Here is a 44,523-nt window from a genome sequence, read left to right on the forward strand (position 1 = left end):
AGATCACCTGAAGGATTCTTGCGGATCATGGCTTGCTCAACGCCTCATACAAGGTGTTGAGGTTGTATTCGAACAACCCGGCGAACGTACTGGCCGGGCCGGTTGCCGCGAGGGCATCGGAGTACAGCGTGCCGCCGATATGCGCGCCGCTTTCATCGGCGATTTGCTTGAGCAGGCGTGCGTCCTTGATGTTTTCCATGAACACCGCTTTGACCTTGGCCTGACGGATCTGCGTGATCAGCGCAGCGACTTCGGCGGCCGATGGTTCACGTTCGGTGGACAGTCCTTGAGGTGCCATGAAGTCGATGCCGTAAGCCTGGCCGAGATAACCGAAGGCGTCATGGGAGGTCACGATTTTGCGATTACCTGGCGGCAGCGAACCGAGCTTGGCTTTGGCCTCGGCGAGCAAGGCGTAGATCTTTTTCAGGTAGGCTTGGCCGTTGTGTTCGTAGTCGGTTTTGTTGGAAGGGTCGGCGGCGATCAGCGCTTTGGTGATGTTGCTGATGTACAGCTCGGTGTTCGCCAGATTGTGCCAGGCGTGGGGGTCGGGAATGGTTTCGCCGTCTTCATCCAGCGAGCGTGGAATGACACCGTGGCTGGCGCTGATGACCGCAGCTTTGGTCTCGGTGCTGGTCACCAGACGGTCCAGCCATGGCTCGAAACCTAGCCCGTTTTTGATGATCAGTCTGGCCTTGAGCAATGCCTTGGCATCGTCCGGAGTCGGCTCGTAGGTATGGGCATCGGCGTCCGGCCCGACCATGTTGGTGATCTGAATATGGTCGCCGCCGACCTGTTGAGTCATGTCGGCGAGGATGCTGAAGCTGGTGACTACCTGGAGTTTTTCCGCGGCAGACAGCGACATCGACAGCATCAAACTGAACAGCACGAGTAAAGCGCGCATCGTGTAACACCTCATTGGGATATGAGCAAAGGCGGGCGGCGCAGCAAACCGTGCACCGGACCGAACACCACGGACAGCAAATACAAAGCGCCAGCCACCAGCACGATCGCCGGGCCGCTGGGCAGTGAGTAGTAAAACGACAGCAACAAGCCGAACCAGACCGAGAGGCAGCCGAGCAGCGCGGCGATGGCCATCAGCACCGGCAAGCGACGACTCCAGAAGCGAGAAGCCGCAGCTGGCAACATCATCAAACCAACCACCATCAGGGCGCCGATGGCCTGGAAACCGATCACCAGGTTCAGCACCACCAAGGTCAGAAATACCCCATGAGCCAGTGGCCCGAGGCGGCTGACGGTTTGCAGAAAGAGCGGGTCGAGGGTGTCCAGCAACAGGGGTTTGTAGATGAGGGCCATGGCGATCAGGCTGAAGCCCGAGACCCAAATCATGCCGGTCAAAGTAGGCCCGTCGACCGCGAGCGCCGAGCCAAACAACAGGTGCAACAGGTCCAGACGTTTGCCCGCGATACCGAGGATCAGCACGCCGCTGGCCAGCGATATCGGGTAGATCGCGGCCAGGCTCGCGTCTTCCCGCAGGCCGGTGCGGCGGGTGATCCAGGCCGCCAATCCGGCCATGCTCAGGCCGGCACCGAGGCCACCGATGGTCAGCGCGGGCAGACTCAATCCGGCAAACCAGAAGCCCAATGCGGCGCCCGGCAAGATGCCGTGAGCCACTGCATCACCGATCAGGCTCATGCGCCGCAGGATCAGAAACACCCCAAGCGGAGCGGTGCTGCACGCCAGAACGAGACCCCCAAGCAACGCCCGACGCATGAATACGAATTCGTGGAACGGTTGCCAAAGCTGAGCGGCAGCGATCATCAAGCCACCTGCGTCTGGGGTTGTTGGCGAATCAGATCGGTACTGGAGCCGAGGACGCATCCGCTGCTTTTGATCAAGAGGGCTTGTGGGATGTGTTGGCGTACAGCGGCGAGGTCATGACACACCACGACCAGCGTTCGGTCTTCGGCATGCCAGGCGTGGATGTGTTTCCAGAGCAGCGCCTGGCCGAGTTCGTCGAGCGCGGCGTGGGGTTCATCGAGCAACAACAAGGGGGCTTCGGCGAGGCTCAGCCGGGCGAGCAGGGCTCGCTGCAATTCGCCCCCGGAGAGGGCCATCAATGGGCGATGTTCCAGGCCGGTCAGGCACCAGTCTTCCAGCGCAGACTTGAGGCGCTGGCTGCGAATTTCCGGAGTTTGCTTGTTGCCCCAGAAACCTGCGGCCACCAACTCTTGCAGGCTGATGGGGAATTGCCGGTCCAGGTGTTGTTGCTGAGGCAGGAACGAAAGGCCGCCTTTGCGTGGAACATCAATGATGACTTTGCCGGCGAGTGGTTTTTGCAGACCGGCGATGACTTTCAGCAGACTGCTTTTACCCGAACCGTTGGCACCGATGACAGCGGTCAGACTTCCTTTGGGTAATTGGAAATCCATCGACGGAGTGAGCGGTTGACCGGGTGCGCCCCAGCGCAAGGCTTGGCATTGGATCATGCGGCCTCCCAATTCCAACGGCTTTCGGCGACGGCATCGTGGGCGTGAAGACTTTCGGCGTGAACGACTCGCACGTGAAAAGCGTTGATGCCGGGGGAGCGTTTCAGGGCCAGATTCAAGCGTCGAGCGGCGTCTTCGCAGAACATCAGGTTCTGGCCGTTGGCGAGGGCGAAGGCTTGTTCGTCGGCGCGTTTCACGGCAGTTTGCACGGCGGTGCCGAGGGCTGCTTCCGCATCGTTGATCGCGGCGATCAGCGGCAGATCATCCAGGTAGTCGTCCAGACGCAGCTGCAATTGCGCATTGCTGCGTTGGCTATGCGGCGTGGCGACGATGCCTTTCGTAGAGCCGAGCCAAGCCAGAACGTCAGCGTGTTGCAATGAACGATTGGCGAAGTCATCAACGAATTGTTGTTGAATCAACTGCCGCGAAAGCGCTGCTGAGCACGGGCAGGTTGAGGAATAAGGAACGTCGATTTTTAGTTCCACGTGGAACATCGTGTTTTTCAAACTGGCTTCGATGCTCACCGGATAAGTTTTCCAACCGGCCAGTGGACTGATAAGCGCGGGTCTTTTGAGCAATAGTTCGGTGTGAATTTTTAGGAACGCGTTGTGGGAAAGTCCTTCATGGCTTTGGAGAAAATTCTGCAAAACTCGCCGCAACAACGCGGGCGAAAGGTTTTCCTGCTCAAGCATTTCCAGCGCCAGATACAGCCGCGACATATGGATACCACGCGCCTCTCCATCGTCGAGGCTAACGCCAGCGTCGGCCTTTGCGCTCAGTCGCTGGCCATCGAATAAAACAGGAAGAGCAATGCCGCACATGCCCACCCAATCGAGTGGCAGGGCTTGGCGTGAGGCCTGCGCGGCGATATCCGGCAGAGTCAGCGCATTCATGAGCAGGTCCATCGTGGGAGTTGATTTGGCATGTTATATTATAACAATCAAATCGACGATGCCTTTTTCGTGAGCGGGCTTTCACCATGCACAGACGTCACTTGCTCAACCTGATTCTGGCCAGCGCGGCCTTCGCATTTCCCTTTTGCGCGTCGGCCACGCAAATTCGCAATGCACGACTGTGGCGTTCTGACGACAAGCTGCGACTGGTGTTCGATCTGAGCGGACCGGTGCAATACAAGACGTTTTCCCTGAGCGCTCCGGAACGGCTGATCATCGATCTGAGCGGCGCCAATCTCAGTGGCGACTTCAGTCAGTTGGCACTCAGCAACACGGTGATTCGCGCAATCCGCTCCGGACATTTCGGCCAGGGCGATACGCGAATCGTCCTCGACCTCAGCGGCCCGGTGCAGCTCAACAGTTTCCTGCTGGCGCCACAGGACGGGCAGGGGCACCGATTGGTGCTCGATCTGAAGACCGCTGCGCCGCTACAGATCGCGGCAGTGCCGTTGGAAAAAACTGAACCCGTCACCGATAAGGCTCACCCCAAGCGCGACATCATCGTGGTGGTCGACCCTGGTCACGGCGGCAAAGACCCGGGCGCGGTCGGTGCCAAAGGTGAGCGGGAAAAAGACGTGGTGCTGTCGATCGCCCAACTGCTGGCCAAGCGGCTGAAGCGCGAGAAGGGCTTTGACGTGAAGCTGGTGCGCAACGACGACTTCTTCGTCCCGCTGCGCAAGCGCGTGGAGATCGCCCGCAAGCACAAGGCCGACATGTTCATCTCGGTCCATGCGGACGCGGCGCCGCGTCTCACCGCTTCAGGTGCGTCGGTGTACTGCCTGTCCGAAGGCGGCGCGACCTCGGCCACGGCGCGCTTCATGGCGCAACGGGAGAACGGTGCAGACCTGCTGGGCGCCACCAGTCTGCTCAATCTCAAGGACAAGGATCCGATGCTCGCCGGGGTGATTCTCGACATGTCGATGAACGCCACCATCGCCGCCAGTTTGCAGTTGGGCAGTACGGTGCTCGGCAGCCTCGCGGGCATCACCACGCTGCATCAGAAGCGCGTGGAACAAGCGGGATTCGCTGTATTGAAGTCGCCGGATGTGCCGTCGATTCTGGTGGAAACCGGCTTCATCTCGAACGCCCGCGACAGCCAGCGACTGGTGACAGCGCGGCATCAGCAGGCCGTGGCAGATGGTTTGTTCGAAGGGTTGCAGCGGTATTTCCAGAAGAATCCTCCGGTTAATAGTTATTTGGCTTGGCTGAACGAACAGAAGCAGCTATCGGCGTGAGCCCGAATTAAAAACTCGATTATTTAAGCGTCAGTAAATAATAAAAAACAGACCTGATATCGCCAGAAAGTCTTTGTTTTCATGGATTACCTATAAGAACTGACAGTAGACGACATGTCAGTTATCACTTTAACTAGCAAAGGTAAAAATAATTTAAATTTATTGAATATTGAGGTGTGAATATGCGTTCTATTAAATATGTTGAGGATTTTGACGCGCTAGAGGATAAGAAATATGAAACGGGGGAAATGCTGGTCACTCCTCATATGACATTTGTCACTACCTCGCCAAGCAACTCATTGGGGATAAGTATTGGACTAGTTCGGTCTGAAAAAGGGTTTAACAAAAAAGGTCTCTTGTCGGACAATAATAGTCATTTTGGACCTGGGGATTTAATTGTAACGTTCAGGTATCCCCGTATCAAAGGCTTTGAGTTTGCTTTTCATGGATATAACGCTCATGGATATGAATGTAAATATTTTGATCAAGGTGGACAGTTTATCAATGCACTGCCGTTGAAAACCGATGAGGCCCAATTCGTTAGATATGAACGAAGTGAAGAGGGCGTTTATATTTCACGGCTTGAAATTAACTTTTGGTCGGATTATGCATATATGGCAGTTGATCAATTTAGTATATGGAAAGAAGAATAGTTGTGCGACTCTTCCTATAGTCGTTACCTCCGCTTGCCTTGACCCGGGGTGTCTTTTTACCTTTATGCGACAGGGCATTCGCTTGTAACTCAGCAGCCGGTCATTCGGCTGCACGTGAACTTGCCGCTGCTGCCGCCGGAGCTGGAAAACCGATTGATGGTTGTCCAGCCAACCCGGCGGTTGTAGCCGACCCAGGCTTCGCCATCGGACGCGATGCCCGTGAAGAACGTCAGTTGCCCATAGCGGCTGTTGGTTTGCGCCCATTGGCGTTTGCCGGCCACTTCGAAGCCGCGCAGGTAGATCGTGCTACCGACGGTGTTGACGCTGTAGGCATTGCCGTCGGCATCCACGCAGGCCAGCAGATTGGCGCTACGGGTGCAGTTGGCCAGGCTCGGGACTTGTCCCCAGGCATCGACCGCGATCAGCAACGAAAGGCTCAACAGCGAGAATCTCAGGGCGTTTCCCATGGCATTTCTCAAGGGGGCGGACGGCTCAAGCATCGTGCCCTTTGTCGTGGCGAGCAAGAGGGGAGTGGCTTATTTGCATTGTTATACTATAACATAAAAGTACGCCCGCTCTGATGATCCACCGCCATGACTGAACAAGAACTCCTCGCTCAATCTGCCGCCGATTACATGAACGACGCCCAGCAAGGCTTCTTTCGCGACCTGCTACTGGCTCAGCGCAGCGAGTTGCAGGAGCGCATTGCCGGTGAGTTTGACGTGTTGCGCGAGCAGGAACCCCACAGCGATCCCGCTGACATCGGCAGTGCCGAAGAACAGCGCCAGTGGCAACTGCGCCTGCTGGAGCGGGAAAAGAAGCTGCTGGACAAGATCGATGAAGCCCTCGAACACCTGGCTCGCGGCCAGTACGGCTGGTGTCGCGAAACCGGTGAGCCGATCGGCCTCAAGCGCCTGCTACTGCGGCCCACCGCCACTCTGTGTATCGAAGCCAAAGAACGTGAAGAGCTGCGCGAACGCCATCAACGGGCGATTTGACCGGCCACATCCTGATGAGGAATACCTGATGCCCAATCGTCTCCCCGTGACCGTCCTGTCGGGCTTTCTCGGCGCCGGAAAAAGTACACTTCTTAATTACGTACTACGTAATCGCGATAATTTGCGGGTCGCGGTAATCGTCAACGACATGAGTGAGATCAATATTGATGGCAGTGAAGTTCAGCGCGATGTCAGCCTGAACCGTGCCGAAGAAAAACTCGTGGAAATGAGCAACGGCTGTATTTGCTGCACCTTGCGCGAAGACTTGCTCGAAGAAGTCAGCAAACTCGCCAAGGACGGTCGTTTCGATTACCTGTTGATCGAGTCCACGGGCATTTCCGAGCCTCTGCCCGTGGCGGAAACCTTCACGTTTCGCGATGAAGAAGGGCAGAGCCTGGCGGACATTGCGCGGCTCGACACCATGGTCACCGTGGTCGACGGCATGAACTTCCTGCTCGACTATCAGGCCGCCGAAAGCCTCGCTTCCCGTGGCGAAACCCTGGGAGAGGAGGACGAACGCTCAATCACCGACCTGTTGATCGAGCAGATCGAATTCGCCGACGTGATTCTGATCAGCAAAATCGATTTGATCAGCAGTAGCGAGCGCCAGGAGTTGATCGCGATCCTCGAACGGCTCAATTCCCAGGCGGAAATCATTCCGATGGTCATGGGCGAAGTGCCGCTCAAGAAAATCCTCAACACTGGTCGCTTCGACTTCGAAAAGGCTGCTCAGGCGCCAGGATGGTTGCAGGAATTGCGCGGTGAACACGTGCCGGAAACCGAGGAATACGGCATCGCCTCCACGGCTTATCGGGCGCGGCGACCATTTCATCCGCAACGCTTCTTCAGCTTCATCGATCGTCCGTGGGTGAACGGCAAATTGCTGCGCTCCAAAGGCTTCTTCTGGCTGGCCAGCAAACACCGGGACGCTGGTAGCTGGTCCCAGGCCGGCGGCTTGATGCGCCACGGTTTTGCCGGACGCTGGTGGCGTTTCGTGCCGAAAAACCAGTGGCCACAAGACGAAGAAAGCACCGCCGGGATCATGGAAAACTGGACGGCGGCCACCGGTGATTGCCGTCAGGAGCTGGTGTTTATCGGCCAGAACATCGATTTCGCGCAACTCACCGTCGAACTCGATAACTGCCTGCTGACGGATGCTGAAATGGCCTTGGGTGTCGAGGGCTGGCAGTTACTGCCCGATCCGTTCGGTCCTTGGCACGAAGAGGTGGCTGCTTGATGTTAGCGCCCAGTCTGAAGCTGCGACCGGTCATTTATCAGGTTCAAGGTGATACGCCAAAAGCGCTGACCGGAATTCTGGACGACGGCGTGAACCTTGCCCTCTGGCAACGCCAACTCCCGGCGCACATTGCCGATTTCGGTGGTTTGTTGTTGTCCCTGAACGAGCCGCTGGCCGAGGCGCTGTCCCTGGAAATGCCAGGCGATGACGCCGAACCCAATCTCCACGGCTTAGCCTCAGGCTTCAGCGACCTGGAAGGCTACGAAGGCTTTATCGCTGACGTTTCCTGGCTGGTCAGCGCTTTCGCCTGCCTGTTGGGCGCCCAGCGTATCGGCCTGCGCCTGCGGGTTCTGGACAAAGCCATGTGCCCGCGTTTCCACGTCGATCATGTGCCGGTGCGGTTGATCACCACCTACGCAGGTATCGGCAGCCAATGGCTGAAAGAAGGGGCGATGGATCGGCGGCAGTTAGGCAAACCGGAGGCTGAGCCGCAGGACGATTCGCTGATCCAGCAAATCACCAGCGGCGAAGTGGCGCTGCTTAAAGGGGAGAAGTGGCAAGGCAACGAAGGCTTCGGTTTGATCCACCGCTCGCCGCAGCTGGCGCCGGGCGAGCGTCGTTTGATTCTGACCCTGGACTGGCTGAGTTAGTGGCTCAAGGCTTGAGCCAGGTTCCCTGGCTCTGGGCTTCGCAAAACGGCTTTAAATACGCCGCATCGGTGGCCACGCCGTAATAGTGAATATCCTGCCGGTAAGGCATATTGGCGACTTGAGCATTACTGCACACCCCGAACGCGCCGGTGGGGCATTGGTCGACGTACTGCACCTCGACTTTCTGCCCGGGTAGATTCGGCTGGCAGAAACCATCGGCGAACAGTTTTTCCGGGATGCTGCGGTTTTGCTGGCAAACCTTCACGTCGAGCCGCTCAGCCGTGCTGTGCACCACGCAGGCCTGAGCCAGCGCTTCGCCCGATGTGAGCGCCAGAAGCAACGACCATCCCATCAACCGCATTCTTTACCTCCTCAGAAAACCTCGACCATGTTGCAGAACATTCCCACCCACGTCATTGCCGGCCCGCTGGGTGCCGGCAAGACCAGCCTGATCAAGCACCTGCTGGCGCAACGGCCAGCAGGTGAGCGCTGGGCGGTGTTGATCAACGAGTTCGGCCAGATCGGTCTGGATGCCGCGCTGTTGACCCAGGACGCCGATGGTATCGCACTGGGGGACGTGGCCGGGGGCTGTTTGTGTTGCGTCAATGGTGCACCGTTTCAGATCGGCCTCGGGCGGTTGCTGCGCAAGGCTCGACCGGGTCGGCTGTTCATCGAGCCCTCCGGCCTGGGGCATCCGGCGCAGCTGCTCCGGCAATTGAGTGAGGCGCCGTGGCAAGGCGTCCTGGCGGTGCAGCCGTGCGTGTTGGTGCTGGATGCCCAGGCGCTCGCGGCCGGAAAGCCGCTGCCTGAGGCGCAACAGCAAGCGTTGGACAGTGCAGGGTTGCTGTTGCTGAATAAGGCAGAAGGGCTCGACGACAGCGATCGTCAGCGAATTGCCACACAGTTGCCGATGCGTCCTTTGTACTGGACGCAGCAAGCCGTCTTGCCCTTGAGCGAGTTACCGGGGCTCGGGGCTCAGGCTGTCGGAGGTGTGGATAACTTTGTCATGCCCAAGGGATTGGCGCAGATGCCGGCCATTTGGACTGACCCCACGCTGCCGATTTGCTTGAGTCAGGCGCAGGAGGGTGGCTGGAGCGTTGGATGGCGGTGGCATCCGAGTCAGATATTCGATGCGGTACTGATCGGGAAATGGCTTGAGCGCCTTGAATGGCGGCGGGCGAAGTTGGTTATCCACAGTGTCGAGGGGTGGGTATCGGCGAATGCGCTGGATAATTCGTTACTGGATTGGCAGCCCAGCGAATGGCGTCGGGATTCGCGTATTGAGTTGATTTTCAGTGAGGCGCAGGCGGTTGAGTCGCTGCAAAGAGATCTGGCCGACTGCCGGTCGGGTTGAAGATCAAAAGATCGCAGCCTTCGGCAGCTCCTACAGGGTGTACGCAAAACTCAATGTAGGAGCTGCCGCAGGCTGCGATCTTTTGATTTATGGACGCCACTTCGTGTGTTCTTGCCGCCACTGACTCAGTTCAATCACCTCAGCTCTGGGCTTCGCGATATCGACCACCGGCGGAGTATCGTCGAACGGCATCGGGTAGGGCGCGAGCTCGATCTGTGCGCTATGGGCGCCGAACTGGATGATGGTGCCGGTGTGGCGGGTTTCGCCGGTCACGGTGAATTCGAAGTTATACACACGGGCCAGGCGCCGACGGCCATTGGCGTCTTTAATGAAAGCGATCTTCTTCAAGGCTACGTTGCCGTCCAGCAGCTCGATCCGCAGCTTGGTGCAATGCTGCATGACCCGCTCCAGCGCGCGTTCGCGCAAGCCGTGGTTGTGCCACAACCACGCACCACCAGTGGCGAGCAGCATCAGCACGAGGATATTTCCGAGGGTCAGCATCAACAGGGTGCTCCAACAAGATAGTGCCAGCTTAACTGCGTCGCCGGTCTGTCGTACAGGCTGCGTTTAGTCGCATACTGCGCGGCTCGAATTTCAATCGTTTGACGGAAAACTCACCGCATGAAACGTACGCCCCATGTGCTCGCCATCCAGTCCCACGTGGTGTTCGGCCACGCAGGCAACAGCGCCGCGGTTTTCCCGATGCAGCGGATCGGGGTGAACGTCTGGCCGCTCAATACCGTGCAGTTCTCCAACCACACGCAATATGGCCAGTGGGCCGGAGAAGTGCTGGCCCCGCATCAGATTCCGGAATTGGTGGAAGGCATCGCGGCGATCGGTGAGCTGGGCAATTGCGATGCTGTGTTGTCCGGCTATCTCGGCAGCGCGGCCCAGGGCCGGGCGATTCTCGCGGGCGTGGAACGAATCAAATCGATCAATCCCAAAGCGCTATACCTCTGCGACCCGGTGATGGGCCATCCGGAGAAGGGCTGCACCGTTCCAGCCGAGGTCAGCGATTTTCTGCTGGAAGAGGCGGCTGCGGTGGCCGACTTCATGTGCCCGAACCAGTTGGAGCTGAACAGCTTCTCGGGGCGCAAGGCGCAGTCTTTGTTCGATTGCCTGGCCATGGCGCGCGCGCTGCTGGCGCGTGGTCCAAAGGCGGTGCTGGTCAAGCATCTGGACTATCCCGGCAAACTGGCGGAGGGCTTCGAGATGTTGCTGGTGACCGCCGAAGGCAGCTGGCACCTGCGTCGGCCGCTGCTGGCGTTTCCGCGTCAGCCGGTCGGCGTTGGTGACCTGACTGCAGGGCTGTTTCTGACGCGCGTGCTGCTGGGTGACAATCTGGTGAGCGCCTTCGAATTCACCGCGGCGGCGGTGCATGAAGTGCTGCTGGAAACCCAGGCTTGTGCCAGCTATGAGCTGGAACTGGTGCGGGCGCAGGACCGGATCGCCCATCCGCGGGTGCGGTTCGAGGCAACAGCGATTAGCCTTTAAAAGCTTCGCGGGCAAGCCTCGCTCCTACAGGTTCGGGTTGATCACACAATATGTGTGCGACTCGAACCTGTAGGAGCGAGGCTTGCCCGCGAAAGCAATCTAAAGACCGAACACCTCAGGCGTCGCCCTTGATGTCCTGATAACGCTTTTCCAGTTCCTGGCGAATCTGCCGACGCTGCTGCGCCTGCATGTACCGACGCTTGTCTTCACTGTTCTGCGGTTGCAGCGGCGGGACTGCAGCCGGTTTGCGCTGGTCATCCACCGCGACCATGGTGAAGAAGCAGCTGTTGGTGTGGCGCACCGAGCGCTCGCGGATGTTCTCGGTCACGACCTTGATGCCCACCTCCATCGAGGTGTTGCCGGTGTAGTTGACCGAGGCCAGAAAGGTCACCAGTTCACCGACGTGAATCGGTTCGCGGAAGATCACCTGATCCACCGACAGGGTCACCACATAGCGGCCGGCATAGCGGCTGGCGCAGGCGTAGGCCACTTCATCGAGGTATTTGAGCAGGGTGCCGCCGTGGACATTGCCAGAGAAGTTGGCCATGTCGGGGGTCATCAATACCGTCATCGACAGCTGGGCGTTTCCGGGTTCCATAACGTACTCACGGGTTCAAGGCAGAGTTTCGGGGTTGCACCTCTGTGGGTGCTTGGTTTTTCAAACCATCAGTTATCGGGACGCCGGGCGGGGGGGCGCCGTCACGCCCGAATCGACTGTTTCCATATATTGCACCGTCTTCCCGCCGGAAGTCGCGATGTTACCCTTCAAAAGCCCACCCCAAGGAGCCACACGCCATGCACGCCATCAGTTTCATTCAGGATCTGGCAGTGATCATGTTGATCGCGGGTGTGGTGACCGTGCTCTTTCATCGTCTCAAGCAACCGGTGGTACTCGGTTATATCGTCGCCGGCTTCATCATCGGCCCGCACACGCCGCCGTTCAGCCTGATCCATGACGAAGCAACCATCAAGACCCTCGCCGAACTCGGGGTGATTTTCCTGATGTTCTGCCTGGGTCTGGAGTTCAGCCTGCGCAAGCTGTTCAAGGTCGGCGCCACGGCGTTTATAGCTGCCTTCCTGGAAATCGTCCTGATGATCTGGATCGGCTATGAAATCGGCCGCTGGTTCGACTGGAATACCATGGACTCGCTGTTCCTCGGCGCGATCCTGGCGATTTCCTCGACCACCATCATCGTCAAGGCGCTCAACGACCTGAAGATGAAGAACGAGCGTTTTGCGCAGTTGATCTTCGGCGTGTTGATCGTCGAAGACATCCTCGGCATCGGCATCATCGCGTTGCTGTCGAGCATCGCGGTCAGCGGCACCGTCAGTTCCGGTGAAGTGTTTTCCACGGTCGGCAAGCTTTCACTGTTCATGATTGTCGCGCTGGTTATTGGCATTCTGCTGGTGCCCCGACTGCTGGCCTATGTGGCCAAATTCGACAGCAACGAGATGCTGCTGATCACCGTGCTGGGCCTGTGTTTCGGCTTCTGCCTGCTGGTGGTCAAGCTTGAATACAGCATGGTCCTCGGCGCGTTCCTGATCGGCGCGATCATGGCTGAATCGCGGCAACTGCTGAAGATCGAGCAGTTGATCGAGCCGGTTCGCGACCTGTTCAGTGCGATTTTCTTCGTCGCTATCGGCCTGATGCTCGACCCGATGATCCTGCTGCAATATGCCTGGCCGATCGCGGTGATCACCGTGGCCGTGGTGTTGGGCAAGATGCTGTCCTGCGGCCTCGGCGCTTTTATCGCCGGCAATGACGGACGCACCTCACTGCGTGTGGGGATGGGGCTGTCACAGATTGGCGAATTCTCTTTCATCATCGCGGCGCTGGGCATGACGCTGCAGGTCACCAGTAACTTTCTCTACCCGGTGGCGGTGGCCGTCTCGGTGATCACCACGCTGTTGACGCCGTATCTGATTCGCGCGGCTGATCCGCTGTCGATCAAGCTTGCAGCGGTGATGCCGCAGCGTCTGGGCCGTGTGCTGGGGATGTATGGCGAATGGCTGCGCAGCATTCAGCCTCAGGGCGAGGGCGCACTGTTGGCGTCGATGATTCGGCGGATTCTGTTGCAGGTAGGGGTCAATCTGGCGTTGGTGATTGCGATCTTTCTCTCGGGCGCGTTCTTCGCCGAGCGCATGTCCGTTTACCTGCAAGCCTGGGTCAGCGATCCGAGCTGGCAGAAAGCGTTGATCTGGGGCGGGGCGTTGCTGCTGTCGCTGCCGTTCCTGATCGCCGCCTATCGCAAGCTCAAGGCGCTGTCGATGCTGCTGGCAGAGATGGGAGTGAAGCCGGAAATGGCCGGCCGGCACACACAGCGAGTGCGTCGGGTGATCGCCGAAGTGATCCCGATACTCTCGCTGTTAGTGATTTTCCTGCTGCTGGCAGCCTTGTCGGCCAGTATTCTGCCGACCAACAAGTTGCTGGTGCTGATCGTCATAGTCGCGGCCGCGGTGGCGGCGCTGCTCTGGCGCTGGTTCATTCGCGTGCATACGCGGATGCAGGTGGCCTTGCTGGAAACGCTGGACAATCACAAGGAATCGTCCGGGCATTGACCACGCGATGCATCAGGGCGGATCAGCTTTCCAGCCAGACGTCCCGCGCCCAGTGCCATACCGATTCCCAGGTTTCTTCGGCGATCAGCTCTTCTTCGGCCAGCCACAGCACCACGGTGCCGTCTTCTTCGACCAGGTAGTAATTGTCACCATCCTGGCAGATCGGAATCATGCTGCGATCGACGCCAGCGTCCCAGGCGTTGGCGGCAACGTCCGGCAGGTAGGTGTGGGACTGCGGATCGGTGACGGTCACCGGCTCCAGGCTGCCGTAAACCACATCGCTGACGGTCAGCAAAAATTCTCTGAAGACGAACGGGATGTCGATGAACAGTTGCTCTTCGATTTCCACAATCTGATCTTCGTCAGGCAATTCCAAGGGGACCGGTACCGGTTCGTTGGCTTCACGCAGTTGTTCGATGATTTCTTCCACGTCCGGGATCCTCTTGCTTGATGGCGCGGTTTAGTTGGGGCGGTTTATACAGTAGCTCGCTATAGATGCAACCGCGAAATAGAAAACCCCGGCCGAGGCCGGGGTTTTATTACAACAGGTGAAGCGCGGGAAGTGATCAGCCGTTCTGGCGGATACCGGCCACCAGCCAAGGCTGGTTTTCGCCCTGTGGACGTTCCATGTTCCAGCTTTCGCTGAACACTTCGCCCTGGTCGAAACGCGAGGACTTCGACACGCCGCTGAAGGTCAGGGTGGCGATGGTCTTGTCCGCACGGTCATCAACACCGTCCAGTTGTACCTGGAGGTTATCGATGTAGGTCGACTGGAAGCCGTCGCCCAGGTCGGCACGTTCGCGCTTGAGGAACTCCAGCAGTTGTGGAGTCACGAACTCGGCGATCTTGTCCATTTCGTTGGCGTCCCAATGCTGCTGCAGGGACTGGAAGTGGTTGCGGGCCGCTTCAATGAAGTTGTTTTCATTGAACCAGGCTGGCGCGTTGATCACCGGACGAGCGGCAGCAGGTGCGGCCGAGCCGCCAAAGATCGAACCCATGGCTGTTGGTTTCTGTTCGAACACTTCACGCTGCATCGGCGCGCCGGCTGGAGCCATGTGCTCCTGCTGCTTGCGACGACGAGCGGCGATGAAACGGAAGACCAGGAAGGCGATGACCGCCATGATCAGGATGTCGAAGATCTGCATGCCCTGGAAGCCGTCGCCCATGAACATGGAAGCCAGCAGGCCACCGGCAGCGATACCGGCCAGAGGGCCGAGCCAGCGCGAAGCACCGCTGGCCTTGGTAGCGGCGCCAGCAGCACCGGCCGCACCCGCAGTGGCAGCAGCGCCGCCTGCAGCAGAAGAAGGAGCCATTTGGCTGGTCTGGTGAGTCGGCGCAGCGCCGGAGCTCTTGCCGCCACCAAAGCGCTTGGCGGCATTGGCGTCGAGGCTCATCGTCAGGCCAATGCACAACGCCATGGCGATGCTAAGAAAACGTTTCATAAAGGGAATTCCCATTTGTGGAAGGCACGCGCGCCATGTTGCACAGCTGAAGTGTTACTGGCTAGCGGCAGAGTGTTTCGGGCTTTTGCCTGACAGGTTGTGTTCAGCTTCAGTCAGCGCAATAAGGCCTGTTAACTTTGGTCTGTAGGAGGAGTGGATAAGTTCTGTAGGAAAGGATGCCTAGTGTTGCTGCGCAAGCTGGCTATGAGGCGGCCTTGGAAAAAGATCGCAGCCTTCGGCAGCTCCTACAGGGTATGCGAACGCCTTGTAGGAGCTGGCGAAGCCTGCGATCTTTTCAGCCTTTAAACGGCTTCCAGCTTGGCGTAACCCAGCATCAACCACTTGCTGCCTTCGCTGAAGTTCACCTGCACCCGCGCCTGAGCACCGGCGCCTTCGAAATTCAGGATCACACCATCGCCGAACACCGAGTGCCGCACAGTCTGGCCAAGGCTGAACCCGGTGTCCGGGATCTCGCTGCCGCCGAACAGGCTGCTGGAGCTCTGCTGCTGGCCACCGCCGAACGGACGGCTGACGCTGTTGGACAGCCGCACTTCCTGGATCAGGCCTTTCGGCACTTCACGTACGAAACGCGACACCTTGTTGTAGGTCTCGCTGCCGTACAGGCGTCGGGTTTCAGCATAAGTCAGTACCAGATTTTGCATCGCCCGGGTGATTCCGACGTAGGCCAGGCGGCGTTCCTCTTCAAGACGGCCGGGTTCTTCCAGGCTCATCTTGTGCGGAAACAGGCCTTCTTCCATGCCCACCAGGAACACGTAAGGGAATTCCAGGCCCTTGGCACTGTGCAGGGTCATCAACTGAATGCTGTCTTCGTGTTCGTCGGCCTGGGTGTCTCCGGCCTCCAGCGAGGCGTGACCGAGGAACGCTGACAGGGGCGACTGCTCTTCATCCTCTTCCGGGTTTTCGAAGTTGCGCGCGGCGCTGACCAGTTCCTCAAGGTTTTCTACCCGGGCCTGGCCTTTCTCGCCTTTTTCCGCCTGATGGTAGGCAATCAGCCCCGATTGCTCGATCACGGTTTGGGTCATCAAATGCAGCGGCATTTCCAGGCACTTGGCGGCGAGGTTCTCGATCAGCTCCATAAATGCCCCAAGAGCACCGGCCGCGCGACCGGTCAGGCCTTTGTTGGCCACCAGCTGACGCATGGCTTCCCACATTGACACATGGCTGTGGCGCGCATGATCGCGGATCGCTTCGACGGTTTTTTCGCCGATGCCACGGGCCGGAACGTTGATCACCCGCTCCAGGGCCGCATCGTTGCCACGGCCTTCCAGCAAACGCAGGTACGCCATGGCGTTCTTGATTTCTGCCCGTTCGAAGAAGCGCTGACCGCCATAAATGCGATACGGAATACGCTCACGCAGCAAGGCTTCTTCCAAAACGCGCGATTGGGCGTTGGAGCGGTACAAAATCGCGATATCGCTACGAGCCAAGCCGGTTTTCAGCGCGCTTTCAATGGTTTCAACCACGTAGCGTGCTTCGTCGTGCTCGTTGAAGGCAGCGTACAGGTTGATCGCTTCGCCTTCGCCGCCATCGGTCCACAACTCTTTGCCCATGCGCCCGGTATTGTTGGCGATCAAGGCGTTGGCGGCTTTGAGAATTCCGGCTGTGGAGCGGTAGTTTTGCTCCAGACGAATAATCTGGGCATCCGGGAAGTCGTCGGAATACTGATAAATATTCTCGATTTTCGCGCCACGCCAGCCATAGATCGACTGATCGTCGTCGCCGACCACCATCAGGCTGTCGCCACCCTTGGCCAGCAGACGCAACCAGGCGTACTGCACGGCGTTGGTGTCCTGGAACTCGTCCACCAGAATGTGTCGGAAGCGCTTCTGATAATGGGCGAGCAGGCCCGGGTTATCGCGCCACAGATCGAGGGCGCGCAGCAGCAGTTCAGAGAAGTCGATGACGCCGGCGCGCAGGCAAGCAGCTTCATAGGCTTCATAAATGCTGCGCATGGTTGCCAGGAACAGATCGCCGCTGGCTTGAATATGTTGCGGACGCAGACCTTCGTCTTTCTGCCCGTTGATGAACCACTGGGCCTGTCGGACCGGCCAGCGTTGCTCGTCCAGGCCCAACTCGCGGATCACCCGCTTGACCAACCGTTGCTGGTCGTCACTGTCGAGAATCTGGAAGGTCTGGCTCAGGCCGGCTTCCTGCCAGTGCGCCCGCAGCAAGCGGTGCGCCAAGCCGTGGAAGGTGCCGACCCACATGCCGGCCGGGTTGATACCCATCAGCTGCTCGATGCGATGACGCATCTCGGCAGCGGCCTTGTTGGTGAAGGTCACCGACAGAATGGAGTGGGGCGAGGCGTTTTCGACCTGGATCAACCAGGCGATACGGTGCACCAGCACTCGGGTTTTACCGGAACCAGCACCGGCCAGGACCAACTGACGACCCACGGAGGCAGCTACGGCCTGACGTTGGGCATCGTTGAGGGAGTTCAGCAGAAGGGAGAGATCATCGCGCATCGGGGCATTCTAGGGTGCGCCGTCACACCGGGCAAACCGAGCTTTGCATTAGCCGATGAAAGAAGCACCGATGACGACCGGTTGGTCACCGGCTGCAAGCATTGGCGGAGCTCGTCTGGCTGCTTTTTTACCAAGGCGGGCGGCCCAAACTTTCGTCTATTTTATGACCTTGGGCTGTTTGGTCCGGGCATTTGCTTGTGTATGCTCCGTTCACAATTCGGGCTCGCATGCTCACTAATAAGAACAAGAACATTGCCTATGACCCTCAGCTCCGACCTGTCGGGCCCCTCTGTGGAGCCCCGGGTGATCCGCAAGCAGTACGCCATGGAAATGGCGGTCGAGCGCACGCGCCTGCTGTACCAGGGCTCGCTGTTGCCTACGCTGTTCATGCTGATCAACGGTCTGGTGTGCGCCGGGCTGCTCTGGAGCCCACAGCGTTACTTCGTGGTGAGCGTCTGGCTGATCTGGTTATTGTCACTGGTGGCGTTGCGGGTGATTCAGGTCGCGGCCTTCGATTCGGCGATCCCCAACCGTCAGGCCCATCCGATCTGGCGTCGCATGTTCATGCTCGGCTCTGCCATGACCGGCCTGACCCTGGCCGGTGCCGGCATCGCGTTGGTGCCCGCTGACAATTTCATGCAGCAAGCCTGGGTGTTCGGCCTGATCGGCGCCGCGGCGCTCTCGGCCAGCGTCGCTTATGCCGTCAGCCTGCCGGCTTTTCTGTCCTTTACCTTGCCCTGTCTGTTGCCGGCTATCGGCTACCTGTTTTGGGGCGGGGATGAGCAGGAACAGGGCTGGGGCTGGTTTGGCCTGATTTTGCTGGGTTCGTTAAGCGTGGTCGCCTGGCAGGTCAATCGGCTGATTAACCAAGGGCTGCTGCGACGCTTTCAAAATCAGGCCCTGATCGAGCATTTGCAGCAGGCGCAAAGTCGCAGCGATCAGCTCAACCACGAACTGGCCAAGGAAATCGACCAGCGCCGCCGCGCCGAAGACAAATTGCGCGAAACCCAGGTCGACCTCGAAAACCGGGTCGCACAACGCAGTCTGGAACTGGACGCCGCCAACCAGGCCTTGAGCAAGAGCGAAGCGCGACTGGCGCTGGCGTTGAAGGCGAGCGAACTCGGGCTGTGGGACTGGAACCTGCAGACAGACGAAGTCCATCACACCCAACTCCAGGAGCTGTTTGGCCTGGAGCCGGAATTCGTGACAGCGATGCTCCGCCACCTCAAGCCCAGGCTGCACCCCGACGACTTGCCATCGCTGAAGCGGGCGCTGGTCGAGCACTTGAAGGGCCGCAGCGAGGATTATCAGATCGAGTATCGGGTGCGGCACGGCGATGGCCATTGGGTCTGGATCGAGGACCGTGGTCGAGCGGTGGAGCGCGCCGAGAACGGCCGGGTGATTCGCATGGTCGGCACCCGCCGCGATATCAGCGCCAGCAAGGGCCTGGAGCAACAGCGACAACTGGCGGCGACGGTGTTTGAGGCTGCCAGCGAAGGCATTGTAATTCTGGACCCGAATTACGCGCTGATTGCCGTTAATCAGGCCTTCAGTCGGGTTACCGGCTATGACATTGATGACATGCTCGGACGCAACGTGGTCGAGTTGCCCTGCAGCCGCGATGCCCGCCGGCATTACACGGCTATTCGTCAGGCGCTGGAGCAGGACGGTAGCTGGCAGGGCGAGCTGGTCGAAGCCCGCAAGAATGGCGAGTTGTATCCGCAATGGCTGCAACTGAATGCCGTGCGCGATACGCGGGGAAATGTGAGTCATATTGTCGGCTTCTTCGCCGATCTGTCCGCTCGGCGTGAATCCGAAGAACGTATGCGCTACCTCGCTCATTACGATGAACTCACGGGGCTGGCCAACCGTTCGTTGTTCCGCGAACGGCTGCACGAGGCTCATCAACGTGGGCGCCAGGGCGGTCGTCGCAGTCTGGCGTTACTGCACATCAATCTGGACCGTTTCAAGCTGCTCAACGATAGCCTCGGCCACGAAATTGCCGATGAGTTGTTACAAAAAATGGCCCGACGGTTGGTCAATGCACTGCCGGAAGCGGACACTATCGCCCGGCTGTCCGGCGATGAATTTGCAGTGCTGTTCGATACCTACGGCAACCTGTCGAGCCTGGCGCGCGTAGCGACCCGATTGTCGGCCAAGCTGCGTTTGCCAGTCACCGTCGAGGGTCATGAATTGGTGATGAGTGCGTCCATGGGCATCAGCTTGTTGCCGGACACCGCGCGGGAGATTTCCGCGCTGGTCAGCCAGTCGAACATGGCCATGCAGCATGCCAAACACTTGGGCGGCAACAACTTCCAGTTCTATACAGACAGCCTGCAAGCCAGCACGCTCGAGCGTTTGCAGCTCGAGAACCAGCTACGCAAAGCCATCGAAGAAAAACAGCTGAAAGTGTTTTATCAACCCAAACTCTGCCTCGCCACCGGCCGGCTGAATGCCGCCGAGGCGTTGGTACGCTGGAATCACCCGACCCTGGGCCAGGTACCGCCGGGGGATTTCATCGGTCTGGCCGAGGAAACCGGGCTGATCGGCGCTATCGGCGAGTTCGTTTTGCGCCAAGCCTGCTGGCAAGCGTGTGAGTGGCAGCGTCAGGGGCTGGAGCCGATTCGGGTGTCGGTCAACCTGTCGGTGCATCAACTGCGTCAGGGAAAACTGGTTAGCCTGGTGCGCCAGGTGCTGGAGGAAACCGGTCTGGCGCCGCATTACCTGGAACTGGAACTCACCGAAAGCCAGTTGCTGGACAGTGTCGAGCACATCATTGCGACCTTCCAGCAGTTGCGCGACCTTGGGGTGAAACTGGCCATCGACGATTTTGGCACTGGCTATTCGTCGCTGAGCTATCTCAAGCGCATCCCTGTGGACTACGTGAAAATTGATCAGGCGTTTATCCGCGGTCTGGGGGAGAGCAGTGAGGATGCGGCGATCACCCGGGCGATCATCGCCATGGCCCACGGCCTGTCGTTGAAGGTGGTGGCTGAAGGGGTGGAGCGGCCGGAGCAGCTGGAGTTTCTGAAAACCGAGCGCTGCGATGAAGTGCAGGGCTATTGGGTCAGCCGTCCTGTTGAAGCCGCCGACCTGGCCGAGCTTTTACGTCGCGACGCCAACCCTTTGTAGCTGCAGGCTTCGCCAGCTGCTACAGCGACCGAGAGGGCTACATGGAGCGCATGTCGCATGAAATGGGGACATTGAGTTACGCATTGAGCAGGCAAAAAGCCGATTCATGTAGTATAACTACAAGCGTGCTACATCCCCGGCACCTGCCAATAACAAAGAGTCCGCCCCTTTGAATCTGCTGCAACACATCGCCCAGTCACGCCACCTGTTACGCAAGTCGGAGCTCAAGGTCGCCGACCACGTGCTGCTTGACCCTGCGGCGGTGATGCACAGCTCCATGGCCGACCTGGCCCACAACGTGGGCATCAGCGAACCGACCATCGTGCGGTTTTGCCGCGCCATCGGTTGCTCCGGGTTTCAGGATTTGAAGCTGAAACTGGCGCAGAGCCTGGCGGCTGGCGCGAGCTTCGGGCAATTCGCGATCCATGAAGACGATTCGGTCGCCGATTACAGCCTGAAAATCTTCGACACCACCCTGCACACCCTGATGGAAGTTCGCGAGAAACTCGATCCGGTGGAGTTGCAGAGGGCGGTGTCGCTGATGTCTCAGGCCCAGCGTGTCGAGTTCTATGGCTTCGGTGCCTCGGGCGCCGTGGCGGCGGATGCCCAGCACAAGTTTTTCCGTTTGCTGCTGACCGCAGCGGCGTATTCCGACCCGCACATGCAGGCGATGTCGGCGGTCACCCTGAAGCCGAGCGACGTGGCGATCTGCATTTCCCAGTCGGGGCGTTCCAAGGACCTGTTGATCACGGCCAACCTGGTGCGCGAGAGCGGCGCTTCGTTGATCACTTTGTGCCCGAGCCAGACACCGTTGGCCGAGCTGTCGACCGTCAATCTGGCGATCGATGTGCATGAAGACACCGAAATTTATACGCCGCTGACTTCGCGCATTGCGCACCTGGTGGTGATCGATGTGCTGGCGATGGGCGTGGCCATGGCCCGCGGTCCGAGCCTGGTCAATCACCTCAAGAGCGTCAAACGCAGCCTTCGCAGCTTGCGGCTGTCGCCCAAGTCAGTAAAAGCCCTCGACGATTGAGCCCGATCTGACATTGCCGGAAGGTCGTTCCGACCTTTTCGCGGGCAAGCCCGCTCCCACAAGGATCGGCTGTGTTGCATAGAGTGAGTGAACACCATCGATCCCTGTGGGAGCGGGCTTGCCCGCGAAGGCGTCCTCAAAAACACCCCAGTCATCTGCCAATGTTCACACGTCTGTAACCCTCCCGCCGCCAAACCGTCATCCCTCGCACCTATCGTGTAACTCCCGTACTCGCCTTGGGAGACTCGAAATGGCTCAGCCCTACGAAGAACGCAACAGCGCCGTCAAAACCCGCCGTCAGCAAGAAGATCAGCGCCGCATGGAATTTCGCCGCGCCATCGAAGATCGCTGCGAACGCCGCCAGTTACTGGCCGAAATTGGCGATTTTCCTGACGACCTCGAACTCAACTACTGGCAGGCAGCACCGGCAACTTCCCGTCGAAACGTTCAACCAGCGCGCTGATCTGCACCCGTTCGCTGCGGATAAACGCAAGGAATGCGTGGGCCACCGGCGATAGCCGTTTGGCCTTGGCCTGCACCAGGCACCAGCTACGGAACAGCGGCAACTCTTCGACCGGCAGCTCAATAAGGGCGCCGGTCGCCAACTCAAGGTTCAGGGCGTGGCGTGTCAACAGCGCCAGGCCCAGACCCGCCAATACGCATTCACGCTGAGCTTCCGCCGAGGCGACCTCCTGGGTCTGGGTGAAGTGCACGCGCTTCTCTTTGAAATACTCGTCGCATGCCAATCGCGTACCGGAACCGGGTTCGCGCAACAGCAGCGTGTAGGGTTCCAGATCCTGCAAGCGCAATGGTCCCATATGGCACAGCGGATGATCCGGCGGGGCTACAGCGACAATCGGATTGTTGAGGAACGGCAGGAATTCCAGCCCCATGTCTTGTGGGACCATCGACATGATCACCAAGTCATCACGGTTATCCGACAGGCGCCGGATGACCTGGCCACGGTTGACCACCGTCAGGTGCAGGTTCACCTCCGGGTGCTGGCGCTTGAAGGCGGCAAACAGGTGCGGCACGAAATACTTGGCGCTGGATTCCACCGCCAGTTTCAGCTGGCCCTGCAATGAACCTTGCATGTCAGACAGCTGCATATCGAGGTTTTCCAGGCGCCCGAAAATGTCACGGCTGGCGCGCTGCAGTGCTTCGGCCGCCTCGGTCATGTAGAGTTTTTTGCCGACATAATCGAACAAGGGTTGGCCGATCAGCTCTTCGAGTTGACGAATCTGTAGGCTCACGGCAGGTTGTGTGAGAGACATTTCGTCGGCCGCGCGGCTGTAGGACCTTAAGTCGCACACCTCATTGAAGATCTGCAATTGACGCAATGTCATACGCATCAATGACTTACGCATTTTCTAGAGACCCTGAGCGGAGGCTGATGCCTCAACTATAAGTCTTTGCTTATGTGTAACCCAATTATTATTCATTTTTGTTAATCCCTTGCGAAGGCTAGTGTGGAGCTGCGACTGAATTGAAACATTTGGTCACGCGCCGGCCTGGTTTGACAGGTCGTGGGTACCACCGGCTCAAGGGAACCTCCAAGTGATAAAAAAGATCCTGATCGCCAACCGTGGTGAGATTGCCGTACGAATCGTGCGTGCCTGCGCCGAAATGGGCATTCGCTCGGTCGCGATCTATTCCGATGCCGACCGCCATGCCTTGCATGTGAAGCGTGCGGACGAGGCCCACAGCATCGGTGCCGAGCCACTGGCCGGTTACCTGAATGCGCGCAAGCTGGTGAATCTGGCCGTGGAAACCGGTTGTGATGCGTTGCATCCCGGCTACGGTTTCCTCTCGGAAAACGCCGAGCTGGCAGACATCTGCGCTGAACGCGGCATCAAATTCATCGGTCCATCGGCTGAAGTCATTCGCCGCATGGGCGACAAGACCGAAGCACGCCGTAGCATGATCAAGGCGGGTGTGCCGGTCACGCCAGGCACCGAAGGCAACGTCGCGGACATTGCGGAAGCCTTGCTCGAAGGCGATCGCATCGGTTATCCGGTCATGCTCAAGGCAACCTCCGGTGGTGGTGGTCGTGGTATCCGGCGCTGCGACAGCCGTGAAGAACTCGAACAGGCCTTCCCGCGAGTCATTTCCGAAGCCACCAAGGCTTTCGGTTCGGCGGAAGTGTTCCTGGAAAAATGCATCGTCAATCCGAAACACATCGAAGCGCAGATCCTCGGTGACAGCTTTGGCAACGTGGTGCACCTGTTCGAGCGTGATTGCTCGATCCAGCGTCGCAACCAGAAGCTGATCGAGATCGCTCCGAGCCCGCAACTGACCCCGGAACAGCGTGCCTACATCGGCGATCTGTCGGTGCGTGCGGCCAAGGCCGTGGGTTACGAGAACGCCGGCACCGTGGAGTTCCTGCTCGCCGAGGGCGAGGTGTATTTCATGGAGATGAACACCCGGGTGCAGGTGGAGCACACCATCACCGAAGAAATCACCGGCATCGACATCGTTCGCGAGCAGATTCGCATCGCGTCCGGCCTGCCGCTTTCGGTGAAACAGGAAGACATCCAGCACCGCGGTTTTGCGCTGCAGTTCCGGATCAACGCCGAAGACCCGAAAAACAACTTCCTGCCGAGCTTCGGCAAGATCACCCGTTACTACGCGCCCGGCGGTCCCGGCGTGCGCACCGACACAGCGATCTACACCGGTTACACCATTCCGCCTTTCTACGACTCGATGTGCCTGAAACTGGTGGTCTGGGCGCTGACCTGGGAAGAGGCGATGGACCGTGGCTTGCGAGCTCTGGACGACATGCGTCTGCAAGGGGTCAAGACCACCGCCGCGTATTACCAGGAAATCCTGCGTAACCCGGAATTCCGTAGCGGCCAGTTCAATACCAGCTTCGTTGAAAGCCATCCTGAACTGACCAACTACTCGATCAAGCGCAAACCCGAAGAGCTGGCCCTGGCCATCGCCGCCGCCATCGCCGCCCACGCAGGCCTGTGAGGAATATAACAATGAGCAAGAAAATCCACGTTACCGACACAATCCTGCGCGACGCCCACCAATCGCTGCTCGCCACCCGCATGCGCACCGAAGACATGCTGCCGATCTGCGACAAGCTCGACAAAGTCGGCTACTGGTCGCTGGAATGCTGGGGCGGCGCGACCTTCGACGCCTGCGTCCGCTTCCTGAAAGAAGACCCGTGGGAGCGTCTGCGCCAACTGCGCGCGGCCTTGCCTAATACGCGTCTGCAAATGCTCCTGCGTGGCCAAAACCTGCTGGGCTACCGCCACTACAGCGACGACGTGGTCAAAGCCTTCGTTGCCAAGGCTGCGGTCAACGGCATCGACGTGTTCCGCATCTTCGACGCGATGAACGACGTGCGTAACCTGCGAGTCGCCATCGAAGCGGTGAAAGCGGCCGGCAAACACGCTCAGGGCACCATCGCCTACACCACCAGCCCAGTGCACACCATTGACGCATTCGTGGCGCAAGCCAGGCAAATGGAAGCCATGGGATGTGATTCCGTGGCGATCAAAGACATGGCCGGCCTGTTGACCCCGTACGCCACTGGCGAACTGGTCAAGGCATTGAAATCCGAGCAATCGCTGCCTGTGTTCATTCACTCGCACGACACCGCTGGCATGGCCACGATGTGCCAACTCAAGGCCATCGAAAACGGCGCCGATCACATTGACACCGCGATCTCCAGCTTCGCTTCCGGTACCAGCCATCCAGGCACCGAATCGATGGTCGCTGCTCTTAAAGGCAGCGAATACGACACCGGCCTGAACCTGGAACTGCTGCAGGAAATCGGCTTGTACTTCTACGCCGTGCGCAAGAAGTACCACCAGTTCGAAAGCGAGTTCACCGCCGTTGATACCCGCGTTCAAGTCAACCAGGTACCGGGCGGGATGATTTCCAACCTGGCCAACCAGTTGAAAGAGCAGGGCGCGCTGAACCGCATGAGCGAAGTGCTGGCGGAGATCCCGCGCGTTCGCGAAGACCTCGGCTTCCCGCCACTGGTGACCCCGACCTCGCAGATCGTTGGCACCCAGGCGTTCTTCAACGTGCTGGCTGGCGAGCGCTACAAGACCATCACCAACGAAGTGAAGCTCTACCTGCAAGGCGGCTACGGCAAAGCGCCGGGCACCGTGAACGAAAAACTGCGTCGTCAGGCGATCGGCAGCGAAGAAGTGATCGACGTGCGTCCAGCTGACCTGCTCAAGCCGGAAATGACCAAGTTGCGTGCCGAAATCGGTGCCGTGGCCAAGTCTGAAGAAGACGTGCTGACCTACGCCATGTTCCCGGACATCGGTCGCAAGTTCCTCGAAGAACGCGCAGCCGGCACCCTCACTCCAGAGGTGCTGTTGCCGATTCCGGAAGCGGGCGGCGTGGCATCGGCCGGCGGCGAAGGCGTGCCGACCGAGTTCGTCATCGACGTTCACGGTGAAACCTACCGCGTCGACATCACCGGTGTCGGCGTCAAGTCGGAAGGCAAGCGCCACTTCTATCTGTCCATCGACGGCATGCCGGAAGAAGTGGTGTTCGAACCACTCAACGAATTCGTCAGCGGCGGTAGCAGCAAGCGCAAGCAAGCCACTGCACCGGGCCACGTCAGCACCACCATGCCAGGCAACATTGTCGATGTGCTGGTCAAGGAAGGCGACACCGTGAAAGCCGGCCAGGCCGTGCTGATCACCGAAGCGATGAAGATGGAAACCGAAGTCCAATCGGCCATCGCCGGCAAAGTCACCGCCATCCACGTGGCCAAGGGCGACCGGGTGAATCCGGGCGAGATTCTGATCGAGATCGAAGGCTGAGTTAACAGCCTCGATTTACCGCTTTAAACCTCGGGGGGGCATGTGCTCCCCTTTTTTTTCGCCCCGGGTTTGCGGCTGTTAGAAACTCATTCGCCACTGACCCGTTACGCCATGGTTCTGACTGTCGGTGCCGATCTCACCAGTGAGACCGACGCCCAGAGTGTGGTTTGCTGACAATCCAAGGTCCAGCCCTGCATCGACCAGCAGACTGTCACGATCCAGCGGCGCACCGGAAACGGAGAAGTTTTTTCCGCCCGCAACCAATCGTTGGCGGGTATCGCTGTAGACGTCCCCGTAAGTGTGTTTCCAGCCGGCACTGAATCGCGGCGTCAGTTGCATGCCGTTATCCAGAGTGTTGAGCTTCGCCAGCCGCAGGCCGAACGTGCTGTTCAGATTGTTCTGCGTTTGACCGTGTACCTTCAGTGCCGCTGCGCCACCTTTTTCCGTGTAAGTGTCGCGCTGATAGCGTTGATAGCCCAGGCTGCCAAACGGTTCGATGCTGACGTTCGCCCGCCCCAGGTTGTAACCCAATTCCGCAAAGGCCTGCTGGGTGTTGGCATCGTAACGGCCTTCGGGGCGGTCGCTGAAACCTTTGAAGGCAACCCGGCGTTTAGTGCTGCCGTCGTGGTTGCTATAGGTCGCGCCCAGGCGCAGGGACATTGGTCCGTTTTTACGTAGGGCATAAGCTCCTAAATGCCAGCTGTCGAGATCGCCGTCGAGTCCACGGCTATCCAGACGCGTTTCGGATTTGCCGCCCATTACTCCGATGCGCCATTCCTCATCAACTCCCCAATCTGCGCCCAAAACCAGACCTTGGGTGGAGTGTTTCAGGGCGTCATGGTCGCGATCCAGCGTCCCGCCATGACCCAGCGCTTGCAGCCAGACTCGGCCATTGTCTTCACTGCCGGCGGCCAGGCGTGGTGCATTGCGCCTGGTGGAATTGGCGTAGCTACTGGCGCTGTCCAGCTGACGCATGGCCGAGAGCATGGTCGCGCTAATTGGGCTGTCACTGTTCAGGGTCGCTTTCGCAAGGTTAGCGTTGTTGCCGCCGGCCAGCTGTTCGATGGCAACAGATGCCGTCTGTTTGTCAGCGCTGAGCAGGGCTGCGACAGCAGCGTTTGTGGGGCGGGATGCCTTTGGCACTGTGGCGACGGAATTGGTAGCAGGGGGTGGAGTTGAAGCTGTGAGGGGCTTGTCGGTGGTAGGTGGCGTTGCGGCAGTCGAAGGTTTTTCAGCGGTAGTTGTCGGTGTGGAGACCGGAACGGATGTGTCGGCATTTGCAGGTGGATTCGGAGCTTCAGCGACGGTGGGTGCTTGAGGTATGTCCTTCGGCTCTTCAATGCTTTGGGCGGCTTCCCTCCCGTTATCCGTGGTTGCGACACTCTCCATCTTCACATCGTTACGGACGAAGATCAGGTCGACAGTCTTTTCTTCGTATTTGAGCTTGGGCGTTAAGAAGGCAAGGTTGTTGAGGACTTTCCCAAACTCCCCTTCGACTTTATTCGCAATAAGGATGTTGTTTTCGCTGATTAGCGGGTATTCACCCGGTGCTGCAACGATTTTCAGTGTGGAGCCGCCAAGGCTGGCGGTGCCATCGACTATTATCGTTTCACTTTTGCGGTCGGCATTGACCTCGTAGGTTAGCTCGGCAGTTTTTGAGAGATCCAAGTTACCTTTAACTTTCGGTGCGCCGTGCAGACTGTCGACAGAAAGCTTTCCGTTTACCTTCAGGGAACCCGTTAAACCGTTGCCCGCGAAAGCACCTTTTTCATTGATGACGACGTCTCCGTCGATAGTTCCTGGGTTGTTCAGGGTGCCTCCTGATTGCACGGTCGCTCCGCCGCCAATCTTTCCGTTGTTGACAAGCGTTCCTTGGGTCAACGCCCCACCCTGGATATGTCCATTATTTATTAGCGTTGCTTTTGGACGTATCAAGACACCGGTATTGAAATCGCCGGAACCATTGATGGTCCAAGTGCTTCGTTTGAGCTCCAGGCCTTCAAAACGACGACTCTCGCCTAACGTGCCACCGCTGGCGGTATCGAGTTGCAGGAAGTTGACACCGCCACCACCGTCGATAAATCCGGAAAGGACTCCGCGGCCAGACACAATGACCATGTCATCTCCATCGCCGAATGTCCGATCAGTACCATCCGCTGCTTTGTTGATGGGAATCTTGTTGGTGGTGGGGGCATTTATAAATGCGTCCAGCGCGGCTATGAGCTGCTCCGGCGTTGCATCCGAAGGAATGGTGTCATCGACGGATACTTGCTGGGCAAGCGAAAATTCAGCGCAACCCAACGCAAGCGCAATGGCCAGTGCCAGGTGTTTTGGTCGGTATTTATGTTGAACGGACATCGAATTCGGCCTCTGTTGATAGGAGGCCAAACTCTAAGAGGCAGGCTATAGGTGCCGATGTCAGCTGCTTCCCGCAGGCTTGCGGGGGTTGTCAGAAGGTTGTGTAGAAAATTGCCAGCCTCCTGAGGAAGGCTGTTTTTACCTGTTCGAGCTGACGCTTTTTCTTACAACAAATCGAGACATGGTCGGCTATCGCAACTCGGAAACTCATCTGCCACTGACTGGTCAACCCAGACTCCGTCTGTTGCTGCCGATACCAATATTGGTTCGAATCTGCATTATTTTGCGTATTTTCTACATAAGGTTGAATTCATGTGCATTTTATTGCGCATGGATACGATGCTTGGTGACTATAAATGCACTATATTGCAGCTCTAGTGCGCGCTAGCTTCTGACAGATGCATTTAAATGCAGGTGATGACGATATGTACGACCTGACTTTACAGATCTTTACCTCCGGGAATTGGCACGACGCCATGGTCTTCAGCTTCGACAGCCCTGAAAAAGGGTTCGAAAGTCGATGCAACTTTGGCTACGAAACCCCCTATCTCGTCGAAAACATTGAGGGTATTGGAACACCCTTTGCCAAAGCCGTAAGTGCTAGGTTTCCTTTGGACTGGGAGGGTAAGCGATCCAACGCGCCAGCATTTCTGCACGACATCGCACCTGCCGGTGCCGCCAAGAAATTTCTGCTGACACACATAGGTCGTGACAAGCCTGCTGACGTCAGTGCCGACCTTTATTTACTGGCCAGAAGCACTCCGGCACCGATTGGCAATATGCGCATAAAGGAATCCGCCGAGGCAGTAGATCAGCGCGAGCCTATAGGGTTTAAACGCCAGGACGTCATTAGTCGTGATAACCGGTTTCTCGAGTATGCCTATGAGCAGGGCGCTGCAATTGGTGGAGCAACGGGGGCAGGTGGCGAGGCGCCAAAACTTTTGTTAGCTCAGGGTAAGGGCACAGATCTATACCCCGATGCAGTATTGGACGATGCAGACGTTACCCAGCACTGGTTCGTGAAGTTCTCTCGCAACAAAGGAACCCGGAACGATCAGGACATTCTCAGAAGCGAGTACCACTACTACAAGGCACTACAAAAACTAGGCATCGAAACGGTGGCAGAACAGGGCTTGGCCTTGGAGGAGGCGACCAAACCTAGCTTGTGGATGCAGCGTTTTGATCGGCAAGTGACCCCTCAGGGTATCGAGCGTTTTGCCGTGGAGTCGATCTACTCTCTGGCGCAAATCACCACGCCCGGTAGCCCGATGGACCACATGGAAGTTATCCGGCTGCTTGCGGGGCTATGGCGTGATGCAGGGCAGGCGGACCAAATCCCGAATCTCGTTGCTGACTATCTGCGTCGGGATCTGCTCAATAAAATCCTCGGTAACTCAGATAACCACGGGCGCAATACCGCAATTATCCGCGATACGGCCTCGTTTCGCCTGGCACCGATCTATGACTTGGCGCCAATGGTGATGGACGACGAAGGCGTAACAAGAACCACCAAGTGGCCGAAAGAGTTGGAGAGGGCTGGGGATGTAAATTGGCGTGGTGTGTGCCAGGCATTGGCCGACATCGCTGATCCGAATGATCCGCTTGCAGCGCTAATTGATTTGCCGGGTTCTTTTGAACGCCTGCGTGAGGATGCCAAACACTTGTTGGCACTCCCGGACATTCTGACTGACAGCGGATTGCCCGACGCCACAATGAATCACCCGCGAATTGCATTGAAAAATCTGGAGCAGCGTTTGAAAGAGTGGGACCTGAAATGAGCATGACGGTTGCCGAGCGCACAGTGCTCATAGAAAGCATTCAAGAGGCGCTGGCCCAAGGCACTCTTGAGATTGGTGAGGCAGTCCGCCGCTTGCGGGTGGAAGTCACAGGCCTGCACCAGACCCAGTTTGCAAAGATGTGCAAAGTCTCGGTGCGCACGCTGGTGCATATCGAACATGGGGAAGGGAATCAGACGCTGAAATCGTTGAATTCGGTGTTCCGACCGTTTGGATTGAAGATGGGCGTGGTGCGGGTTCGACGTGATCTCAGCTGAATCGACACTGTTTGTAGGCGATGTCGACGGCGCTTGCTCAAGTCGGGCCACCAAGTAACCCGAAACTTGAGCTTGCTCGGTGACATTCAAGACAGTATCTACACTATTCGAAGGCTGCGACTTTTCGCTAACTACGGTTCAAATACGCCTTCCCATAATGCCGCTCCATCCGCGCCTGAATCAGCTCCAACCCGATCGACATCAACCAATAAATAATCGCCGCCGTCGTCAGCATCTCGATGTAGCGATAGCTCGACCGCCCATACGATTGCGCCAGGAACATCACTTCCCAAACCCCCATCACCGAAATCAGTGATGAGTCTTTGAGCATGGAGATGAACTGGTTGGTGGTGGGCGGGATGATGGTGCGCATGGCTTGGGGCAGGGTGACGCGCCAGAAGATCACGGTTTCGCGCATGCCCAGAGCCAGCGACGCTTCGCGTTGGCCGTGGGGAACGCCGAGGATGCCGGCGCGGAAGATTTCGCTCAGGTAGGCGCCGTAGTTCAGCGACAGGGCGATGATGCCGGCGGCAATGGCGCCGGGCACGATGCCGAGTTGTGGCAGGCCGAGGTAGATCAGCAGAATCTGGATCAGCAGCGGTGTACCGCGAAAGAACGAGGCATAGAAGCTCGCGATACCGAACGCCACCGCGCTTTTCGACAGCCGCGCCAAAGCGGTGATGAAGCCCAGCAGCGATGACGTCACAATCGAGCACAGGCACAAAAACAACGTCAGCGCTGCGCCTTGCAGAAAGCCGTTGGGTGCCAGGTGCAGGCCGATCAGGTTCGGCAGTTTGTCGAGGATGATCGAGAACTTCAGGTCGAAGCTCAGGAAGAAACTTGCGAACAAGCTGAACATCGCCGCCCAGGTCAGGTACAGCCGCGTACGGAAGCCGAAGACCCGCTGCAGCAATGACTCAGCCACTGGTTGCGGCGGCTGAGGAGGTTTGGGGAAAGAGGTCATTTGCTGATGTCGGCGCCGATCCATTTTTGCGACAGTTTGCTCAGAGTTCCGTCTTGTTTCAACTGAGCGAAAACTTCACGCACTTTGCTGTTCCACTGGGTGTCGCCTTTTTCGATGGCCACCGAGTTCGGCTCCGAGTACAGCGGCTGGCCGGCGAGTTTGAAGCGCTTGTCTTCGTTCAGGCGTGGTTGGGCGGTGACAAGGTTGGTGAGAATCGCGTCCAGACGCACGCCAGCGCCCAGGCCCAAATCCTGGAACGCGACGTTGTCGGTGTCATACGGGGCGATCTGCACATTCTCGAACGGGTATTGCAGTTGGGTGTCTTCGGCGCCTTCGATCACCAGGTTTTTGTTCAGGTAGCTTTCATAGCTGGAGGCGCTGGTGAGGCCGACTTTCTTGCCGCTCAGGTCCTTGGCGCTGTGAATGCTGTCGTTCTTGGCGTTGACCACAATCACCGCAGGGGAGGCGTAGTACTCGACCGGGAAGTCGAAGACTTCAGCGCGGGCTTTGCTCGGGGTCATGGAGCAGATGCAGATGTCGTAACGCCCGCTCCAGCGGCCGGCGGCGATCACATCCCAGGACGGCGTTTCGAGGCGCAGCTTGACGCCCAGTTTGTCCGCCACGGCCTTGGCCACGTCGACGTCGAAGCCGTCGAGCTGGTTCTGGTCGTTGAGGAATGAGAAGGGCGGATAGCTTTCCATCAACACGCCTACCAGTTCTTTCTTTTGCTCGATGCGATCCAGGGTGGCGCCCGCAAAGGCTTGAGTGGAGGCAGCCAGAATCGTCAGGCCCAGGGCCAGCAGTGGTTGAAATTTCACAGTTGATCCCTGAAAAAAAAGAGGTTGTTATTAACCGGGTGGTGCGTATTAAATAGTTATAAGAACGACTCTGATAGTGAGTTATTTTCATAAGCTTATGAGTGAAAAGCATATGGGCGCAGGGACGGTAATTCTAGATGGTGGCATGGGTCGTGAGCTGCAACGCCGAGGGGCGCCTTTCAGGCAGCCCGAGTGGTCGGCGCTGGCCTTGAGCGAAGCGCCGCAAGCGGTGGAGGCGGTGCACGCGGCTTATATCGAAAGCGGTGCCAGCGTGATCACCAGCAACAGTTATGCGGTGGTACCGTTCCATATTGGCGAAGAGCGTTTTGCCGCTGAGGGCCAGGCGCTTGCAGCATTGGCCGGGGAGTTGGCCCGTCGTGCAGTCGATGCGGCGGGCAAACCGGTGCGCGTGGCCGGTTCATTGCCGCCGTTGTTCGGCTCCTATCGCCCGGACCTGTTCGATGCTGCGCGGGTGACTGAACTGCTGGCGCCTCTGGTCAATGGCCTGGCGCCTCATGTCGACCTGTGGCTGGCCGAAACCCAGAGCTCGATTATCGAGGCACGGGCGATTCATGCCGGTCTGCCGAAGGACGGCAAGCCGTTCTGGCTGTCGTTTACCTTGAAGGATGAAGACACCGACGAAGTGCCGCGTCTGCGTTCCGGTGAGCCCGTGGCTGAGGCTGCCGCGGTGGCGGCTGAGTTGGGCGTCGAGACCTTGCTGTTCAACTGCAGCCAGCCGGAAGTGATCGGCGCTGCGATCGATGCGGCGCGGGAAACCTTCGAACGCCTGGGGGTGAAGATCCACATCGGCGCATACGCCAATGCCTTCCCGCCGCAGCCGAAAGAGGCCACGGCCAATGACGGTCTGGACCCGTTGCGCGACGATCTCGATCCGCCCGGCTACCTGCAATGGGCGGCCGATTGGCAGAAACGCGGGGCCAGCCATTTAGGCGGTTGCTGCGGGATCGGGCCGGAGCATATTGCGGTGTTGGCCCAGAAACTGGTTTGAAAGATCGTTCCCACGCGCAGCAAAGGAATGCATCCCGCGACGCTCTGCGTCGCCTTCCGGATCGAACGCAGAGCGTCCGTGGCTGCATTCCCACGCAGGAGCGTGGGAACGATCATCAGGTGCGGCACTCAACCAGAGTTTTCACCTGCCCCGATTCCGTCTGGTTCTCATCGGACAGCCACCGCTCGAACCCCGCGCCAATCGCCGGCCATTCCGAATCCAGAATCGAATACCACGCCGTGTCTCGGTTTTTACCCTTGACCACCATGTGTTGACGGAAAACCCCTTCAAAACTGAATCCCAACCGCTCTGCCGCATACTTGGAGCGGGCATTGCCGTTGTTGCATTTCCATTCCAGACGCCGGTAACCCAAGGCAAAGGATTCCCTGGCCAGCAGGTAAACCGCCTCGGTGCTTTTTGGCGAACGTTGCATCGCTGCGCCGAAGGTCACATGGCCGATCTCGATGCGACCCTGAGCAGGGACAATCGACATCAGGCTGAGGATGCCCTGCACGTCGCCGCTGGCGCGGTCGATCACGGTGAAGAAATACGGGTCGCTGTTGGCCGCATGGTTGTTCAGCCAATCGTTGAAAGCGCTGCGCTCCGGGAAAGGCCCATAAGGCAAATAGTCCCAGAGTTTCGGATCCGAACCCGGGCCTTCCAGGGTTTTCCACAAGCCGTCGGCATGACGCGCCGGGTCAAGTTTTTCCAGGCGGATGAAACGTCCTTCGATCAGTTGCACCGAGGGCGGCGGAACACCTTTCCAGTCCGCGAGTGAAGTCGACATGCTGCTCTCCTTGAACCTTACAGGACGTTGCGAAACTGAATGAAACCGGGACGCTCGGCAATGCGCTCATAGAGCTGGATCGCGGTGGCGTTGGTTTCGTGGGTCAGCCAATGGACCTTGCAGCAGCCATCGGCCTTGGCCGTGGTGTAGACGAATTCGATCAGTTGCCGACCGACACCGGTGCCGCGGGTTTCGGGCGTCACCAGCAAGTCTTGCAGGTAGCAGGAATTTTCGATGCTCCAGTTCGAGCGATGGTAGATGAAATGCACCATGCCCACTGCTTTGCCATCGGCCCAGGCCAGCGCCCCATGGGTCGGTTCGCTCGGATCGAGCAGGCGCTGCCAGGTGCTCTGGGTGACTGCATCGGGCAATTCGGTGTTGTAGAAGCGCAAGTAGGCTTGCCACAACGGCAGCCAGGCAGTGTGATCGTCGGTGGTGACCTGGCGGATATCGATCTGACTCATTTTGGTTCCTTAACGCATCAAGTGGGCGAGGGCCTGGTCGTGCACATCAGGGCTGGCGGCCAGCCCCTCGCGCACACCGGCGATGTCTGCAGCATTGCGGTTCTGGCTGAGCTTGCGTTTGCCCTCCAGACGCTGGATCGGCAAAGCAAAACCGACGATGGCCTTGAGCATGCCATCAATGTAGTCGGTGGGGGCGTCGGCGACTTTCCATGGATTGATGCGACCCGCTTCATGACGATCAGTCAGAGCGCTGACCAGAGTGCGCAGGCGATCGGCGTCGCTGAACACTTCGGCCATGCCATAGGCGTGCACGGCGACGTAGTTCCAGGTCGGCACGACTTTGCCGTGCTCGGCTTTGCTCGGGTAAAACCCCGGGCTGACGTAGGCATCGGCACCGGCAAAAATCACCAGCGCCTCGGCGCCGTTCTGCAAATCCCGCCATTGTGGATTGGCCCGGGCGAAGTGCCCGTAGAGAGTGCCATTCGGGCCTTGGTCAACATTCAGCAGCAGCGGCAGATGACTGGCTTGCAGACCTTGTTCACCGTGGGTGACCAAGACAGCAAGGCGAGTGCCGCGTATCTGCTGGTGCAGTTCATTCAAATCATCGATCGCGAAATTGCTGGGCGTGTACATGGAAATTTTCCTTGGCGAATGCGTTCATCCTAGGCAGGCTATTGGTCTGTTGTAAGAGCCATTAATGACCAATTTCATAGGTCCATTACCATGCCGAATCTGCCGCTCCCCTCGTCGTTCAATCCGGCGGGTATCGAACTCGACCGCCGTCAGGGCCTGAGTCGTCAGCTCTATCAAGCGCTGCGGGTGCGAGTGCTCGACGGACGATTGGTCAGCGGCACACGACTGCCGGCCAGTCGCGATCTGGCGGCGGCGTTATCGATTTCCCGCAACAGCGTGGTCCGTGCCTACGATCAGCTTTACGCTGAGGGCTTTATCGAGGGGCGTGTTGGCGACGGGACTTATGTCGCGCAATTGCCTCAAGCCGCGGTGCCGGTAAAAAAATTATCCACAAAAGTATCCACAGGGTTTTCAACAGGGTTACCCACAGCCTTATCCACAAATTGGCTGGATTTACCTGTGATTTCATCCAGTAAAGTTATCCACAGCGGTGCTTTGGGCCGGGTTGAAAAGAACCATTTGGCCTTGCCTCCCAGTGGTCCGCCTCGGGCATTTCGTGTTGGCGTTCCGGCCTTTGATCTATTTCCTTTCGAGGTCTGGGCCAAGCTGAACGCGGCTTTCTGGCGCAAGCCGGATTTGCAGCAACTGTGTTACGGCGACCCAGCGGGTGATGCACGATTGAGAGGGCTGATTGCTGCGTACTTGCGCAGCTCAAGGGGCATGCAGTGCTCGGCTGAGCAAATAGTGATCACCAGTGGCGCACAACAGGGGATTAGCCTTTGTGCACAGTTGCTGGTGGAGCCTGGAGATGGGGTGGGCATTGAAAATCCGGGGTATCGAGCGGCGGGTCATGCGTTCGCTGTAGCCGGTGCGCGATTGCACGGGATCGCGGTGGACAGCGAGGGCATTGATTGCACCCAATTGGCGGGGCTCAGCGATTGTCGATTGGCTTACGTCACACCGTCGCATCAGTACCCGACCGGGGTGGTCATGAGTCTGGCGCGACGTCTTGAATTGTTGGCCTGGGCCGAACGCACCCAAGGCTGGATCGTCGAGGACGACTACGATGGCGAATACCGTTACAGCGGCGCGCCGCTGGCACCGTTGGCTGCACTCGATCGGCAGGGACGGGTGCTGTATGTCGGCACCTTCGGCAAGGTCGCATTCCCGGCATTAAGACTGGGTTACCTGGTGTTGCCGCCCGGATTGGTTGAGGCGTTCTCCCAGCGTCGTGCGGTGGACGTCCGGCATTCGGAGGTCAGCACTCAAGCAGTAATGGCTGAGTTCATGGCGGCCGGGCACTTCCAGCGACACATCCGGCGTATGCGCCGTGCTGCGTTGAGTCGGCGTAACGTCTTGCTCAATGGCTGGCCTGTGGATATCCCGGGCGTCGGTAAGCTGCCCAGTGTAGCGGCCGGCCTGCACCTGACGGTATCAGTGAGCAGTGTGGCCCGAGAGCGCGAGTTGATTACCAAAGCGCAAAGCGTGGGCGTCGAGATTAATGGTCTGAGCACTTACTGGTTGCCCGACTCGCAAACACCGCTGGATCAGCGAGCCGGGCTGGTGCTGGGTTTTGCCGCGGTGCCAGAGCTGGCGATCGAAGCGGCTCTGGCCCGTTTGCGCGGAGCCTGGTGCGATTGAAAGGGCAGGTTTTTTGGTTTACGAGAAGAACAACGATTGCGCCAGTGAGCGACTGATCTCACTGCGGTGAATCGCAATGAGTTCCTGATTGCTGTGGGGATCACGCCATTCGTAGGCACCTCCCAGTCGTCGCTGATCCACCGTTTTCAGGTGCGCGGCGGTGAATGACGGCAAGGGATCGGCCGGGTTGGCGTAGTGAAAGTGGGCATACCACAGCACCTCCTGGGTTTGTTTGTCGAGAATCTCATATTCCAGCAGATAGTCTTTGCGAGGACCCTTGAGGCGGCGGCGCTGCGTTGCCTTCGCAATCTCGATCTCGCTTTTGCCTTTGAGCCACTCGACCCGGGCAGCAGTGGGGGCTTGCTGTTTGGTCATGGCGATCCGGGTGCTTCGGCCCGTGGTGTAAAGCGCTTTAGCCGCGCTGTCGAGTTTGTTGCGCAATGTGGTGGCGGCAGCGGAGCGGCTTTCGCTGATATTACCGGCGCTCAAGGCCTGGTCGATTTTTTTCACCGCGTCGTTCAGTTGTTCGGCATGCAGGTAGTAGATCTCTTCGATCTCTGTCGGGATGCGCTGCGCCCGGTTGATGTGGGCTTCGGTGCGCCGCCTGAAAGCGGGCAACTCAGTGAGCAGGTTCTGCCCGGCTTGCGTACTTTTGGACAGGTCGGGAGTTGCCCTGGGCGGTGCCGGTGGTTTGGCCGGCACTCGTTCTACCCACACCCCCGGGGATTTTTCGTGGAAGGTGGCGATCACTTTTCCCGTCAGTGGAGCCACCACGTCGACGAAGTCTGTGTCCTGTCCGCGGGCGTCCTTGCGCGGCTTGCCGACCAGCGTGCCCTTGAAGCGGGTTTTGATGATCTTTTTCGCAGGGGCTGAAGACGATCTGGACGGACCGGGAACAGGATCAATCAGCCGTTGCTCTCGCAGCAGGTTCGACAATCGTTGCACAGTGTCCTGGCTGAACTCGGCGACACGTTTTTGCACTTGATCAAGCCGTTCCTGAATGAGTTGTTCCGGGTACTCGCTGGTAAGGTCGAGAAAACGCTGGTCGATGATTGCGAACTGCTCGGCCAGGTTGTTCAGGGCCTCAATCCGGTCACCGAGGTTGTGCAGGTTTTCATCTTCACTCAGATCCAGCGAGCTTTGAATATTCAGGGCTGCGTCTTCGATCAGGCTTTCCAGCCCCTGCCGTGCTTGTTCCAGAGTCTCTGTCGTACCGGGCTTGAGGCACAGCGCCTGCCCCAGGGTGATTTGCAGCAGCTTCAAATCCTGCAGATCAAAGGTCGGGAGCTTGGCTTTGGCACTGCGTGTGATCTCTGCGCCTTCCTTGCCCAGCAGGCTGAGTTCCTCGAAGCGCGATTGAGCGAATTCGAGTTTGTCGATGATGCCCTGCGTCTGGTCGGTCATTTTTTCGAAAGGCTCGGAACGCTCTTCCTGTGGCGTCGGGTTTTCCTTGTCGAGCAACTCCAGTGTGACCCCCAGACTGCTGCGGAACACTGGGTATTGCTCGTTGATCCAGGATTGCATCAGAAACAGCTGCAGCGTGATCCGGTCGAGCATGGCGGTGCGGTAATTGGGAATGGCTTCCAGGACGTTCAGAGACTTCAGGTTCTCGATATGGGCGCTGTACGCTTTCAACTGTGAGTCCAGTTCGTCGAGGAACTGTTGGCGTGCACTTTCGACGGCGCCAGGTGCGGCCGCCAGCATGGCTTGTCGGACACGGAAGAGCTGTGTTTTCTGGCCTTCAAGTGAGGCATCGAACGCGGCGATTTCTTCCTTCTTCTTGCGCAACCGCTCCTGATTTTCCCGCTGCACTTGCTTGCGTCGGCTTTTCAGGCCTCCACCGCGTAATCGCAAGCGCAGATCGACGAACCACTCGCCCCGGACATTGCTCATCAGCAACGGCCCGCTGCGGGGAGGTTGTGGGCGTGAGTCGATGATTTGTACGTCCTCATGATCGTTGAGGATGACCTCGAACCAGCGCTCACCGACCTTGGCATACCACTGTTGACCGTGGGCGCGCAGGTGCTTGTGTGGCCCTTCGGTCATCGGTTCGGCGAGCCCTTGCGGGGCCGGGATCATCAGAGTGTCCAGAAATGATTCCAGCGCCGGTAGGGAACGTTGCAAGGCGCCGATGCCGTGAAGCGATGTTGCGTGGGTTTGTGGGAGTTCATGTGTGGGCAGGTCTGGCTGCCGGATAGCAGTGATTGGAGTTGATGGGGTTGATGGGGTTTTCTCTTCAACAGTGCGTGCCGTTACCGGACTGGCCGAAGGCGCAAGGCGCGGTTTTTTCCGAACGGCGGCGCGATGCGCCAGCACCATGCCCAGTGTCAGGAAGATATCGGCCAGTGCCGACCCTGCCAGCGATTCTTGCGGGTGTTCCTGGCTGTCGGCGACTTCTTGCAGATCATCCATGATTTGCCAGATCCACGCGGCCGTGCCGATGCCGCGCCCCAGAAACGGTAGCGCGGCATTGAAGATCATCCAGCCTCCGCGTTTGAGGGTGGCCCAGCGCGCCTCGGCATTGGAGACCGACTGGCGATCCGCCTGAGTGATCAACGCCCGGGCATTGGCCTTGAACAGGGTTGCTCGCACATCCTGCTCAATGACGTGTCCGCCCAGAACAACAAGCCCGGCCATTTGCGGCGAGACCGTAGGATCGATAAGCAACTGCGGCACCGTCCAGACCGAGGGCAAGGCGCCCGGAAATACATATTGCGAATAGTTGAAACGGACGCGGTCCGGTAGCCAGGCCAGAACCGATTGGCGCAACGATCTTGAATGGTGAATGGCATACAGCAGGTTGGCGCGGGACGGATATTGAAGCAGTGGCGGGTCGAGCAGCGGGCGATAGAGCAGGCACGGGCCCTTGTCCGGTATGCGCGGCTCGATCACGAACATATTGACGACCTCGTCGGCACTGGCGCCGGTATTTTTACCGGTGACGAAGGCCAGCGGGCGGATGACGATGTCCTGCCCATCGACCTGTCGATCGGCCGGCTCGCTGGCCAGGGCGGCAAGGACATACCGATAGCCTTGTTCATCAACATCCGCTTGTGCACGGATCTTGTTTTGCAGCGTCAGCAACGGCAGTTCAATGGCCAGTTGCCGGGTATAGAGCCGTTGCAGTGGTGAGGCTTGCGCGGCGTCGTCGACCAGTCGGCGTTTGAGCATGGCCGGGTAGGTCGCACCGATGTTGACGGCGCTGATCAGCTTTTCCACGTAGTCGTAGGTCATCCAGGCCGGTACCGCCGTGCCGTTCTTGTAGCGGACGGTCTTGTTGCCCGGCGGCAGGCCGACCAGGTTCTGCAAGGCCAGTTCGACAAGGCTCAGGGTCAGGGTTTCGTTGTCGCCAGGGAAGACGAAGGTGCCCCAGACGGTAACGCTGGTAATGCTGATTTCGATGTCGTCGAGTTTCAGGTCAGTGCCATGCGGGTGCTTTTTGTTCAATTGCTCGGCCAATGCATTCAGGGTGAAGCGCTTAATGTCGGGGATTTCTCTTTGAAAGGTTTTTCCGCTGTTTTGTTGCTCGAATACCGCCAGATCCAGCAGGTGTCGGCTATAGCAGGTCTGATCTGCAGGCGATGCTTTTTCCAGCCATTGCGGCAATGCGTGTTCTATGTGATTGAACTGGGGTTTGAGGCGCTCCGGCGGTTCCTGATTGCCAGCACTGCCGGGTCGGGAAACAAGACCGGTTTCGCTGACGCTCTGGAAGAAATCGATGTAACCGATCGCCTCAGCTTCCAGTGCAATCAATGTGCAGGCCTGCTGATCGAAGTAGTTACCTTGCGGCTCGAACAACCGCCAGTAAAGGCCTGGGTTGGGTCCCGCTAGCACTTGCGTCAACGACTGCCCCAATGCGTCGAATGAGTCGAAGCGTTGAAAGCCTTGGGTGATTGAATGCGTCAGGATCAGCGTTCGATTGCCGAGCGTGCCGATCAGCACGGCGGTATCGAGGACACTCAGGTGCTTGCGGTCAGTCGCCTCGCCGAGGTCGATATCGATCAGGCAGGCGCGGGTCTTGTACTTGTCACCCGAAAGACGCCGGGCCTTGTCCGGTTCATTGAAGACGGCCCGCGCCATGGCCCGTTGATCGGCGTCCCAGCCGTTGTCTTCGGCGATATTCCACTGGTTGCGCAAGGTATCCGACAGCAGGTACCAGCGAGGGTGGTCGGGTGTGACGGGATCGTTCCAGTAGTCCACCTGATTTTCCTGATAGGCGGTAAACAGCACGGGTGCGAGTTCATTGAGCAGGCAACCGATCGCATCGATTTTTACCGGAAGCTGGATCGCCGGCTCGACGCCCGGCTTCAGCGTCAGGAAATGTTCGCCGTCGATGTAAGTCACCGCGTCTCCAGACAAGGCGAGACGTACGAGCACATCGGTGAGGGATTCGAAACGAGGATCGCCATGGGTAATCTGTTGGTCGTTGATGATCCAGCCGGGGGTGACAACCAGGGTCAAGGCCGGGTCGATGCTCAGTTGCGGATAGAGCGGGTCAAACACGGAACGCAATAAGGTCGAAGCAACCTCGTTGATCGAGGGGCCGCTGACTAATAGGGTCAGTACGTCAACTGCACTGGGGGCGGAGGGGTCGGACATGGTCATTTCCTTCTCTGACGGCTGAGGTCGCTGTTCACGAACAGCGACGGGTCAGGGCAAGGTATTGGGGCGACGATGACGGGTGGCGGTAGATAAATATCGCAGACAAAAAAAGACCCGCGCTGGCGCGGGTCTTTGGTTTTCACGGTTTCAAGTGCCGGACTTGATCTTGGTCCAGGCGCGGGTCCGTGCCCGTTCGGCATCACGAGGCAACGGTTGCAGGGTGTAGAGCGTGCTCATCGCCGCTTCGGTCGGGTACAGGTTCGGGTTGTTGCGGATCGCCGGGTCGACCATTTCCGTGGCGTCCTTGTTCGGGTTCGGGTAGCCGACGAAGTCGCTGACTGGCGCGATTACTTGGGGTTGCAGCAAGTAGTTTATGAAGGTGTAGGCGTCTTCCGGGTTTTTCGCGCCTTTGGGGATCGCCAGCATGTCGAACCAGATCGGCGCGCCTTCTTTGGGCAGGCGCATGTCGACGATTACGCCATTCTTGGCTTCCTTGGCGCGGTTGGCGGCCTGGGAGAAGCTGCCGGAATAACCGACTGCGACGCAGATGTCACCGTTGGCAATATCGGCCATGTACTTGGACGAATGGAAGTAGGTGATGTACGGACGAATCTTCATCAGCAGCGCTTCAGCCTTGGCGTAGTCCGCCGGCTTCTTGCTGTTGGGGTCCAGGCCCAGGTGCTGCAGGGCCAGCGGCAGGATCTCTGACGGCGAGTCGAGCAGGGCCACGCCGCACTGCTTGAGCTTGCTGATGTTCTCTTCCTTGAAGATCAGGTCCCAGCTGTCCACCGGCGCGTTATCGCCTAACGCTGCTTTGACCTTGTCCGGGTTGAAGCCGATCAGGATGGTCCCGTACATGTACGGCACGGCGAATTTGTTGCCCGGGTCGTTGGCTTCGATCAGCTTCATCAGCTTCGGATCGAGGTGGTTCGAGTTCGGCAGTTTGCTGCGGTCCAGTGGCTGGAACACCCCGGCTTCGATCTGCTTGGCGAGGAACACGTTGGACGGCACCACCACGTCGTAGCCGGAGTTGCCGGTCAGCAACTTGGCCTCCAGCGCTTCGTTGGTGTCGAAGATGTCGTAGACCAGTTTGGTCTGGGTGTTCTGGGTCTTGAAATCTTCCAGCGCCTTGGGGGTGATGTAGTCGAACCAGTTGTACACCCGCAAGGTACGTTCTTCAGCGTGAACGGCACCACTGAGCAGCGTGGCGCATAGCACTGTGGGCAAGAGCGCTGGCGCGATAAAACGCTTGAGTCGGTTCATTGTTCTAATTCCTCATTGGGCGCTTTCAAAACCTTCGAGAACGTTCACGGCATTGATGCCGATTTCTTCCACCGCGTAACCGCCTTCCATCACGAACAGCGTCGGCTTGCCGAGGCCCGCGATGCGCGCGCCCATCGCCAGGTAATCCGGGCTGTCGAGTTTGAACTGGGAGATCGGGTCGTCCTTGAACGTATCGACACCCAGGGACACGACGACGATGTCGGCGCCGTACTTTTCGATCTCTTTGCAGGCCTGCTCCAGCGCTGCGCTCCAACGGTCCCAGCCTGAACCGGCGGGCAAAGGGTAGTTGAAGTTGAACCCTTCACCTGCGCCTTCACCGTGTTCGTCTTCATAACCGAGGAAGAACGGAAACTCGGCTTGCGGATGGCCATGGATCGAGGTGAACAGCACGTCGCTGCGTTCGTAGAAAATCGATTGGGTGCCGTTGCCGTGGTGGTAATCGACATCGAGGATCGCGACCTTTTTGTGGCCTTGATCGAGGAATGCCTGAGCAGCGATGGCGGCGTTGTTGAGGTAGCAATAACCGCCCATCAAATCGCTGGCGGCATGGTGTCCCGGTGGACGGCACAAGGCGAAAGCACTGCGAGCACCGCGCTGGATTTGCGCCTGCGCGGTCAACGCCACTTGCGCCGCGCTATACGCCGCTTGCCAGGTGCCGGCGGTAATCGGTGCGCCGCCGTCGAAGCTGTAATAGCCGAGCTGGCCGTGCAGGCTAGTGGGCATGATCCGGCGCAAGGTGCGGGCCGGCCAAGTGTAGGGCAGCAAGTCGCCGTCGGTATTGAACTCGGTCCAGCGCGCCCAGGCCCCTTTGAAGAAGTCGAGGTAATCGCGGCTGTGGATGCGCTGAATCGGCTCTAGACCGAAATCCTGCGGCGACTCGACCGGGCCCAGATGGCGGGACTGTACGCGTGCCAGCACATGGTCGGCCCGCGAGGGCATTTCGAAGCAGGGCATCAATTGCCCGTCCATCAATTCACAACGGCCGTGATGCAAGTGGTGATCGTCCGAGTAGATCGTCAGCATTCTTGTTCTCCGCAGGCTGATTCGGTTGCATACAGTCTTGCGGCGGGCGGCGTTTGGGAGAACGGCAGGAAAGGCCAAAAGGGGATTGATATGGCCAAAAGATTTGACCGAAATTCGCCCCTTGATTGCACGCCGATGCTTCAACATTGGGCATGGAATGCCGAACCTGTGGGAGCGGGCTTGCCCTAATGCCAGTCAGTTAAGGAATTGACTTGCCCGCCAAGCAATAATAGAAACGGGCTTATGTTTTTATGAGCTCGCTTCATGCCCCTCCAAAACGACCTTCAAGAAGTTACCAAACTTAATCCGATCTCCTTCGAACGCTTTGCACAGCTGATTGATCCTGTGTGGATTGAACAGGCGCTGGCGTCGACCGGTACGGTCTCTATTCGCCGCAGACGTCTGCCGGCCGAGCGTA

Annotated in this window: 40 protein-coding genes (1 of these 40 running past the window's edge); 18 read left to right on the forward strand and 22 right to left on the reverse strand. The window is 58.5% G+C overall.

Features of this window, described 5'->3' with window-relative positions:
* The 5 genes in view from F6R97_RS14615 to folE2 are tightly spaced (at most 11 nt apart) and all read right to left on the reverse strand, a layout consistent with a single transcriptional unit that may run on beyond the window.
* On the reverse strand, window positions 1-29 hold the start of the coding sequence (locus tag F6R97_RS14615; RefSeq protein ID WP_052966054.1) for a DapH/DapD/GlmU-related protein. The gene continues 532 nt to the left of window position 1, outside the view; the window shows 29 of its 561 coding nt (coding positions 1-29); the start codon lies at window positions 27-29; the stop codon falls past the left edge of the window.
* Complete coding sequence (locus F6R97_RS14620) at window positions 26-901, reverse strand: metal ABC transporter substrate-binding protein (protein WP_048397411.1); 876 nt, start codon at window positions 899-901, stop codon at window positions 26-28. The genes F6R97_RS14615 and F6R97_RS14620 overlap by 4 nt, the downstream gene beginning before the upstream one ends.
* Window positions 902-912: 11 nt before the next feature.
* Window positions 913-1,779: a metal ABC transporter permease gene (locus tag F6R97_RS14625; RefSeq protein ID WP_315866732.1), complete on the reverse strand. Its 867-nt coding sequence runs from the start codon at window positions 1,777-1,779 to the stop codon at window positions 913-915.
* Complete coding sequence (locus tag F6R97_RS14630; protein ID WP_315866733.1) at window positions 1,779-2,447, reverse strand: metal ABC transporter ATP-binding protein; 669 nt, start codon at window positions 2,445-2,447, stop codon at window positions 1,779-1,781. Before F6R97_RS14630 ends, F6R97_RS14625 begins: the two co-directional genes overlap by 1 nt.
* Window positions 2,444-3,340 (reverse strand): GTP cyclohydrolase FolE2, encoded by an 897-nt coding sequence (gene folE2 / locus F6R97_RS14635; RefSeq protein WP_048397416.1) that lies wholly within the window; start codon window positions 3,338-3,340, stop codon window positions 2,444-2,446. Before folE2 ends, F6R97_RS14630 begins: the two co-directional genes overlap by 4 nt.
* A gap of 86 nt (window positions 3,341-3,426) precedes the next feature.
* On the opposite strand from folE2, the gene F6R97_RS14640 reads away from it, so the two are divergent.
* Both F6R97_RS14640 and F6R97_RS14645 read left to right on the forward strand, forming a co-directional pair.
* On the forward strand, window positions 3,427-4,635 hold the full coding sequence (locus tag F6R97_RS14640) for an N-acetylmuramoyl-L-alanine amidase (protein WP_315866734.1): 1,209 nt from the start codon (window positions 3,427-3,429) through the stop codon (window positions 4,633-4,635).
* Window positions 4,636-4,817: 182 nt separating this feature from the next.
* Window positions 4,818-5,288 (forward strand): hypothetical protein, encoded by a 471-nt coding sequence (locus tag F6R97_RS14645; RefSeq protein ID WP_048397419.1) that lies wholly within the window; start codon window positions 4,818-4,820, stop codon window positions 5,286-5,288.
* An 89-nt stretch (window positions 5,289-5,377) separates the two neighbouring features.
* On the opposite strand, the gene F6R97_RS14650 is transcribed toward F6R97_RS14645, so the two are convergent.
* Window positions 5,378-5,755 (reverse strand): hypothetical protein, encoded by a 378-nt coding sequence (locus F6R97_RS14650; RefSeq protein ID WP_048397420.1) that lies wholly within the window; start codon window positions 5,753-5,755, stop codon window positions 5,378-5,380.
* 126 nt (window positions 5,756-5,881) lie between these two features.
* Between F6R97_RS14650 and dksA the strand changes: the two genes are divergently transcribed.
* From dksA to F6R97_RS14665, 3 genes are read left to right on the forward strand one after another with little or no spacing between them, the layout of a single operon-like run.
* Entirely contained in the window at window positions 5,882-6,286 is a 405-nt protein-coding gene (dksA, locus tag F6R97_RS14655; protein WP_315866735.1) for an RNA polymerase-binding protein DksA, read from the forward strand.
* A gap of 28 nt (window positions 6,287-6,314) precedes the next feature.
* The gene (gene zigA / locus F6R97_RS14660) at window positions 6,315-7,523 is read left to right on the forward strand and encodes a zinc metallochaperone GTPase ZigA (RefSeq protein ID WP_315866736.1); all 1,209 of its coding nucleotides are present in this window, start codon (window positions 6,315-6,317) and stop codon (window positions 7,521-7,523) included.
* Window positions 7,523-8,173 carry a DUF1826 domain-containing protein gene (locus F6R97_RS14665; RefSeq protein ID WP_048397426.1) on the forward strand — a complete coding sequence of 217 codons (651 nt, stop codon included), beginning with the start codon at window positions 7,523-7,525 and terminating at the stop codon, window positions 8,171-8,173. The genes zigA and F6R97_RS14665 overlap by 1 nt, the downstream gene beginning before the upstream one ends.
* A 4-nt stretch (window positions 8,174-8,177) precedes the next feature.
* Here the strand turns inward: F6R97_RS14665 and F6R97_RS14670 are convergent, their stop codons facing one another.
* Window positions 8,178-8,534 (reverse strand): hypothetical protein, encoded by a 357-nt coding sequence (locus F6R97_RS14670; protein ID WP_038980522.1) that lies wholly within the window; start codon window positions 8,532-8,534, stop codon window positions 8,178-8,180.
* Between the two features lie 27 nt (window positions 8,535-8,561).
* On the opposite strand from F6R97_RS14670, the gene F6R97_RS14675 reads away from it, so the two are divergent.
* Window positions 8,562-9,527: a CobW family GTP-binding protein gene (locus F6R97_RS14675; protein ID WP_048397431.1), complete on the forward strand. Its 966-nt coding sequence runs from the start codon at window positions 8,562-8,564 to the stop codon at window positions 9,525-9,527.
* Window positions 9,528-9,614: 87 nt separating this feature from the next.
* Here the strand turns inward: F6R97_RS14675 and F6R97_RS14680 are convergent, their stop codons facing one another.
* Window positions 9,615-10,028 carry a DUF3301 domain-containing protein gene (locus tag F6R97_RS14680; protein ID WP_038980524.1) on the reverse strand — a complete coding sequence of 138 codons (414 nt, stop codon included), beginning with the start codon at window positions 10,026-10,028 and terminating at the stop codon, window positions 9,615-9,617.
* Between the two features lie 120 nt (window positions 10,029-10,148).
* Here F6R97_RS14680 and pdxY point away from each other — a divergent pair, with 120 nt between their 5' ends.
* Window positions 10,149-11,021 (forward strand): pyridoxal kinase PdxY, encoded by an 873-nt coding sequence (pdxY, locus tag F6R97_RS14685; RefSeq protein ID WP_038980525.1) that lies wholly within the window; start codon window positions 10,149-10,151, stop codon window positions 11,019-11,021.
* Between the two features lie 115 nt (window positions 11,022-11,136).
* Here pdxY and F6R97_RS14690 read toward each other — a convergent pair whose 3' ends face one another.
* A complete protein-coding gene (locus tag F6R97_RS14690; RefSeq protein WP_007896533.1) occupies window positions 11,137-11,619 on the reverse strand; it encodes an acyl-CoA thioesterase in 483 nt (160 codons plus the stop codon).
* A gap of 197 nt (window positions 11,620-11,816) precedes the next feature.
* Here F6R97_RS14690 and F6R97_RS14695 point away from each other — a divergent pair, with 197 nt between their 5' ends.
* The gene (locus F6R97_RS14695; protein ID WP_038980527.1) at window positions 11,817-13,580 is read left to right on the forward strand and encodes a cation:proton antiporter; all 1,764 of its coding nucleotides are present in this window, start codon (window positions 11,817-11,819) and stop codon (window positions 13,578-13,580) included.
* Window positions 13,581-13,602: 22 nt separating this feature from the next.
* On the opposite strand, the gene F6R97_RS14700 is transcribed toward F6R97_RS14695, so the two are convergent.
* The 3 genes from F6R97_RS14700 to uvrD form a co-directional block, all read right to left on the reverse strand.
* Entirely contained in the window at window positions 13,603-14,010 is a 408-nt protein-coding gene (locus tag F6R97_RS14700; protein WP_008007803.1) for an SMI1/KNR4 family protein, read from the reverse strand.
* A 136-nt stretch (window positions 14,011-14,146) separates the two neighbouring features.
* Window positions 14,147-15,022, reverse strand: a complete 876-nt coding sequence (locus tag F6R97_RS14705; RefSeq protein WP_038980530.1) for a Tim44 domain-containing protein — start codon at window positions 15,020-15,022, stop codon at window positions 14,147-14,149.
* Window positions 15,023-15,324: 302 nt separating this feature from the next.
* Window positions 15,325-17,508: a DNA helicase II gene (gene uvrD / locus F6R97_RS14710; RefSeq protein WP_048397433.1), complete on the reverse strand. Its 2,184-nt coding sequence runs from the start codon at window positions 17,506-17,508 to the stop codon at window positions 15,325-15,327.
* A gap of 258 nt (window positions 17,509-17,766) precedes the next feature.
* On the opposite strand from uvrD, the gene F6R97_RS14715 reads away from it, so the two are divergent.
* The 3 genes from F6R97_RS14715 (at window position 17,767) to F6R97_RS14725 (ending at window position 22,139) form a co-directional block, all read left to right on the forward strand.
* Window positions 17,767-20,640 carry an EAL domain-containing protein gene (locus tag F6R97_RS14715; protein WP_038980533.1) on the forward strand — a complete coding sequence of 958 codons (2,874 nt, stop codon included), beginning with the start codon at window positions 17,767-17,769 and terminating at the stop codon, window positions 20,638-20,640.
* 169 nt (window positions 20,641-20,809) lie between these two features.
* On the forward strand, window positions 20,810-21,676 hold the full coding sequence (hexR, locus tag F6R97_RS14720; RefSeq protein WP_038980535.1) for a transcriptional regulator HexR: 867 nt from the start codon (window positions 20,810-20,812) through the stop codon (window positions 21,674-21,676).
* 250 nt (window positions 21,677-21,926) lie between these two features.
* Window positions 21,927-22,139: a PA3496 family putative envelope integrity protein gene (locus F6R97_RS14725; RefSeq protein ID WP_038980539.1), complete on the forward strand. Its 213-nt coding sequence runs from the start codon at window positions 21,927-21,929 to the stop codon at window positions 22,137-22,139.
* Here the strand turns inward: F6R97_RS14725 and F6R97_RS14730 are convergent.
* Window positions 22,081-23,043: a LysR family transcriptional regulator gene (locus F6R97_RS14730; protein WP_038980542.1), complete on the reverse strand. Its 963-nt coding sequence runs from the start codon at window positions 23,041-23,043 to the stop codon at window positions 22,081-22,083. The genes F6R97_RS14725 and F6R97_RS14730 overlap by 59 nt on opposite strands.
* 190 nt (window positions 23,044-23,233) lie before the next feature.
* Here F6R97_RS14730 and F6R97_RS14735 point away from each other — a divergent pair, with 190 nt between their 5' ends.
* Entirely contained in the window at window positions 23,234-24,649 is a 1,416-nt protein-coding gene (locus F6R97_RS14735; RefSeq protein ID WP_038980544.1) for an acetyl-CoA carboxylase biotin carboxylase subunit, read from the forward strand.
* Window positions 24,650-24,660: 11 nt separating this feature from the next.
* Window positions 24,661-26,469, forward strand: a complete 1,809-nt coding sequence (gene oadA, locus F6R97_RS14740; protein ID WP_030132494.1) for a sodium-extruding oxaloacetate decarboxylase subunit alpha — start codon at window positions 24,661-24,663, stop codon at window positions 26,467-26,469.
* Between the two features lie 78 nt (window positions 26,470-26,547).
* Here the strand turns inward: oadA and F6R97_RS14745 are convergent, their stop codons facing one another.
* Entirely contained in the window at window positions 26,548-28,827 is a 2,280-nt protein-coding gene (locus F6R97_RS14745; RefSeq protein WP_315866737.1) for an autotransporter domain-containing protein, read from the reverse strand.
* 425 nt (window positions 28,828-29,252) lie between these two features.
* Here F6R97_RS14745 and F6R97_RS14750 point away from each other — a divergent pair, with 425 nt between their 5' ends.
* Both F6R97_RS14750 and F6R97_RS14755 read left to right on the forward strand, forming a co-directional pair.
* A complete protein-coding gene (locus tag F6R97_RS14750) occupies window positions 29,253-30,605 on the forward strand; it encodes a HipA domain-containing protein (protein WP_315866738.1) in 1,353 nt (450 codons plus the stop codon).
* Window positions 30,602-30,880, forward strand: coding sequence for a helix-turn-helix domain-containing protein (locus F6R97_RS14755; RefSeq protein ID WP_222589090.1), 279 nt, complete (start codon window positions 30,602-30,604; stop codon window positions 30,878-30,880). The genes F6R97_RS14750 and F6R97_RS14755 overlap by 4 nt, the downstream gene beginning before the upstream one ends.
* 127 nt (window positions 30,881-31,007) lie before the next feature.
* Here the strand turns inward: F6R97_RS14755 and F6R97_RS14760 are convergent, their stop codons facing one another.
* Both F6R97_RS14760 and F6R97_RS14765 read right to left on the reverse strand, forming a co-directional pair.
* Entirely contained in the window at window positions 31,008-31,844 is an 837-nt protein-coding gene (locus tag F6R97_RS14760) for an amino acid ABC transporter permease (RefSeq protein ID WP_038980546.1), read from the reverse strand.
* Window positions 31,841-32,662 carry an ABC transporter substrate-binding protein gene (locus F6R97_RS14765; protein ID WP_315866739.1) on the reverse strand — a complete coding sequence of 274 codons (822 nt, stop codon included), beginning with the start codon at window positions 32,660-32,662 and terminating at the stop codon, window positions 31,841-31,843. The genes F6R97_RS14760 and F6R97_RS14765 overlap by 4 nt, the downstream gene beginning before the upstream one ends.
* Window positions 32,663-32,774: 112 nt before the next feature.
* Here F6R97_RS14765 and F6R97_RS14770 point away from each other — a divergent pair, with 112 nt between their 5' ends.
* Window positions 32,775-33,671: a homocysteine S-methyltransferase family protein gene (locus F6R97_RS14770; RefSeq protein WP_048397437.1), complete on the forward strand. Its 897-nt coding sequence runs from the start codon at window positions 32,775-32,777 to the stop codon at window positions 33,669-33,671.
* A 115-nt stretch (window positions 33,672-33,786) separates the two neighbouring features.
* On the opposite strand, the gene F6R97_RS14775 is transcribed toward F6R97_RS14770, so the two are convergent.
* The 3 genes from F6R97_RS14775 to F6R97_RS14785 are packed head-to-tail and all read right to left on the reverse strand — an operon-like array spanning window position 33,787 to window position 35,555.
* Complete coding sequence (locus F6R97_RS14775; RefSeq protein WP_048397440.1) at window positions 33,787-34,458, reverse strand: GNAT family N-acetyltransferase; 672 nt, start codon at window positions 34,456-34,458, stop codon at window positions 33,787-33,789.
* Between the two features lie 17 nt (window positions 34,459-34,475).
* Window positions 34,476-34,922, reverse strand: coding sequence for a GNAT family N-acetyltransferase (locus tag F6R97_RS14780; protein WP_038980554.1), 447 nt, complete (start codon window positions 34,920-34,922; stop codon window positions 34,476-34,478).
* A 9-nt stretch (window positions 34,923-34,931) separates the two neighbouring features.
* Window positions 34,932-35,555 carry an FMN-binding negative transcriptional regulator gene (locus tag F6R97_RS14785; RefSeq protein WP_315866740.1) on the reverse strand — a complete coding sequence of 208 codons (624 nt, stop codon included), beginning with the start codon at window positions 35,553-35,555 and terminating at the stop codon, window positions 34,932-34,934.
* A gap of 90 nt (window positions 35,556-35,645) precedes the next feature.
* Between F6R97_RS14785 and F6R97_RS14790 the strand changes: the two genes are divergently transcribed.
* A complete protein-coding gene (locus F6R97_RS14790; RefSeq protein ID WP_038980556.1) occupies window positions 35,646-37,196 on the forward strand; it encodes a PLP-dependent aminotransferase family protein in 1,551 nt (516 codons plus the stop codon).
* 18 nt (window positions 37,197-37,214) lie between these two features.
* On the opposite strand, the gene F6R97_RS14795 is transcribed toward F6R97_RS14790, so the two are convergent.
* The 3 genes from F6R97_RS14795 to F6R97_RS14805 form a co-directional block, all read right to left on the reverse strand.
* The gene (locus tag F6R97_RS14795; protein ID WP_315866741.1) at window positions 37,215-41,795 is read right to left on the reverse strand and encodes a dermonecrotic toxin domain-containing protein; all 4,581 of its coding nucleotides are present in this window, start codon (window positions 41,793-41,795) and stop codon (window positions 37,215-37,217) included.
* A 150-nt stretch (window positions 41,796-41,945) separates the two neighbouring features.
* Complete coding sequence (locus F6R97_RS14800) at window positions 41,946-43,061, reverse strand: polyamine ABC transporter substrate-binding protein (protein ID WP_048397446.1); 1,116 nt, start codon at window positions 43,059-43,061, stop codon at window positions 41,946-41,948.
* Between the two features lie 12 nt (window positions 43,062-43,073).
* Window positions 43,074-44,105 carry a histone deacetylase family protein gene (locus tag F6R97_RS14805; RefSeq protein ID WP_048397447.1) on the reverse strand — a complete coding sequence of 344 codons (1,032 nt, stop codon included), beginning with the start codon at window positions 44,103-44,105 and terminating at the stop codon, window positions 43,074-43,076.
* 264 nt (window positions 44,106-44,369) lie between these two features.
* Here F6R97_RS14805 and F6R97_RS29635 point away from each other — a divergent pair.
* On the forward strand, window positions 44,370-44,523 hold a 154-nt coding region (locus F6R97_RS29635; protein WP_409999803.1), incomplete at its 3' end, for a transposase domain-containing protein.

The organism is Pseudomonas sp. JV414 (assembly GCF_032424305.1).
GTDB classification, from domain to species: Bacteria; Pseudomonadota; Gammaproteobacteria; order Pseudomonadales; family Pseudomonadaceae; genus Aquipseudomonas; species Aquipseudomonas lini.

Excerpts from the sequence above, each read along its gene's own strand:
- F6R97_RS14620 (WP_048397411.1), bottom strand. The coding sequence starts at position 901 with ATGCGCGCTTTACTCGTGCTGTTCAGTTTGATGCTGTCGATGTCGCTG.
- F6R97_RS14625 (WP_315866732.1), bottom strand. The coding sequence starts at position 1,779 with ATGATCGCTGCCGCTCAGCTTTGGCAACCGTTCCACGAATTCGTATTC.
- F6R97_RS14630 (WP_315866733.1), bottom strand. The coding sequence starts at position 2,447 with ATGATCCAATGCCAAGCCTTGCGCTGGGGCGCACCCGGTCAACCGCTC.
- folE2 (WP_048397416.1), bottom strand. The coding sequence starts at position 3,340 with ATGAATGCGCTGACTCTGCCGGATATCGCCGCGCAGGCCTCACGCCAA.
- F6R97_RS14640 (WP_315866734.1), top strand. The coding sequence starts at position 3,427 with ATGCACAGACGTCACTTGCTCAACCTGATTCTGGCCAGCGCGGCCTTC.
- F6R97_RS14645 (WP_048397419.1), top strand. The coding sequence starts at position 4,818 with ATGCGTTCTATTAAATATGTTGAGGATTTTGACGCGCTAGAGGATAAG.
- F6R97_RS14650 (WP_048397420.1), bottom strand. The coding sequence starts at position 5,755 with ATGGGAAACGCCCTGAGATTCTCGCTGTTGAGCCTTTCGTTGCTGATC.
- dksA (WP_315866735.1), top strand. The coding sequence starts at position 5,882 with ATGACTGAACAAGAACTCCTCGCTCAATCTGCCGCCGATTACATGAAC.
- zigA (WP_315866736.1), top strand. The coding sequence starts at position 6,315 with ATGCCCAATCGTCTCCCCGTGACCGTCCTGTCGGGCTTTCTCGGCGCC.
- F6R97_RS14665 (WP_048397426.1), top strand. The coding sequence starts at position 7,523 with ATGTTAGCGCCCAGTCTGAAGCTGCGACCGGTCATTTATCAGGTTCAA.
- F6R97_RS14670 (WP_038980522.1), bottom strand. The coding sequence starts at position 8,534 with ATGCGGTTGATGGGATGGTCGTTGCTTCTGGCGCTCACATCGGGCGAA.
- F6R97_RS14675 (WP_048397431.1), top strand. The coding sequence starts at position 8,562 with ATGTTGCAGAACATTCCCACCCACGTCATTGCCGGCCCGCTGGGTGCC.
- F6R97_RS14680 (WP_038980524.1), bottom strand. The coding sequence starts at position 10,028 with ATGCTGACCCTCGGAAATATCCTCGTGCTGATGCTGCTCGCCACTGGT.
- pdxY (WP_038980525.1), top strand. The coding sequence starts at position 10,149 with ATGAAACGTACGCCCCATGTGCTCGCCATCCAGTCCCACGTGGTGTTC.
- F6R97_RS14690 (WP_007896533.1), bottom strand. The coding sequence starts at position 11,619 with ATGGAACCCGGAAACGCCCAGCTGTCGATGACGGTATTGATGACCCCC.
- F6R97_RS14695 (WP_038980527.1), top strand. The coding sequence starts at position 11,817 with ATGCACGCCATCAGTTTCATTCAGGATCTGGCAGTGATCATGTTGATC.
- F6R97_RS14705 (WP_038980530.1), bottom strand. The coding sequence starts at position 15,022 with ATGAAACGTTTTCTTAGCATCGCCATGGCGTTGTGCATTGGCCTGACG.
- uvrD (WP_048397433.1), bottom strand. The coding sequence starts at position 17,508 with ATGCGCGATGATCTCTCCCTTCTGCTGAACTCCCTCAACGATGCCCAA.
- F6R97_RS14715 (WP_038980533.1), top strand. The coding sequence starts at position 17,767 with ATGACCCTCAGCTCCGACCTGTCGGGCCCCTCTGTGGAGCCCCGGGTG.
- F6R97_RS14725 (WP_038980539.1), top strand. The coding sequence starts at position 21,927 with ATGGCTCAGCCCTACGAAGAACGCAACAGCGCCGTCAAAACCCGCCGT.
- F6R97_RS14730 (WP_038980542.1), bottom strand. The coding sequence starts at position 23,043 with ATGCGTAAGTCATTGATGCGTATGACATTGCGTCAATTGCAGATCTTC.
- oadA (WP_030132494.1), top strand. The coding sequence starts at position 24,661 with ATGAGCAAGAAAATCCACGTTACCGACACAATCCTGCGCGACGCCCAC.
- F6R97_RS14745 (WP_315866737.1), bottom strand. The coding sequence starts at position 28,827 with ATGTCCGTTCAACATAAATACCGACCAAAACACCTGGCACTGGCCATT.
- F6R97_RS14750 (WP_315866738.1), top strand. The coding sequence starts at position 29,253 with ATGTACGACCTGACTTTACAGATCTTTACCTCCGGGAATTGGCACGAC.
- F6R97_RS14755 (WP_222589090.1), top strand. The coding sequence starts at position 30,602 with ATGAGCATGACGGTTGCCGAGCGCACAGTGCTCATAGAAAGCATTCAA.
- F6R97_RS14760 (WP_038980546.1), bottom strand. The coding sequence starts at position 31,844 with ATGACCTCTTTCCCCAAACCTCCTCAGCCGCCGCAACCAGTGGCTGAG.
- F6R97_RS14770 (WP_048397437.1), top strand. The coding sequence starts at position 32,775 with ATGGGCGCAGGGACGGTAATTCTAGATGGTGGCATGGGTCGTGAGCTG.
- F6R97_RS14775 (WP_048397440.1), bottom strand. The coding sequence starts at position 34,458 with ATGTCGACTTCACTCGCGGACTGGAAAGGTGTTCCGCCGCCCTCGGTG.
- F6R97_RS14780 (WP_038980554.1), bottom strand. The coding sequence starts at position 34,922 with ATGAGTCAGATCGATATCCGCCAGGTCACCACCGACGATCACACTGCC.
- F6R97_RS14785 (WP_315866740.1), bottom strand. The coding sequence starts at position 35,555 with ATGTACACGCCCAGCAATTTCGCGATCGATGATTTGAATGAACTGCAC.
- F6R97_RS14790 (WP_038980556.1), top strand. The coding sequence starts at position 35,646 with ATGCCGAATCTGCCGCTCCCCTCGTCGTTCAATCCGGCGGGTATCGAA.
- F6R97_RS14795 (WP_315866741.1), bottom strand. The coding sequence starts at position 41,795 with ATGTCCGACCCCTCCGCCCCCAGTGCAGTTGACGTACTGACCCTATTA.
- F6R97_RS14800 (WP_048397446.1), bottom strand. The coding sequence starts at position 43,061 with ATGAACCGACTCAAGCGTTTTATCGCGCCAGCGCTCTTGCCCACAGTG.
- F6R97_RS14805 (WP_048397447.1), bottom strand. The coding sequence starts at position 44,105 with ATGCTGACGATCTACTCGGACGATCACCACTTGCATCACGGCCGTTGT.